Annotated in this window: 61 protein-coding genes and 1 other annotated feature (1 of these 62 only partly in view); of the genes, 21 read left to right on the forward strand and 40 right to left on the reverse strand. The window is 41.5% G+C overall.

Annotated features, from left to right (window positions below; translation table 11 throughout):
* Nucleotides 1–62 precede the first annotated feature (62 nt).
* Both UFB30_RS12085 and UFB30_RS12090 read right to left on the reverse strand, forming a co-directional pair.
* On the reverse strand, nt 63–1,034 hold the full coding sequence (locus UFB30_RS12085; RefSeq protein ID WP_322421956.1) for a TAXI family TRAP transporter solute-binding subunit: 972 nt from the start codon (nt 1,032–1,034) through the stop codon (nt 63–65).
* Nucleotides 1,035–1,253: 219 nt separating this feature from the next.
* Nucleotides 1,254–1,799, reverse strand: a complete 546-nt coding sequence (locus tag UFB30_RS12090; RefSeq protein ID WP_322421957.1) for a phosphatidylglycerophosphatase A family protein — start codon at nt 1,797–1,799, stop codon at nt 1,254–1,256.
* 137 nt (nt 1,800–1,936) lie between these two features.
* On the opposite strand from UFB30_RS12090, the gene UFB30_RS12095 reads away from it, so the two are divergent.
* The 3 genes from UFB30_RS12095 (at nt 1,937) to UFB30_RS12105 (ending at nt 3,692) form a co-directional block, all read left to right on the forward strand.
* Nucleotides 1,937–2,671, forward strand: coding sequence for an alpha/beta hydrolase (locus tag UFB30_RS12095; RefSeq protein ID WP_322421958.1), 735 nt, complete (start codon nt 1,937–1,939; stop codon nt 2,669–2,671).
* 83 nt (nt 2,672–2,754) lie between these two features.
* Nucleotides 2,755–3,270, forward strand: coding sequence for a YjcG family protein (locus UFB30_RS12100; protein ID WP_322421959.1), 516 nt, complete (start codon nt 2,755–2,757; stop codon nt 3,268–3,270).
* A complete protein-coding gene (locus UFB30_RS12105) occupies nt 3,270–3,692 on the forward strand; it encodes a GNAT family N-acetyltransferase (protein ID WP_322421960.1) in 423 nt (140 codons plus the stop codon). The genes UFB30_RS12100 and UFB30_RS12105 overlap by 1 nt, the downstream gene beginning before the upstream one ends.
* 46 nt (nt 3,693–3,738) lie before the next feature.
* Here the strand turns inward: UFB30_RS12105 and UFB30_RS12110 are convergent, their stop codons facing one another.
* The 7 genes from UFB30_RS12110 to UFB30_RS12140 form a co-directional block, all read right to left on the reverse strand.
* On the reverse strand, nt 3,739–4,029 hold the full coding sequence (locus UFB30_RS12110) for a hypothetical protein (protein WP_322421961.1): 291 nt from the start codon (nt 4,027–4,029) through the stop codon (nt 3,739–3,741).
* A gap of 94 nt (nt 4,030–4,123) precedes the next feature.
* A complete protein-coding gene (locus UFB30_RS12115) occupies nt 4,124–4,378 on the reverse strand; it encodes a stage VI sporulation protein F (protein ID WP_322421962.1) in 255 nt (84 codons plus the stop codon).
* Between the two features lie 57 nt (nt 4,379–4,435).
* The gene (locus UFB30_RS12120; RefSeq protein ID WP_039808466.1) at nt 4,436–4,552 is read right to left on the reverse strand and encodes a YjcZ family sporulation protein; all 117 of its coding nucleotides are present in this window, start codon (nt 4,550–4,552) and stop codon (nt 4,436–4,438) included.
* A 62-nt stretch (nt 4,553–4,614) separates the two neighbouring features.
* Nucleotides 4,615–4,971, reverse strand: a complete 357-nt coding sequence (gene spoVAE, locus UFB30_RS12125) for a stage V sporulation protein AE (RefSeq protein WP_322421963.1) — start codon at nt 4,969–4,971, stop codon at nt 4,615–4,617.
* A 1-nt stretch (nt 4,972) separates the two neighbouring features.
* Nucleotides 4,973–5,986 (reverse strand): stage V sporulation protein AD, encoded by a 1,014-nt coding sequence (gene spoVAD, locus UFB30_RS12130; protein WP_322421964.1) that lies wholly within the window; start codon nt 5,984–5,986, stop codon nt 4,973–4,975.
* On the reverse strand, nt 5,987–6,445 hold the full coding sequence (gene spoVAC / locus UFB30_RS12135; protein WP_322421965.1) for a stage V sporulation protein AC: 459 nt from the start codon (nt 6,443–6,445) through the stop codon (nt 5,987–5,989). It lies immediately after the preceding gene.
* A gap of 12 nt (nt 6,446–6,457) precedes the next feature.
* A complete protein-coding gene (locus tag UFB30_RS12140) occupies nt 6,458–6,883 on the reverse strand; it encodes a sporulation protein (RefSeq protein WP_322421966.1) in 426 nt (141 codons plus the stop codon).
* Between the two features lie 148 nt (nt 6,884–7,031).
* On the opposite strand from UFB30_RS12140, the gene UFB30_RS12145 reads away from it, so the two are divergent.
* Nucleotides 7,032–7,559: a CotY/CotZ family spore coat protein gene (locus UFB30_RS12145; protein WP_322421967.1), complete on the forward strand. Its 528-nt coding sequence runs from the start codon at nt 7,032–7,034 to the stop codon at nt 7,557–7,559.
* Nucleotides 7,560–7,724: 165 nt separating this feature from the next.
* On the opposite strand, the gene UFB30_RS12150 is transcribed toward UFB30_RS12145, so the two are convergent.
* Nucleotides 7,725–8,192 (reverse strand): CotO family spore coat protein, encoded by a 468-nt coding sequence (locus tag UFB30_RS12150; protein ID WP_322421968.1) that lies wholly within the window; start codon nt 8,190–8,192, stop codon nt 7,725–7,727.
* A gap of 35 nt (nt 8,193–8,227) precedes the next feature.
* Between UFB30_RS12150 and UFB30_RS12155 the strand changes: the two genes are divergently transcribed.
* Nucleotides 8,228–8,467 carry a hypothetical protein gene (locus UFB30_RS12155; RefSeq protein ID WP_322421969.1) on the forward strand — a complete coding sequence of 80 codons (240 nt, stop codon included), beginning with the start codon at nt 8,228–8,230 and terminating at the stop codon, nt 8,465–8,467.
* Here the strand turns inward: UFB30_RS12155 and fabI are convergent.
* Nucleotides 8,464–9,237, reverse strand: a complete 774-nt coding sequence (gene fabI, locus UFB30_RS12160) for an enoyl-ACP reductase FabI (RefSeq protein WP_322421970.1) — start codon at nt 9,235–9,237, stop codon at nt 8,464–8,466. The two genes, UFB30_RS12155 and fabI, sit on opposite strands and share 4 nt — an antisense overlap.
* A gap of 264 nt (nt 9,238–9,501) precedes the next feature.
* Nucleotides 9,502–10,872, reverse strand: coding sequence for a magnesium transporter (gene mgtE / locus UFB30_RS12165; RefSeq protein WP_322421971.1), 1,371 nt, complete (start codon nt 10,870–10,872; stop codon nt 9,502–9,504).
* A gap of 335 nt (nt 10,873–11,207) precedes the next feature.
* Here mgtE and prpE point away from each other — a divergent pair, with 335 nt between their 5' ends.
* Nucleotides 11,208–11,951 carry a bis(5'-nucleosyl)-tetraphosphatase PrpE gene (gene prpE, locus UFB30_RS12170; RefSeq protein ID WP_322421972.1) on the forward strand — a complete coding sequence of 248 codons (744 nt, stop codon included), beginning with the start codon at nt 11,208–11,210 and terminating at the stop codon, nt 11,949–11,951.
* Nucleotides 11,952–11,954: 3 nt separating this feature from the next.
* On the opposite strand, the gene UFB30_RS12175 is transcribed toward prpE, so the two are convergent.
* From UFB30_RS12175 to yjbM, 3 genes are read right to left on the reverse strand one after another with little or no spacing between them, the layout of a single operon-like run.
* Nucleotides 11,955–12,878 carry an RluA family pseudouridine synthase gene (locus UFB30_RS12175; RefSeq protein WP_322421973.1) on the reverse strand — a complete coding sequence of 308 codons (924 nt, stop codon included), beginning with the start codon at nt 12,876–12,878 and terminating at the stop codon, nt 11,955–11,957.
* Nucleotides 12,856–13,650, reverse strand: coding sequence for an NAD kinase (locus UFB30_RS12180; protein WP_039808459.1), 795 nt, complete (start codon nt 13,648–13,650; stop codon nt 12,856–12,858). Before UFB30_RS12180 ends, UFB30_RS12175 begins: the two co-directional genes overlap by 23 nt.
* The gene (gene yjbM / locus UFB30_RS12185; protein WP_322422110.1) at nt 13,647–14,324 is read right to left on the reverse strand and encodes a GTP diphosphokinase; all 678 of its coding nucleotides are present in this window, start codon (nt 14,322–14,324) and stop codon (nt 13,647–13,649) included. The genes UFB30_RS12180 and yjbM overlap by 4 nt, the downstream gene beginning before the upstream one ends.
* 150 nt (nt 14,325–14,474) lie before the next feature.
* Between yjbM and UFB30_RS12190 the strand changes: the two genes are divergently transcribed.
* The 5 genes from UFB30_RS12190 (at nt 14,475) to UFB30_RS12210 (ending at nt 17,621) form a co-directional block, all read left to right on the forward strand.
* Nucleotides 14,475–15,065 carry a CYTH domain-containing protein gene (locus tag UFB30_RS12190; RefSeq protein ID WP_322421974.1) on the forward strand — a complete coding sequence of 197 codons (591 nt, stop codon included), beginning with the start codon at nt 14,475–14,477 and terminating at the stop codon, nt 15,063–15,065.
* Nucleotides 15,062–15,694, forward strand: coding sequence for a lytic transglycosylase domain-containing protein (locus UFB30_RS12195; protein ID WP_322421975.1), 633 nt, complete (start codon nt 15,062–15,064; stop codon nt 15,692–15,694). The genes UFB30_RS12190 and UFB30_RS12195 overlap by 4 nt, the downstream gene beginning before the upstream one ends.
* 290 nt (nt 15,695–15,984) lie before the next feature.
* Nucleotides 15,985–16,383: a globin domain-containing protein gene (locus UFB30_RS12200; RefSeq protein ID WP_322421976.1), complete on the forward strand. Its 399-nt coding sequence runs from the start codon at nt 15,985–15,987 to the stop codon at nt 16,381–16,383.
* Nucleotides 16,380–17,240 carry a ClpXP adapter SpxH family protein gene (locus UFB30_RS12205; protein WP_322421977.1) on the forward strand — a complete coding sequence of 287 codons (861 nt, stop codon included), beginning with the start codon at nt 16,380–16,382 and terminating at the stop codon, nt 17,238–17,240. Before UFB30_RS12200 ends, UFB30_RS12205 begins: the two co-directional genes overlap by 4 nt.
* Nucleotides 17,241–17,450: 210 nt before the next feature.
* A complete protein-coding gene (locus UFB30_RS12210) occupies nt 17,451–17,621 on the forward strand; it encodes a hypothetical protein (protein WP_322421978.1) in 171 nt (56 codons plus the stop codon).
* A gap of 172 nt (nt 17,622–17,793) precedes the next feature.
* Here UFB30_RS12210 and pepF read toward each other — a convergent pair whose 3' ends face one another.
* From pepF to UFB30_RS12240, 6 genes are all read right to left on the reverse strand, one after another.
* The gene (gene pepF / locus UFB30_RS12215) at nt 17,794–19,617 is read right to left on the reverse strand and encodes an oligoendopeptidase F (protein ID WP_322421979.1); all 1,824 of its coding nucleotides are present in this window, start codon (nt 19,615–19,617) and stop codon (nt 17,794–17,796) included.
* Between the two features lie 67 nt (nt 19,618–19,684).
* Nucleotides 19,685–20,884, reverse strand: a complete 1,200-nt coding sequence (locus tag UFB30_RS12220) for a competence protein CoiA family protein (RefSeq protein ID WP_322421980.1) — start codon at nt 20,882–20,884, stop codon at nt 19,685–19,687.
* 84 nt (nt 20,885–20,968) lie between these two features.
* Entirely contained in the window at nt 20,969–21,625 is a 657-nt protein-coding gene (mecA, locus tag UFB30_RS12225) for an adaptor protein MecA (protein ID WP_322421981.1), read from the reverse strand.
* Nucleotides 21,626–22,053: 428 nt separating this feature from the next.
* Complete coding sequence (gene spxA, locus UFB30_RS12230) at nt 22,054–22,449, reverse strand: transcriptional regulator SpxA (RefSeq protein ID WP_039808451.1); 396 nt, start codon at nt 22,447–22,449, stop codon at nt 22,054–22,056.
* A 273-nt stretch (nt 22,450–22,722) separates the two neighbouring features.
* On the reverse strand, nt 22,723–23,295 hold the full coding sequence (locus UFB30_RS12235) for a GNAT family N-acetyltransferase (protein ID WP_322421982.1): 573 nt from the start codon (nt 23,293–23,295) through the stop codon (nt 22,723–22,725).
* Between the two features lie 366 nt (nt 23,296–23,661).
* Nucleotides 23,662–24,846 (reverse strand): putative glycoside hydrolase, encoded by a 1,185-nt coding sequence (locus tag UFB30_RS12240; protein WP_435390891.1) that lies wholly within the window; start codon nt 24,844–24,846, stop codon nt 23,662–23,664.
* A 210-nt stretch (nt 24,847–25,056) separates the two neighbouring features.
* Nucleotides 25,057–25,263, forward strand: a binding site (T-box leader).
* 65 nt (nt 25,264–25,328) lie between these two features.
* Between UFB30_RS12240 and trpS the strand changes: the two genes are divergently transcribed.
* Complete coding sequence (gene trpS, locus UFB30_RS12245; RefSeq protein WP_322421984.1) at nt 25,329–26,324, forward strand: tryptophan--tRNA ligase; 996 nt, start codon at nt 25,329–25,331, stop codon at nt 26,322–26,324.
* Nucleotides 26,325–26,326: 2 nt separating this feature from the next.
* Here the strand turns inward: trpS and UFB30_RS16655 are convergent, their stop codons facing one another.
* From UFB30_RS16655 to UFB30_RS12285, 9 genes are all read right to left on the reverse strand, one after another.
* Nucleotides 26,327–26,548: a YuzI family membrane protein gene (locus UFB30_RS16655; protein ID WP_494337696.1), complete on the reverse strand. Its 222-nt coding sequence runs from the start codon at nt 26,546–26,548 to the stop codon at nt 26,327–26,329.
* 82 nt (nt 26,549–26,630) lie between these two features.
* Entirely contained in the window at nt 26,631–27,536 is a 906-nt protein-coding gene (gene opp4C, locus UFB30_RS12250; RefSeq protein ID WP_322421985.1) for an oligopeptide ABC transporter permease, read from the reverse strand.
* An 18-nt stretch (nt 27,537–27,554) separates the two neighbouring features.
* Nucleotides 27,555–28,520 (reverse strand): oligopeptide ABC transporter permease, encoded by a 966-nt coding sequence (gene opp4B / locus UFB30_RS12255; RefSeq protein ID WP_322421986.1) that lies wholly within the window; start codon nt 28,518–28,520, stop codon nt 27,555–27,557.
* Between the two features lie 34 nt (nt 28,521–28,554).
* Entirely contained in the window at nt 28,555–30,306 is a 1,752-nt protein-coding gene (opp4A, locus tag UFB30_RS12260) for an oligopeptide ABC transporter substrate-binding protein (RefSeq protein ID WP_322421987.1), read from the reverse strand.
* A 28-nt stretch (nt 30,307–30,334) separates the two neighbouring features.
* The gene (locus UFB30_RS12265; protein WP_322422111.1) at nt 30,335–31,342 is read right to left on the reverse strand and encodes an ABC transporter ATP-binding protein; all 1,008 of its coding nucleotides are present in this window, start codon (nt 31,340–31,342) and stop codon (nt 30,335–30,337) included.
* A 2-nt stretch (nt 31,343–31,344) separates the two neighbouring features.
* The gene (locus tag UFB30_RS12270) at nt 31,345–32,373 is read right to left on the reverse strand and encodes an ABC transporter ATP-binding protein (protein ID WP_322421988.1); all 1,029 of its coding nucleotides are present in this window, start codon (nt 32,371–32,373) and stop codon (nt 31,345–31,347) included.
* 340 nt (nt 32,374–32,713) lie between these two features.
* Nucleotides 32,714–33,949, reverse strand: coding sequence for a beta-ketoacyl-ACP synthase II (fabF, locus tag UFB30_RS12275; protein ID WP_322421989.1), 1,236 nt, complete (start codon nt 33,947–33,949; stop codon nt 32,714–32,716).
* A 39-nt stretch (nt 33,950–33,988) separates the two neighbouring features.
* Nucleotides 33,989–34,924, reverse strand: a complete 936-nt coding sequence (locus UFB30_RS12280) for a beta-ketoacyl-ACP synthase III (protein WP_322421990.1) — start codon at nt 34,922–34,924, stop codon at nt 33,989–33,991.
* 276 nt (nt 34,925–35,200) lie between these two features.
* Entirely contained in the window at nt 35,201–35,383 is a 183-nt protein-coding gene (locus UFB30_RS12285) for a ComZ family protein (RefSeq protein WP_322421991.1), read from the reverse strand.
* A 139-nt stretch (nt 35,384–35,522) separates the two neighbouring features.
* Here UFB30_RS12285 and UFB30_RS12290 point away from each other — a divergent pair, with 139 nt between their 5' ends.
* Nucleotides 35,523–35,708: a YjzD family protein gene (locus tag UFB30_RS12290; protein ID WP_435390886.1), complete on the forward strand. Its 186-nt coding sequence runs from the start codon at nt 35,523–35,525 to the stop codon at nt 35,706–35,708.
* Nucleotides 35,709–35,744: 36 nt separating this feature from the next.
* Here the strand turns inward: UFB30_RS12290 and clpB are convergent, their stop codons facing one another.
* On the reverse strand, nt 35,745–38,321 hold the full coding sequence (gene clpB / locus UFB30_RS12295) for an ATP-dependent chaperone ClpB (protein ID WP_322421993.1): 2,577 nt from the start codon (nt 38,319–38,321) through the stop codon (nt 35,745–35,747).
* Nucleotides 38,322–38,462: 141 nt separating this feature from the next.
* On the opposite strand from clpB, the gene UFB30_RS12300 reads away from it, so the two are divergent.
* Nucleotides 38,463–39,293, forward strand: a complete 831-nt coding sequence (locus tag UFB30_RS12300) for an undecaprenyl-diphosphate phosphatase (RefSeq protein ID WP_322421994.1) — start codon at nt 38,463–38,465, stop codon at nt 39,291–39,293.
* Nucleotides 39,294–39,727: 434 nt separating this feature from the next.
* Here the strand turns inward: UFB30_RS12300 and UFB30_RS12305 are convergent, their stop codons facing one another.
* Complete coding sequence (locus tag UFB30_RS12305; protein WP_041122163.1) at nt 39,728–40,036, reverse strand: metal-sulfur cluster assembly factor; 309 nt, start codon at nt 40,034–40,036, stop codon at nt 39,728–39,730.
* Between the two features lie 60 nt (nt 40,037–40,096).
* Entirely contained in the window at nt 40,097–40,858 is a 762-nt protein-coding gene (locus UFB30_RS12310) for a prolyl oligopeptidase family serine peptidase (RefSeq protein WP_322421995.1), read from the reverse strand.
* A 132-nt stretch (nt 40,859–40,990) separates the two neighbouring features.
* Between UFB30_RS12310 and UFB30_RS12315 the strand changes: the two genes are divergently transcribed.
* Nucleotides 40,991–41,803 carry a Cof-type HAD-IIB family hydrolase gene (locus UFB30_RS12315; protein ID WP_322421996.1) on the forward strand — a complete coding sequence of 271 codons (813 nt, stop codon included), beginning with the start codon at nt 40,991–40,993 and terminating at the stop codon, nt 41,801–41,803.
* Nucleotides 41,804–42,009: 206 nt separating this feature from the next.
* Here UFB30_RS12315 and UFB30_RS12320 read toward each other — a convergent pair whose 3' ends face one another.
* On the reverse strand, nt 42,010–42,903 hold the full coding sequence (locus UFB30_RS12320) for a YitT family protein (RefSeq protein ID WP_322421997.1): 894 nt from the start codon (nt 42,901–42,903) through the stop codon (nt 42,010–42,012).
* A 157-nt stretch (nt 42,904–43,060) separates the two neighbouring features.
* Between UFB30_RS12320 and UFB30_RS12325 the strand changes: the two genes are divergently transcribed.
* On the forward strand, nt 43,061–43,924 hold the full coding sequence (locus UFB30_RS12325; protein ID WP_322421998.1) for a DegV family protein: 864 nt from the start codon (nt 43,061–43,063) through the stop codon (nt 43,922–43,924).
* 13 nt (nt 43,925–43,937) lie between these two features.
* Complete coding sequence (locus UFB30_RS12330) at nt 43,938–45,290, forward strand: CoA-disulfide reductase (protein WP_322421999.1); 1,353 nt, start codon at nt 43,938–43,940, stop codon at nt 45,288–45,290.
* Between the two features lie 14 nt (nt 45,291–45,304).
* Here the strand turns inward: UFB30_RS12330 and UFB30_RS12335 are convergent, their stop codons facing one another.
* From UFB30_RS12335 to UFB30_RS12355, 5 genes are all read right to left on the reverse strand, one after another.
* A complete protein-coding gene (locus UFB30_RS12335; protein ID WP_322422000.1) occupies nt 45,305–46,336 on the reverse strand; it encodes a LacI family DNA-binding transcriptional regulator in 1,032 nt (343 codons plus the stop codon).
* A 50-nt stretch (nt 46,337–46,386) separates the two neighbouring features.
* Entirely contained in the window at nt 46,387–47,931 is a 1,545-nt protein-coding gene (locus UFB30_RS12340; protein ID WP_322422001.1) for an alpha-amylase family glycosyl hydrolase, read from the reverse strand.
* Between the two features lie 80 nt (nt 47,932–48,011).
* The gene (locus UFB30_RS12345) at nt 48,012–48,854 is read right to left on the reverse strand and encodes a sugar ABC transporter permease (protein WP_322422002.1); all 843 of its coding nucleotides are present in this window, start codon (nt 48,852–48,854) and stop codon (nt 48,012–48,014) included.
* Nucleotides 48,854–50,164, reverse strand: a complete 1,311-nt coding sequence (locus UFB30_RS12350; RefSeq protein WP_322422003.1) for a carbohydrate ABC transporter permease — start codon at nt 50,162–50,164, stop codon at nt 48,854–48,856. The genes UFB30_RS12345 and UFB30_RS12350 overlap by 1 nt, the downstream gene beginning before the upstream one ends.
* 94 nt (nt 50,165–50,258) lie before the next feature.
* The gene (locus tag UFB30_RS12355) at nt 50,259–51,533 is read right to left on the reverse strand and encodes a sugar ABC transporter substrate-binding protein (protein WP_322422005.1); all 1,275 of its coding nucleotides are present in this window, start codon (nt 51,531–51,533) and stop codon (nt 50,259–50,261) included.
* Between the two features lie 266 nt (nt 51,534–51,799).
* On the opposite strand from UFB30_RS12355, the gene UFB30_RS12360 reads away from it, so the two are divergent.
* The 4 genes from UFB30_RS12360 to UFB30_RS12375 all read left to right on the forward strand — a co-directional run bounded on the left by UFB30_RS12360 (nt 51,800) and on the right by UFB30_RS12375 (nt 56,905).
* Nucleotides 51,800–53,548, forward strand: a complete 1,749-nt coding sequence (locus tag UFB30_RS12360; protein ID WP_322422006.1) for a glycoside hydrolase family 13 protein — start codon at nt 51,800–51,802, stop codon at nt 53,546–53,548.
* A gap of 69 nt (nt 53,549–53,617) precedes the next feature.
* On the forward strand, nt 53,618–54,958 hold the full coding sequence (locus UFB30_RS12365) for an MATE family efflux transporter (protein ID WP_322422007.1): 1,341 nt from the start codon (nt 53,618–53,620) through the stop codon (nt 54,956–54,958).
* A gap of 200 nt (nt 54,959–55,158) precedes the next feature.
* Nucleotides 55,159–55,500 carry a P-II family nitrogen regulator gene (locus UFB30_RS12370; protein ID WP_039808417.1) on the forward strand — a complete coding sequence of 114 codons (342 nt, stop codon included), beginning with the start codon at nt 55,159–55,161 and terminating at the stop codon, nt 55,498–55,500.
* A gap of 22 nt (nt 55,501–55,522) precedes the next feature.
* Nucleotides 55,523–56,905 carry an ammonium transporter gene (locus UFB30_RS12375; RefSeq protein WP_322422008.1) on the forward strand — a complete coding sequence of 461 codons (1,383 nt, stop codon included), beginning with the start codon at nt 55,523–55,525 and terminating at the stop codon, nt 56,903–56,905.
* Between the two features lie 46 nt (nt 56,906–56,951).
* On the opposite strand, the gene UFB30_RS12380 is transcribed toward UFB30_RS12375, so the two are convergent.
* On the reverse strand, nt 56,952–57,671 hold the 3' portion of the coding sequence (locus tag UFB30_RS12380) for a phytoene/squalene synthase family protein (RefSeq protein WP_322422009.1). Its footprint extends 111 nt past the window's final position; only the last 720 of its 831 coding nucleotides appear in the window; the start codon falls outside the window, past its right edge; it ends in the stop codon at nt 56,952–56,954.

Raw genomic sequence — 57,671 nt, forward strand, 5'->3', positions numbered from 1 at the left:
GAATGGGCAAACAGGCCCTGTCAGGACCTGTTTGCCTCATCGTATTTCATACAATCATACAATTACTGCTCGTCGTAGTAACGCTGAGCACCAGGGTGTACATCGATTCCGATTCCCTCAAGTGCAGTATCTACAGTGATAAATTCACCTTTAGGGTGAGTAATTGAGTCAGTATTTTCAAAGATTGCAGCTGTAATGTCGTAAACAACATCTTCTGACAGTTCAGAAGATACAGCAAGCATCGCCTGTACAGCTACAGTTGGAACTGCTTCTTCAAGACCGTAAGTACCTGAAGCAACTTCATCTTCTGAGTAGAATGGATATTCATCCATCAGTGCCTGAGCCATATCTGCTTCGATTGGAACAATCACTACATCAACCTGAGCAGCAAGTCCTTCTACAGCTCCAGTTGGTGTTCCACCAGTGATAAATGCAGCATCAATTGATCCATCCTGAATTCCAGTAGTTGAATCATCGAATGAAAGGTTCTGAACGTCCATATCGTCAAATGACATTCCATGAACTTCAAGAATCTGTTCAGCATTCAGACGTGTACCTGAACCTGACTCACCTACAGAAACTGTTTTACCTGCAAGATCTTCAACTGATTCGATACCTGAATCAGCACTTGTTACGATTTGAATTGTTTCAGGGTAAAGTGTAGCAAGTCCCTGGATTGTTTCGATTGGTGCATCAAACATTTGTGTTCCTTCAACAGCGTAAGAGGCGATATCCGTCTGAACGAACGCAATTTCAACTTCTTCATTGTCGATCATTGCCATGTTTTCAGCTGATGCGTTTGAAGTGTTAGCAGTTGTTGTAATGCCTGTCTCATCTTCAATCAGCTGTGCAAATGTACCACCAAGCGGATAGTATGTACCACCAGTACCGCCAGTAGCGATGTTAATAAATTCAGGCTGTTCTGAACCGCCTTCACCATCTCCGCTGCCGCTGTCTTCACCGCCGCAGGCTGCAAGAATCATAGATACTGCAAGAAGCAGAATCATGCTCAAATAAAACTTTTTGTTTTTCAACGTAGTTCCCCCTCCTTATAAAATTGCATAACTACGTATACTATTTTATCACGCAATATTACATTTGTGTCAAACTTAAATCATTTTGTACAAGTTCCAATTTACATCAAAAGCTGTCAAATCAACTATGAAAACGCTGTCGATTTCATGACAATTATGACGTCAGATGTAAATTTTCATACAATTTTATAGGAGGGTTTGTATAAAATTTGAATATATTTATTCGTCTTCAATAATTCTTCTTTCATTTTTTGGCAGGTTCTCTTCAATATCCCTCAGTCTGTGAGCAAGGCGGGATGAAGCATTTGCCGCAATAGCAGCAACCATATCGTCAAGGAATGTATGGATGCCACCACCCCTTTTGGTATCAAGCTTTTCAATAATACCGATTTTATTTTTATCCAGATGTCCAAATGTTGTGACTGCGATACTGCCGTAGCCGAGTGAAGCACCGAGGGCAATCGTTTCATCCACTCCAAAAAGACCTTCATCCGTTTCTACTAGTGACTGCAGAGGCTCTGTCAGTTTTTTTTGCTCTGCAAGGCGGTCAAGTTCAACGGCAACAAGAATTGCATGCTGCATTTCTCTTTTTAATAGCACCTTTTCAACGCTTTCAACGCATTCATCAAGCTGCAGTTTTTCATTATAAGGTCCCTGCATTTCATACACGATTTCAGCAATATCATCAATCGTAACGCCACGTTCTTTCAGGACGTTATAAGCAGCCTGTGTTACATCATGAGAGTGAACTCTTTCATTTTTCATATAAAATCTCCTTTAATCGTTATGTTGCCATCATTCAATCTATTCAGCGTAAATTGAATTTGAGAACTGTATAGACTGATATGATACAATCTATTTGTAAACGCTTCAAACTTTTTTTGTAACAGGGAGGATTTTTGATGCCTAAGACCGGAACAGTAAAAGAACATCAGCTATACAGTGAGGCACTGCAGGAAGAGATGAATCTGCTCGTCTATCTTCCTCATAACTATTCGCCTTTATATAAATACACAGTGCTGATCGCCCAGGATGGAAAAGATTATTTTCAGCTTGGCAGAGTACCAAGACTGCTGGATCAGCTGAATGAAGAAGAAAAAATCGAAAACCTGATTTTCGTCGGGGTGCCTTATAAAAATGTAAAGGACCGTTATGATAAATATCATCCGAGTGGCAGTCAGCATGATGCATACGTCAGATTCATCGCAAGGGAACTGGTGCCATTTATTGATGAATTATACCCTACTTACAATATTGGTATCGGACGCGCACTGATCGGTGATTCACTTGCCGGCACTGTGTCATTTCAGACTGCTTTAAAATATCCGAACACTTTTGGACGCGTGATTATGCAGTCCCCTCTTGTCAATGATGACGTCATTCTAAATGCAGAGCAGTTCAAAGACGTTCAGCTGATCAATTTTTATCATATTATTGGAAAAGGCGAAACATCAGTAAAGACAACCAATGGATCGGAAGCAAACTTTCTTGAACCAAACAGGGAACTGCACCAGGTGATGGAAGGTAAGAATTACAGCGTTTTTTATGATGAGTTTGACGGCGAGCATTCCTGGAAATACTGGCAGCCGGATCTTAAACGCGTGATGGAAAAAATGTTTGGAAAAACTTCTTACTAAGCAAGCAATATTCAACTATTTGTCTGATATAATTGTATGAGACAGTGACTATTTTATGATGTGAAAAGAGGAGGCTGACATTTATGAAGTTTGGTATCGCAGTATTCCCTTCAAAAAAATTACAGGATCTTGCTAACTCTTACCGGAAACGCTATGATCCTCATTACTCGCTGATTCCGCCTCATTTGACTTTGAAAGAGCCATTTGAAGCGACAGATGATGAAATTAATGTGATTGCTGAAAAGTTAGGTGAAGTGGCTAAGAATGCTGAGCCTTTTACATTAAGAGCATATAAAATCAGTTCATTCCAGCCAGTTAATAATGTGATTTATATGAAGGTTGATGCCGTTCCTGAACTGTTGACGCTTTATCAATCCCTTCACAGCAGTGACTTTGGCGGTGAATCTCAGTATTCATTTGTTCCGCATATTACGATTGCTCAGAAGTTATCTAATGATGAACACTCCGATGTATACGGTTCACTCCGTATGGCAGGTGTTGACCATGAAGAGACTGTTGACCGCTTCCACTTGTTATATCAGCTTGAAAATGGCTCGTGGACCGTATATGAAACTTACCGTTTAGGTGGCGACAGCTGATGTATGTAAAGAAAGTTGAAACGGATAAGGAATTAAACCAGGCATTTGAAGTAAGAAAAGAAGTATTTGTAAAAGAACAGCAGGTGCCTGAAGATCTTGAGCTGGATGCTTTTGATCAGACTGCCACTCATTTCGTGCTGTATGCTGAAGATCAGCCTTCAGGAGCCGGCAGATTCAGAATCAAGGACGGAAAAGGAAAAGTTGAACGAGTATGTGTGAAGAAAACACTTCGCGGACAACATGCAGGCGTTTTACTCATGAAAGAAATTGAAATTCATGCGAGGGAATCAGGCGTTGAAGCCCTGATTTTAAATGCTCAGACACATGCGCTTGGATTTTATAAAAAGCTCGGGTATCAGGTGATCTCTGACGAATTTATGGATGCCGGAATCCCCCACTTTACCATGCAAAAAGAAATATAAAGATAAAGCAGCTGCGTAAAATAAGCAGCTGCTTTTAACATTCTATTCAAATTGATGCATTAAAGTTTTGACCTTTACCTGTTACTTTTGGAATCAGATGTGGCGGAATTGTCTGGATGTGAAAGATTGGTGCATCCCCGCTCTTAAAAACAGCTTCACGTTTTTTTCTTTTTCTGTCCATTTTTTCCTCAAGCTCTTCTTCAAAATCTTTGTCAGATCTGCGTAGCGGACTGACTTTTTGTACAGGTGTTAAGTAATACGGATCATAATCCTTCATTGTGACTCTTTCGGCATACTGCTGATACTGCAGCTGATTTACTGGCGCGATATAGCCCAAACTTATCACCTCCGAATATTATTTATATTACCTTTTTTACGTTGATGTAAACTTTCTAATATACTTTACGGTCAACTTCTGAATTTTTCAGGGGTCATTTTTTATTAATCATATTCGACAGTGTCTGATAATCAATTTTTTCTCCTTTTGCAGTAACCGTTTTAGCGATTTTTTCTTCCATATCTTTTGTGATTGGCTTCCCGGCTGCAGATGCTACCTGTCTCACGAGCTTTTTAACGGTTTGTTCATCATTAAAGTCAGCATGCTGAAATGCATTGGCAAGTTCAAATAGCTGATCCATTTTAACCCCGGTTTTATTTTCTATTTTTTTAAAAAAAGCATCATTCATATTTAATCCTCCCTTTGATTGTCAAAAGCCACTCCCATTCCGGAGTGGCTTTCACGCTTAATAGTAGAAGCTCGCGCCAACAATAACTAACAGAATGAAAAGCACAACAATCAGCACAAACGTAGAGCCGCCATTGTACCCGCCATAATTGCCATAACCGCAGTTGCCGTACATACCTTCACCCCCTGACTTCTATATTCTATGTAGAAGAGAATCAGAAAGAGTGGGCTTAACGTTCAGGCTTTTGGTTTAAATATAAGCGCACCAATAAATCCAAAAATAATGGCTGCAGATATCCCTGAGCTTGTCACTTCAAACATTCCAGTCATAACCCCGATGACCCCATGCTTTTCTGCTTCCTGCATCGCACCATGCAGCAATGCATTACCAAATGAAGTGATTGGAACGGTTGCGCCGGCACCTGCAAAATCAATCAGCGGTTCATATAATCCAAACGCTTCAAGCAAAGCTCCGCTGACAACCAGCGTGCTGAGCGTATGTGCAGGTGTGAGTTTTAATACGTCCATCATTAATTGTCCAATCACACAAATCAATCCACCAACTACGAATGCCCAAAAAAACATTGGAATCATCTTATTGTCCCCCATTCTTCGGACTGATCAGTGATACGGCATGAGCGATGCAGGGAATTGTTTCTTTCTGCTGGAAAGTAAGCGGTGATAAGAGTGCTCCTGTCGCAACCACTAAGATCCGGTTCACGGACCCTTCGGCTAACTGACTTAAAAAGTAACTGTAGACCATTGCTGCTGAACACGCCGGACCGCTCCCTCCGGCCATAACCTCATCTATTCCCTGATAAATTAATTTACCGCAATCCAGGTATTTATCGTCTGTCAGATGAATATTCTTCTTTTCCAGTATATCCTTCACAGTCGCATAGCCGATTTCGGCCAGATCACCAGTAATGATGTAATCATAATCATCAGGCGTTTCACCACACTGGGTCAGGTGTCTTTCAATCACATCAGCTGCAGCCAGTGACATGGCAGCCCCCATATTAAAAGGGTCAGTTACATTGATATCCTGCACCCTGCCTATTGTGGCTTTTTCTATATGGGCCAATGAATCTTCACGATTGCCACTGACGATTACTGCACCCGCAGCAGTCACTGTCCACTGTGCTGTCGGTGGCTTCTGTCCACCATATTCAGTTGGATATCTGAACTGCTTTTCTGTCGCAGCATTATGACTTGATACCCCTGTTAACACACGGTCGGTGAATCCACCATCTACAAGCGCTCCTGCTAAAGCCAGTCCTTCCATTGAACTTGCACATGCGCTGAAGATCCCAAGGTACGGGATTTCCAGTGTTCTTGCAGTCATACTGCTCGGTGTAATTTGATTAATGAGATCTCCTGAGATCAGACAATCAATGTCCTCTTTGGTGAGAGCTGCTTTTTCTAGTACCTTATTTGAAGCAGTCTCCATTAATTTTCTCTGCGCTTTTTCAAATGTTTTCTCACCCATATACAAATCTTCAAAAAAAGTATCAAATGAAGATGAATATGGACTGTTCTTTTCAAAAGGACCCGCCGCTACTGCGGAAGATATAATAGAAGGGAGTGATGTGAAGTGCCAGGTTTTCATTCAGATGACTCCTATCTGAATCAATATAGTTTTAATCAGCGCAATAAAAAAAGCTGAAATGACGCCAAATACAATCACAGATCCTGCAAGCTTAAAAATATTTCCTCCAACACCCAGTACCAGCCCTTCACTTCTGTGCTCAATTGCAGCGCTCACAACAGCATTACCGAACCCCGTCACCGGAACTGCACTTCCCGCTCCGGCAAACTGTCCAAGTTTTTGATAGAGCCCAAAACCTGTGAGCAGCATAGAAAAAAACACCATGATTGCCACAGTGGGATTTCCAGCAGTCTGCTCGGTAAAAGGAAAATAACTGATTAAAAACAGTGTCACAAGCTGTCCAATCATACAGATAAAGCCACCTACTAAAAATGCTTTCAGACAGTTTTTCAGGACCGGCCGTTTAATTTCATGCTGATCTGCTGCATCCTTCGTTTCCTTGATCCACGTATTCGCCACATTCATCACCTCTTACGTCATTTCTTTTTTCAATTTTATGATTTTCTCAATTTCTTCCATCGCTTCCTTCTCACTTAATGAATCAGATGCCCACTGATCTGAAAGGTCATAAAGCTCAAGGAAGATTTTATAATCGCTTGATAACACAATTTCTTTATCCGGATATTTCTCTTCCAGCCATGCTTTCATTTTCTTTTCGATTTCCTTCATCTGAAAGCGGTGAAGGTGTTTTACTTTATAGCTGACTACAAGTGTGGAGTCGGCAGCAACTACTACTGAATCATACAGCTCTTTAGTATCTTCAATGTGCTGTGCCACCTCTTTAATTGTTCCGTTTTCAGAATCATGAATTTTGACATGTACAGGGCCTGTCCGTTCAATCGTTGCACATCCGAACAATACAAATGAACAGATCATCAGCAAAATCGTCTTCTTCATCTCATCGCCTCTTTGCCGTAATGAATACAGATAGTTTGTCTTTACCTGAAAGGTTTTATGCCTAATTTTAAAAAACACGGCGAATGACCAATCTTTGGAATCGTGATTTGAATAAAGTATATAGAATTCAAGAAAAGGAGGAGAAAAAATGAGTTGTGGCAAAAGAAATGATGTCGGCGGAGCAGAGGATCATCACCACCACCGTAATTGTGTATGTGAGGTTGTCCGCGCAATAAAAGATATTCAGGACAATGCTGTAGATGTAGACTGCCAGCCATGTTTGACAGACTGCTTTTTAGAGCCGCTTGGGGATCTGGTTGCACCTTCAAGAAGACGCCGTGCAGACACACGCGTATTCACACTGAAGACTAAAGACGGTTCGCCATTCCATGCTTTTTATAAGGATACTGATTTTAAAGACCATGATTGCATCTCAGTATTTTTCAGAGTCGAATCAATTTTTGACGGGTGCTGTGCTACACTTCGCGTGCTTGAGCCGAGAGACCATCACGGCAAAGAAGTGGATCTTCTTAACGAATGCGGTACAAAGATCAAGCTGAGCAAGCTTTGCAAGGTTGTTGATTTTGATTCTACTGACAGCTGTGTAACTGTTGACTTGAGCTGCTTCTGTGCGGTTCAGTGTATTAAAGACGTATATCTTGGGGTTTGTGACTAATTAGGGAATTCTCCCTGATCTTTCTCTGCAAAAAGACATCCTGCATTCAGGATGTCTTTTTGGCATGTGGTTGAATGTTATAATCCGTGCCCATTCATTCCTGCGCTTTCCGCGGACGAACCTCGGGCCTCCTCAGGTAGAAAACAACTGCCTTCCGGGGTCTCTTCAGTAAATATGGATCTCTCCCAGTTCATCTCTGCTGATACTGACCTCTTCACCTTTAAGTGTCTTAATCGTCAGCTCGTGTCGGTCCTGTTTTGATATGACACCATGCAGTTCACTTCCATCCTCTTTCATGAAACGGCATTGAAATGGTGCCCTGCGCCCTTCAAACGCACTCAGGTAGTCGATCTTTTCATGAAGTGTCATTTTTTTAAATGGCTTTAGTTCTTTAAACGTGAATGTTTCTTTTTTAGGCTCTTTTTCTTTTTCAGCTTTTTTTTCCGGCTCTTTCTCGTACGAAGTCTTTTCAATGAATGTTTCTTCTACATAGCCAAGTGGTGGAACTTTTGACTTTTTAACCGGTGTTTTTTCATGTGTCGAAGGTGCCTGATAATAATGCTGCATGACCGGCTTAATTTCAGGAAACTCAGGCTGGTTGACATAAAGAAGCGGACGCCCCTTTTTGTGCAATACCTCACTCCCTTTAACTGTTAGTGGTTCAGTATATGTATGATGGCGAAGTTGTATTCAAGATAATGAGCAGGTTTGATGTGGTGTTTGAGGTAATGTGGTGTGGTGCAGTTCGACGGGAAATGATCGGCTTTCGTTCTTTAATTTTCTCGGTTCGCGACTTAGATACTCTTGTTCGACGTAAAACCCGCCACGTTCGCCACTCAGGGTCTTTTCAATTATGCCGCTCACAAGAGAAAGGCTTATCAGCAAATGCCGATAAGCCTTTTGATTAACCTACGATATGGTAACCTGAATCCACATGCAGATTTTCCCCTGTCAGGCCACGTGAATAGTCACTGAACAGAAATGCTGCTGTGTCTCCTACTTCTTCAGGTGTTGTATTTCTTCTTAACGGTGCTTTTTCTTCAATCTCTTTCAGAATTGAGTTAAAATCATTAATCCCTTTAGCTGAAAGTGTTCTGATTGGTCCTGCTGAAATCGAGTTAACACGGATATTGTCTTTCCCAAGATCTCCTGCAAGATAGCGGACACTCGCTTCAAGTGAAGCCTTTGCAACGCCCATTACATTATAGTTAGGAAGGACGCGCTCTCCTCCAAGGTAAGTCAGTGTAACAATACTTCCGCCTTCTGTCATGAGAGGACGAGCTTCTTTAGCTACAGCAGTCAGTGAGTAAGAACTGATATTATGTGCAAGAAGGAAATTATCACGGTTTGTATTTGAATACTCACCCTGAAGATCTTCTTTTGCAGCAAATGCGATACAGTGTGCAAACCCGTGGATTGTGCCAACACTTTCTTTGATTGTGTTAAAGCATGACTTAATCTCTTCATCGTTTGTAATATCGCATGGCAGAATTAATTCGTGATTGCCTTTCAATGTACTGACAAGGTCGCGCACAGGCTTTTCAAAACGTTCGCCTGCATATGTAAAGACTAAATTTGCCCCCGCTTCATCCAGCGATCTTGCAATGCCCCAGGCAATACTTCTTTTATTGGCAACACCCATTACGACAATTGTTTTTCCTTTTAATGATAAGCTCATTTTGTCCTCCTTGTTTAGAACAAGTTATTAGTACCTGATACTAACTTAACACATCTTAATGTTGGTAGGCAATATATATCTATAACCGGCTCGCTGCGCTTCAGGCGGACGCTTTCCACTGGGACGGCGGTGAGCCTCCTCGGCTTTGCCTGCGGGGTCTCACCTGTCCGTCATATCCCGTTGGAGTCGCCGCCTTCCGCTTCGCTCACCTAAAATAATTACCGGAATACTTAAAATGAACCTAATTTTCTTCCTTCACTAAAGCTACAAATAACTCATAAACGAAGTTGCGATGCCAAAGTAAATCAAAATACTGATGATGTCATTGATTGTTGTGATGAATGGACCTGATGCGACGGCCGGGTCGATGTTAAATTTGTGCATCACAAGCGGTACAAGTGACCCCGCGAGTGTAGCAACAATCAGTGACGCAAATATTGAGAAGCCGACGAGGAGCCCAAGGAAAAATGAGCCCTGCCAGACGTACACGATTCCTGTTACCAATATTCCACAGACTGTTCCCGTAATTAATCCGGTCCCCGCTTCCCGCATAATTAACTTCATTTTACTCTCATCTTTAATATCGCCTGTTGCAATGCTTCTGACAGCAACAGCCAGCGCCTGTGTCCCTGTATTACCGGCCATACCTGCAATCAGCGGAATAAACACTGCGAGGATGGCTACCTGTTCAAGCGTATCCTCAAAGCTTCCAATCAGGTTTGCAGTCAACATACCTAAAAAGAGCAGTGCAATCAGCCATGGGAGACGTTTTCTAGCTGCTCTCAAGGGTGTGCGGTCACGCGAATCCATATCTGATACCCCGGCAAGCTTGGAGTAGTCATCAGATGCCTCTTCATCAAGCACATCAATGATATCGTCTACTGTGATAATTCCGAGTAAATGCTGCTGGAAATCCACTACCGGTAAAGCAAGAAAGTCGTAATCCTTCATCATTCTCGCAACGTTTTCCTGGTCTTCACTCACTGACACAGAAACCACTCTGTCTGACATAATTTCTTTAATCAGCCTGTCTTCCTCTGATGTAATCAGATCTCTCAGGGAAACAACCCCCACAAGCTGCCTGTCTTCATTAATCACAAATGTATAGTAAATGGTTTCAGCATCCGGCGCTTTGTTTCTTAAAATCGCCATTGCTGACCGGACAGTTGAATGTTCCGGTATAGATATAAATTCTGTCGTCATAATAGAGCCGGCAGTATATTCCTCGTAGTGCAGCAGGTTTTTAATTTCTTTTGCTGACTCCTGATCCATAATCGTTAAATAACTGGCTGCCTGATCTTTATTTAATTCATTTAATACATCAACCGCATCATCTGTATACATATGAGATAGCGTATCTGCAGCATACTGCGCGTTCATCTCGGCAAAAAGCGGTTCATAATCTTCATCATCTGCATCAATGTTTTCTATAATTTCCCCCATTTCCTCGGGAGATAAATACTCATAGATTTTTACACGCTGCTCTGGGTCCAGTCTGAAGTAAAACTGTGCACGGTCATAAGGATGCAGATTAAAGTACTCGTCCCTAAAAACATCAAACTCATTATTTTCAAGTGATTTTATTAAATATTCTTCATCAATTACTGTTTCTCTTTCAAGTTCCTGTTCAGCCATTTAATCCACACTCCTTTCATTTTGGCTTTATTCAAATTGGCTGGTGATTTCCGCTACAGGGGACGCTTTCCGCGGCCGGGCGGTGACCTCACAGGCTTCGCCATGCTTGATCTCACCTATCCCTTCCTGCGAGCCGCCCCCTTCCACTCCAATCAACAGCTGTATAAAAACAACAATGTACTTTGATTTTAAGCAGCCTCTAAGTGATATTTTAGCGCTTTTGGTGGTACACTGAGAAATAATAAGACATACATGATTAAAACATACTTTATATAGATAGCGTTTTTTACAGAAAAAATCAATGGTCCATGATTCACACCTTTTAGGAGGCTGACATGAAAATAGATATAATTGGCGATATTCATGGTTGTCATGATGAGTGGGTTAAATTAACAAAAAAGCTCGGTTATTCATGGGATAGCGGATTGCCTGTTCACCCCGGCGGAAGACAGCTTGCTTTTGTTGGAGATCTGACTGACAGAGGACCGGATTCTGTTCAGGTGATAAAAGATGTGTACCGGTTAGTGAAAGATCATCATGCTTTTTATGTACCCGGGAATCATTGCAATAAGCTCTATCGTTATTTAAAAGGCAACAACGTTAAGCTGATCCACGGACTTGAAACAACAGCCGCAGAGCTGAATCTTCTTTCTGAAAAAGAGCGTAAAGAAGTAACAAATCAATTTTTGTCACTTTATGAAGAGGCTCCTTTATACCATGTACTTGATCATAAGCGGCTCGTGATTGCACATGCAGGAATCCGGGAAGAAGACATTGGACAGTTTAACAAACGCGTTGCTGTTTTTGTGCTGTATGGTGATATTACCGGAGAAAAAAATGAAAAAGGCCTGCCTGTCAGAAAAGACTGGGCAAGACACTATAAAGGAAAACCGTGGATTGTCTATGGTCACACGCCTGTTCATGAGGCCAGGTTCAAAAACCGCACAGTCAATATTGATACAGGCGCAGTATTTGGAAATAAACTAACTGCACTCAGGTATCCTGAAATGGAGACCATTTCTGTCCCGTCAACAATGACCTATAACCCTGAGAAGTTCAGAGACAGTGAACTGGCATGAATGTTAACCATTCATGCCAGTTCTTTTCATGCATTGGATCATGTCTTCAGGAAGCGGTGATTCAACTTCAAGATTTTCCTGTGTGACTGGATGAAGCAGCTGAAGCTTTCTGCAGTGAAGTGCCTGCCTTGAAATGAAATGACAATGGCCGCCATACAGATCGTCTCCTGCAAGCGGATGTCCAAGCCATGAAGCATGAACCCTGATCTGATGAGTCCTGCCAGTCTCAAGTCGAAAAGACAGCATCGTATGCCGGTCTCCAACTGCCAGTACCTCATAATGCGTGACTGCCCGCTGACCATGACTATCCACCATTCGCGTAATGATACTTCCGGGTTCACGTGCAATCGGCTGATCAATCGTCCCTTTGACTGCTGTTACGATCCCTTCTGCAATCGCATTGTATTCTCTATTCACCTGATTTGATTGTTGCATCTCACTTAACAGATGATGAATGTGGGCATACTTTGCTGCCAGGACTACACCTGAAGTATCTTTATCAAGCCTCGTTGCAATGTGTATACCTGCTGCAATCTCTTGCCTGTCAAAGTAACCTGCAAGCGCATTAGCAAGTGAGCCTGTCTGGGCATCTCTTGAAGGGATTGTATTCATTCCGGCCGGTTTATAAACGGCGATCAGCCAGCTGTCTTCATACAAAACCTCAAGCCCCAGATCTTCCGGAATTAAAGATTTACTTCTTGTCTCAGGCGGAAAGTATACTTTTACTATATCCCCTGTCTGACAGGCTTTTCTCACAGTGACCTCTTCCCCATTGAGGAAAAGACCGCCACCATCATATTTAATCGCTGTCAGCCCTCTTTTGGAAATGCCTTTTAAGCCGGCAAATTCGCGCAGCAGCAGATTGTGCTCTTCTGCTCTGACCGTCCATTCCATCATTAAGCGTTTATCCATCGATAAATGAGTCATGTACTCTCTTCCAGAATGGGAACGGCCTGAACCTCGCAAACCTGATTTTTTCATCTGCTACACGATATTGAATTGATTTCACATCTTTATGAACAAGAGTTAAATGATCAATTGTAATCATAAAGTCTGAACGGTTCACAGGCTTTAACATACATGTATGGTGGGCCGGCATGATGAGTGGGGATCCGACCGTTCTGAACACTCTGTTATTAATTGACGCCATTTCCGCTAATTGAATAGAAGGTAATGATGGGTGAATGATTGCACCGCCAAGTGCTTTATTATAGGCAGTAGAGCCAGACGGTGTACTTAGACACAACCCGTCCCCTCTGAAAACCTCAAAGTGCTGGCCGCGGATTTCTACATCCATTACAAGTGTCCCATCCACACTTTTAACAGTTGATTCATTCAATGCTAAGTAACGGGTTTCACGTCCACCGTTTTTATAGCGGATAATTGCTTCCATCAGCGGATATTCTATAATCTGATAGGGTGTTTTGGCGATTGCAATCACAAGCTTTTCAATTTCATCCGGTACCCAGTCAGCATAAAAACCAAGGTGCCCGGTATGTACGCCTACAAAGGCTGTTTTGGACAAACGGGAGCTGTATCTGTGAAATGCGTAAAGCAAAGTACCGTCGCCGCCTACTGAAATCACAATTTCGGGTTCTTTTTCATCATATTCAAGGTTAAAATCTTTCAAATATGTGCGCATTTTATGCATCAGTGCGTTTGATTTTGCATCGCCTTTTGAAGTAATGGCAAATTTCATCGTGTCCCTCCCCCGTTCCATCCATTTTTTCTGTTATCCTTATTACCCGTTTCTTTCTTTTTCTGAAAGAATACCTGTGCTTCCTGTATTTCTTCTCTGATCTCAGACATTTCCTCATCCAGTCTGAATGCTGCTTCTGCTGCGCGCTGCAGTCTGTTTTGAATATCTTCGGGAAACTGCCCCTGGTACTTATAATTTAATGAGTGCTCAATGGTTGCCCAGAAATTCATGGCAAGCGTTCTGATCTGAATCTCGGCAAGGATCTTTTTCTCTCCATTAATTGTTTGCACAGGATATTCAATCACGACATGATAAGACCTGTAGCCGCTTGATTTCTTATGAGAAATATAATCCTTCTCCTCGACAATCATGAAATCTTTCCGCTGTCTCAGCAGTTTAACCACTTTTTCAATATCATCTACAAACTGACACATCATCCTGAGTCCTGCGATATCCTGTATCTGATAAGCAAGCCGATCAAACTGATGCTCAGAGATGTCTTTTTCCCTTGCTTTATCTAAAATACTTGCAATGGGCTTTACCCTTCCTGTTACAAATTCAATCGGTGAATGAGTCTGTTCAAGTTGAAATTGCGTCCTCATTCCTTTTAATTTAATTTTCAATTCATCTACAGCCTGTTTATAAGGCTCCAGAAATGTTTCCCATTTCATCAGCATCACCCCGTCAGTTTATCTAACTCAGGTTTTTCTAGTCCATTAGTTGCCTTTACATTTTATCACAGAGGCCCGCCGCTTTCACCTTCCCATTGAAGTTTCAGTGTAAACACTCCATAATATAAGTATTAACGAAAGGGAGCGTTTACTTTGCAGGAACTCGAAATAGAATTTAAAAATCTGCTTACAAAAAGTGAATATATCAAGCTTTACGAGGATTTTGAAATGGATGAGCCGGTCAAGCAGATTAATCATTATTTTGATACGCCTCTTTTTCACCTGAAGGATGCTCATTCAGCATTGCGTATTCGTGAAAAATCCGGCAAACTGACTTTAACTTTAAAGCAGCCTGTTGAAGACGGGGTATTGGAAACTCATCAGCCGGTCACTAAAATAGACCTGGAAGATATGCTATCCGGCGGAGGACTGATTGGCGGAGAGATCTCGGACTTACTGGAGTTACTGAATATACCTCCTCAGGACATTGTCCACTTCGGCTCGCTCGAAACAAACCGTACAGAAAAGAACTATAAAGATGGACTGTTAGTGCTCGACCATAGCGTTTATCTTGGTCATGAAGATTATGAACTGGAATATGAAGTCGCTTCACATGATGAAGGCAAAGAAAATTTCCTCTCATTACTAACGTCCTACAAAATTCCAGTCAGAGAAACCGATAATAAAATAAAACGGTTTTATAAAGCCCGTTTCATGCAGAATCCTGAAGGAGGAAAAGTATGAATATTGATTCACTTAATAAGCTGATGGAAATGCAGGCGATGCGCACACTTGGATCTGAGAACCCGGAAAAAAGCAGTCAGAACTTTTTCCAGCTGATGCAGCAAAGTATGGATGTGAACCCAAACCTGCTCGGTTCTGTTGCCAGTCTGGTTGAGCAGCACAAACTGCAAAACGCTCTGAGCACGCAGATTCCTAATATCCAGTCACCAATCGAAACAACGGCTCAGGCGATTCACATAAAATCGAAGAACCCGCAACCGCTGGATCAGATTATAAAGACTGCTGCTGAACAGTATCAGGTTCCGGAAAAACTAGTAAGATCTGTGATTCAGCACGAATCGAACTATAATCCAGATGCAGTCAGTCATGCTGGTGCTTCTGGCCTAATGCAGCTGATGCCAGGCACTGCAAAATGGCTTGGTGTAAAGAATATCTTTGACCCTGCTGAAAACGTAAATGCAGGTGTGAAATATCTCCGGGACATGCTGAACAAATATAATCAGGATCCAAAGCTGGCGCTTGCTGCCTATAATGCCGGGCCAGGGAATGTAGATAAATATAACGGGATTCCTCCATTTAAAGAAACTACCAATTATGTGAGAAAAGTGATGGATACATATTTGTCTTAACAGCCTGTATCATTTGATAAAAATGACAGGAGCATAGAATTTTATATCACCCGCTAAGTAAGTTGGCGACTCCGGGACCAAAAGCTTGAGAGCTTTGGCCCAGCAAGGCTTTGCCTCAGGAGTTTCGGAACTCCAGGCCGGAAAGCTTTAATCTGAAACGATTAAAAAAGCTGAGACATTTCCTATGTCCCAGCTTTTTCAATTTGTCCTCAAGCGAACTATTTGAGAAAAGAAGGGGTGGTTGCTACAATAGTTATACATTCGAACTACGGGCGTAAAGGGGTTTTTTTATGACTGAACAGAATAGAACGCCATACGATTACATTGGTGAAGCTAAGCTAACTGAACTCATTAACGCTTTTTATACCAGAGTTGGCAATCATCCTGAACTAAAACTAATTTTTCCTGATGATCTTACTGAAACGGCAAGAAAACAAAAGCAGTTTTTGACACAGTACCTTGGAGGACCTCAGCTATACACGGAAGAACACGGTCATCCGATGCTGAGAGCAAGACACCTTCCCCACGAAATTACACCAACCCGGGCTGATGCATGGTTAAGCTGTATGAGTGACGCTATGGATGAAACAGGCATTGAGGGAGAATTCAGAGAGGCGCTGTATTATCGTCTGTCGCTTACAGCGAAGCATATGGTGAACACGCCTGAACATGAAGGTGATCAATGGTGAGCGCAAAAAAATGGACAGATGCAAGCTGGTATAACCAGGACCAAAAGCCTTTGGAAATTTATCTATTTATCGATCCGCTCAGTTCAGATTGCTGGGCACTTGAACCTAAAATTAAAAAGCTGTTACTTGAATATGAGCCATACCTGCGAATTAAACACATCTTAAGCAGCAGTCTGGATACGCTGAACTGCCAGACTGAAAAGCAGCGTAAGGAACTCGCAAAGTTATGGAATGATACGGCCAAAAAATCCGGCATGCCATGTGATGGCAATCAATGGCTTAAAAATCCTGTAGAGTCCCCCTTTCTTGCATCAGTTGCAGTCAAGGCAGCAGAAATGCAGGGGAAAAAAGCTGGCAGCAGATTTTTAAGATCCATTCAGGAACAGCTGTTTGTTGAACAAAAAAATATATCTGATTATGACGTGCTGCTGCAATGCGCTGAAAAGTCACGGCTGGACCTTGAAGAGTTCACTCACGATATGCATTCAGCGACAGCTTCAAAAGCATTTCAATGCGATGTGAAAATAGCAAGTGAAATGGAAGTTCATAGTACACCTACTTTAGTTTTCTTTAATGAGAATATTGAGGATGAAGGAATTAAAGTAGATGGGTTATATCCTTACGAAATCTATTCCCAGATTGTTGAACAGATGCTTGAGGTACCACCAGTTAAAAAGCACCTTCCAACTGTAGAGGAATTTTTAATGAGGTTTAAAATTGCAGCTACGGTCGAAGTGGCTGAAGTTTATAACATTTCCATGAAAGAAGCTGAAAAGAAATTGAAAAAGCTGATGTTTGATAAGAAGATCGAAAAAATTGATGCAGTAAACGGAACTTTTTGGCGTTATATCTTTTAATATTCATAACGAAAAGGCCCTCACAAATGTGAGGGCCTTTTCTTACGAACAAAGGGGATGGGAGAAATTTTTCACGGTCAAACAAAGGGGTATATGTTTGTATGTGATCAATTTCACACCATTATCTTATCATGTATTTACAAGTGTGACAAGTCAATAGGTTTTAATTTTGCGGGAAGTTCATATATTTATTAGCAGGAGGATTCTGATATGAAGTTATTCAGATTCATTTTACTGATTTTTTTAATCCCATCTGCTTTTATTTATCATTTGTTTGCACTGCTCGAGATCTATCCTGTTACTTTATCTTCCCTTATATTGTTTACAACGATCACAGTGTTTTTGTGGACGTTTTATCAGCCGAGAAGGTTTAGGAGGTAAAATTCCAAAATAAACAGAGCCCGATACAAGTTCCGGGCTCTGTTAAGCGTTTCGCTGCTCTTCAGGAGGACGCTTCCCGCAAGCCGCCTTACGCTACACTAAGATTTCATCATCTATTTAATTATTTCTGTAAGTTAATAAGTTTAATTTTAATATAGTACTTCCTGAATCTTTAATTCATACGTTCAAGCAATGCTTCCATTTCGTTCAGTTTTTCTTCGAAAACTTTGCAGGCTTCTTCAATTGGCTGGGCAGTTGTCATATCCACTCCTGCTTTCTTCAGTACTTCAATCGGATAATCAGAGCTTCCGGCTTTCAGGAATTCGTTGATATACTTTTCTACAGCCGGTTCGCCTTCATCAAGAATTTTCTTACTGAGTGCAGTTGCAGCACTATAACCTGTTGCATACTGGTATACATAATAATTGTAGTAGAAGTGTGGAATTCTTGCCCACTCAAGGCCAATTTCTTCATCTACCACCAGGTCGTCTCCAAAGTACTTTTTATTCAGCTCATAGTATTCCTTCGTCAGGGTATCTGCAGTCAGTGCTTCACCTTCCTGCACCATCTGATGAATTTTATGTTCAAACTCAGCAAACATTGTTTGTCTGAATACTGTTCCTCTGAAGCCTTCAAGGAAGTGATTCAGAATATAAAGGCGTTTCTTCTCATCATCAATCGTTGCAAGCAGGTGGTCATTCAAGAGGGCTTCATTACAGGTTGATGCGACTTCTGCAACAAAGATAGAGTACCCGCTGTCGTGATAAGGCTGGTTTGATCGTGAGTAATAACTGTGAACACTGTGACCGAATTCGTGCGCAAGCGTAAACAGATTATTGACGTTATCCTGCCAGTTCATCAAAATGTAAGGATTTGTTCCGAACGCACCTGATGAATAAGCGCCGCTTCTTTTTCCTTTGTTCTCTTCAACGTCTACCCAGCGGTTCGAGAGCCCCTCTTCAACCACACTCAGGTATTCTGCTCCAAGCGGCTGTAATCCATCTGTCATCAGCTTCTTCGCTTCATCATATGACACTTTCATCGCAGCATCTTTGACAAGTGGTGTATACAGGTCATACATATGAAGCTCTTCAAGTCCAAGCACCTTCTTACGCAGCTTCACGTAGCGGTGCAGCAGATGAAGGTTTTTATTAATTGTCCCGGTCAGGTTCTCATATACATCCTCTGGAATGCTGTTATTTGATAAAGCAGCATGTCTTGCAGAACGGTATTTTCTGATTCTTGCTGTAAAATTATCTTTCTTCACCTGTCCGCCCAGTGTTGAAGCAAATGTATTACGGAATTTCCCGTATGTTTCGTATACAGCTTTAAATGCATCGCGTCTAACACGCTGATCTCCACTCTCAAGGAAATTAATAAACCTTCCATGAGTGACTTCAACCTCTTCTCCGTTTTCATCTTTAATGGTTGGGAAAGTTAAATCTGCATTATTTAATGTACCAAAAGTATTTGCAGATCCATTCAACACTTCAGATGCCTCAGCTAATAAGCCCTCCATTTCAGCTGTTAAGACATGAGGTCTCTGTGCATTGAGCACCTCTAATGAATGTCTGTACGTTTCAAGTTCAGGCTTTTCTTCAAGAAATCCGCGGATTTTCTCTTCCTCAATTGATAAAATTTCCGGAAGCATAAAAGCAAAAGCACTGCTTACCTGAGATACAAGGTTTTTTGCGCGGTCATCCATTCCCTGATAAGTTGAATTGCCCGTATCCTGGTCATGACGCATATGTGAATATGTATATAGTCTTTCCAGACGTTCCATCACAGCATCCTGAAAAGTAAGTGCTTTGTAAAATGTATCTGCACTGTTGCCGAGCGTACCCTGAACCCCCTCAGCCTTTTTAGATTCTTCCAGAACCTCTTTATATTCCTGATGCCACTCTTCATCTGTTGCAAAGATGGCTTCTAAATTCCATGTCAGTTCTTCAGGTACTTCGTTTCTTTCTTTTAATTTTTTTACTGCTTGACTAGACATATTGCTCCCCCTATCATTTCATTACTCGAACTTTCTTTATTTTCTCTCTTTTTAAAATAACTTGCAACTATCTTCTATTATATTCTTGGATGATTTTTACTTTCATTTTTCGATAAAAAACTTCAATATGCTCTTTTCTGTTCTGTGCATCGATTTCTCTTCCGGTTTCTGTTGAATGAACGCTGAATCTATTGCCTTCCTTTTGAATGACATGACACTGTAAAAGCAAGTGAAGCATCTCCTCTACGGCTATCTCTACAAAATTAAAAGGTGCAGGTTCCATCAGTCTTCTAACAGTTAAAACTCTTTTATAAATAAGCTGCTTTAATTCATAAACCAGCTGTTGCTGAGCAAACACTTTACTCTTTTTGATTTTCAGATACAAATAAAACTGCCACTCCATCGGAGAATCAGCAAAATATATATTGCTTTTCAATGGAAGCCCCACCCATACCGGTACTTCAAATAATGATAGATTGTTTTCGTATAATTTTCTCAGAAGTGGATCTCTGACACTCTTTCTGTATTTAAATATATTGATCAGCCATTTTTCATTCATTTTAATCTGCAACTGATAGGTTTGCTCTGTCATCTTGAAAGAGGATACAGGGAATGAAGGAAAATGAACTGTTTTCTGTGGGTAGGTCGTATAGTCTGTACAAAAAAACGTTTTACTGAGAGGCATTAAATGATGATAGATCGTAAATGACTGTTTTTCAGGGGAGTATGTGATGAGGTAAAACTGGTTAGCGGTTTGTGAATAACGGATAAATTGCTGATAAAATGCAGTCAGCTTGATCAATTTTTCTTTTTTAACCAATTCGGCTGGCAGGATCCAGAAAGGAATGACACCGATTTGTCTATAGTCTGATGATCGGGCATGCTGTAGTTCTGATGAAATTGGTGAACATTGAAACTCAACTGCGTATTCATTACTTTTCAATTTCACACTGATATCGGCTCTTCGATTAATTTGAGGATATGTTTTTTCGAGTTCTGTGTGCAAAGACTGGAATGACAACCATCGATTTAATTCAGTTTTTGCATATAAATGAAAAATAGATTCGTTTTCTGAAAATCCGCTGCATGCAGCTTTAGACTTATGTGCAAAATGAGGAATCACTTTTTGTCCGGATTTTACGAGTACGGTGGATTTGCAGGATGGGCATCTGAGCTGCTGCTTTCGCAGAAGGTTAATGAAGGGGCTATTATGCTGTGCGAGGTATAAAGAAATTGGCTTTCCAAGCATTGTTTCAGCTATGAGCATGTCTTTCCTCCTTTGATTAATTCAATTTAAAAAACTGTACTGCTGCTTTAAAGGTGATAAAGCGGGCAGTACAGTGTCATCTTTTTAGCCGAAGTATTCAACGATCTGGTTAAAAACCTGATCGTTCATAATGACTTTGCCATACTCTTCAAGCCGGTGTACAGTAACATTTGATTCCTTACCGTATTCATATAAAAGGCTTGAGATATTTTCAAAATCATCTTCTTCAAACTGATTTTCAGGAAACTCGACATACATAAAGTAATGATTTTCATACGAGAATAGCTTTGTGATGAGGCGTTCTTCTGATTCAAATCTCTTTGATAGGGCAATGACATCTTCAAAATCCTGAAAACGCATGACAAGCTTCATCTCCAGTTCATCCTGCTGCTCATCTTCCATATCAAAGTGCTGATCAAGATAATCTTCAATCTGGTTAGATAATCCGGCACCGTTTTTGTCATCCTGCATCGGCAGTTCAAATTTCTGTCCATCCTTCGTTACCTGTGCTTTTGTAACCAGAATTTCCAGGCCTTTCTCTAACGCCTGTACCTGAATCCAAAGCGGACCTTCAACAGTAAAGTCTTCTTCCTGATGAACCTCATCCATCATTTCCCAGAAGAGTTCTTCACTTTTATCACGGTTGTACCAGATTTCTTCTCTGTCAAACCCTCTGTCTTCAATATCTCCATAAGAAATATAGAATTTTACAGTATGATCATTAATGCGTTCAATTTCCATCTTTCAACTCTCCCTTCCTATGTGTTGGATGAAGGGAATCTCCCCCCTAGTCATAGGTAGTACAATCGGACTCAAAGAATAGGGTGATCTTTCTACTCTTATATTGTATGATAATTCTGCCATAAAGGGAAATTATATGGCGTCTAATTATTTAAAGGATTGTCACTTGAGTGTAGACTATTCCATCAATTATTTCAAGCAGTGAAGCTTATTGAATTGCAAACTTAACTGTAGGTTGAATTAGTACAAATTGTTACGGTCAGCTCATTGTGAAGAGTCTTTCATTGCTGTTGTATATCTGGTTAATTAACGGTCCAAAACCCTTAAAAAGTAATAGGCAATGATAACAAATCACAATTGTATTTATACAAAAAGACTTGTCCTATTACTAAAATGGGACAAGTCTTTTTTATCTGGTGAAACTAATGTTAATTTACCATTTTTTGCGCTTCAAGAAGCTGGAATGTACGTACTTTTCTTGGCAGGAATCTGCGGATTTCGTCTTCATTATAACCAACCTGCAGACGTTTCTCGTCCATAATAATCGGACGTCTCAATAACCCCGGATTTTCCTGGATCAGTTCGAATAGATCCTGCAATGGCAGAGATTCTAAATCGACATTCAATTTTTGAAAGATTTTAGATCTTGTAGAAATGATCTCATCTGTTCCATCTTCAGTCATTCGAAGCACTTCTTTGATTTCCTCAATACTTAGCGGTTCAGAGAAGATGTTTCTTTCTGTATATGGAATCTCATGTTCTTCCAACCAGGCTTTAGCTTTCCTGCATGATGTACAGCTAGGTGAAGTGAACAAAGTTACCATGAACCATTCACACTCCCTCAATTTAAAAAGTTTTATCCTTCAATATCTTCTACGATTAATTCCCAGATTAAAATCGTTTTAAAAAGATATCTTGAATTCATTATACACAAATAAGTAAGTTTTGAATAGAGCCTTAACGAAATTGTCATATAAATGTGATAAAGCCTTATATAATACAACCTTAATATAGTTATTCCCCTATATCGATAAGTTAAACATATATTAAGCAATTCGTTCTACCCATTCTCATTTAAAATTATTTAATTGAAAATATCAAATTTCCTTTAGCACATCTTCTGCATCTTCCCGGTCATTTTTCAACACCTGATCAACCGGTTCATATTCATCACCATAGAACGTTTTATCTTTATATGTGTGAATATCTTTATATGTTTTCTTCATTCCTTCATAAATGACTTCTTCACTTTCATCTCCAGGCGCCCAATATAAAATTTCCATCGAGTTAATCTCATTGGTTGCCAGTGATCTCCGGTTATAACCAATTGAGGTCGCATGCTGAAAACCCGCTCTCTTATAAAACCTCAGACGTTTTTCAGTATCGGTATCTTCATAATCAACCGGTTCAACTTCAAGAATAATCGGCTTATTTTTATCTTTTAATTTCTGAATCAGCTTCCCGCCAAGTCCTTCTCCTCTGGCGCTGCTTGAGACAAACAGATAATCAATAAAAAGAAAATCCTTTGTTTCCACATACATCAGTACATGCTTTGGACCTTCATCTTTATAATAAATGTCACTTCTTTCTTTTAAAAGCGTTTCCATATGTTCCCGTGATTTCATTTCCTCAACAGGAAAATAATCCTTTAATTTTTCATACCAGTGCATAGTAGATCCCCTTTCGGATTTTGAAGTTTTGAAAATGAGTGGTAATGGGGTGAATATATGAGGGTATTTTAACTTTTATACTATTCCCTGTTTTACAGAATTAAAACCAATTTTCTTCTTTTTATGGCTTCGTTATAGTTGGCTGTTAATCTCCGCTTCAGGGGAGAGCTTTCTGTTAGAAGACAGCTTATTCATCCTGCCCTTGAGTCCACAGGCTTCGCCATGGCCTCACGTCCCTTACTGCGAGCCCGCCCCTTCCACTTTTGTCACCAGCAGTGCAGAAACAACAATTGACTGTATCAGAGCTAAAAATAAAAAACCGGCACGCTTATTTGTGCCGGTTTCTCAGTTGTCTGTCTGCGCTGTTTATGGCAAGTAATCTACTCCACCTGTATACGTATTGCCTGCATTCCATAAAAGGAACTCATTGATGCCGTTATCGTATAGTGCATCAATTTGAGCTTTGACTTCATCAGGCCCATAAACCAGATAATTTCCTGCGCCTAAGTAAGATGCAGTAAAGTCCTGAATCCACGGTCTTGAAGTCGGAGGATTTTCAAGTTCGCCAAGTTTGGCATTTTCAACTTTTGCATATTCTGAAATTAAGTTATATGGCTCAAGGTCCGGTTTATCAATTCCAAAATATGATGTCCAGTGACTCGGATAGATCATTGAAGAAATGACATCTACGTGCTCAGAAATACGGTTAAAGTTCTGACCAATTCCCGGTGCTTCAGGTAAGGTTGCAGAATAACCGAAAATGTCAACAGAGACATCAACATCATAAGGCTCAAGCTGTTCAGAAGCATATTCTACAAAGTCAGTTACTGCGTCAACTCTTTCATTCGTGTCATCATTGCCATCATCCACATAATCTCCTGTACCATACACTAAGGTATCATCGCGGGTTTCAAAGCCTTCAGGAAATCTGACGTAATCAAACTGAATTTCCTTAAAGCCCATTTTCGCAGCTTCAATCGCAATTTCTACATTATAATCCCATACTTCTTTCATAAAAGGGTTAACAAATGATTCGCCGCGACCATTCGCCCATACCTGTCCATTCTCCTGGAAAGACAGATCAGGTCTTTTTTCAGCGAGAACCGAGTCTTTAAATACGACTACACGTGCAATCGGATAAACTTCATGTTCTTCTAGCGTTTCAAGCATCTCACGCATATCTTTTATGTACGGTTGACCTATATCCTTAAACGACGAATCTTCTTCAGGAAGATATGTTAAATAACCATGATCTTCTTTAACATCCACGACCATTGCATTCAGATCTGTATTGTCCATTAAATCCAATAAAGTCTGAAATCTTTCTCCACCTGCAGAATGTCCTGTCACATAAATTCCTCTGACAGCATCCGGGTATTCAAAAGATAATCCTGAGTCATAGACAAACCTTGGCATAGATTCCGGGAAATTTTTTTGAAGTTCAATCATTTCTCTAATTTGATGTTGTTCATGTGCTTCTGCATTCACATCAGTACTGAATACTGTAAAAGCTAAAATTGCAGCGCTTGCAGAAGTTGCGATGTATTTCAATGACACGTTTACCTCTCCTACCAACTCATTTTTATGTACTTTTTAATTCTAACAAGTAATATTAGTAAAAGAAACGTCATATTGAATTATTTTGTTAATAATTTCTGAAATAACATATTTTTTCTGTTTATCATTCATAAACTAAACGGATGATAAAAATGATTGATTCCTTTTACGAAAGTAGCTTATAATATACAGTATCATATTCAGAAAAAGGCTTTGATAAAGAATAGTAGCTGCTGTGATGAATCATAGAGAGTCTGCGGGTGGTGCAAGCAGATATTCAGCATCAGTGAATGGACTTTTGAGCCCCTGCGGTGAAACTTCAGTAGCTTCAGGCGTATTGCTCAGCGTTATGAGCGTTAAGTGGCAGTATGACTGCAATAAGGGTGGCACCGCGGAAAATCCGTCCCTTCCTATTAACCGGCGTTAATAGGAAGGGACGGATTTTTTGTGTTGACCAATCAAGGGAGGAAATTTAAATGAAGACAATATTTTCAGGTATTCAGCCAAGCGGAACCATTACACTTGGTAATTATATTGGGGCGATGAGACAGTTTGTTGATCTGCAGGATGATTATAACTGTTATTTCTGCGTAGTGGATCAGCATGCGATTACAATGCCGCAGGATCGTCTGGAACTAAGAAAAAACATTAAGAGTCTGGCTGCGATGTACATTGCGGTGGGGCTTGATCCTGCAAAGGTTACACTATTCATTCAGTCAGAGGTCCCGGCCCATGCACAGGCGGGTTGGATGCTGCAGTGTGTCTCTTATATCGGTGAGCTTGAAAGAATGACGCAGTTTAAGGATAAATCTTCAGGAAAAGATGGCGTATCTGCCGGTTTATTAACATATCCACCATTGATGGCTGCAGATATTCTGCTTTATAAAACAGACCTTGTACCAGTTGGCGAAGATCAAAAGCAGCATCTTGAACTGACAAGGGATTTAGCAGAACGCTTCAACAGAAAATATAATGATATTTTCACGGTTCCTGAAGTCAGAATCCCTAAAACAGGTGCAAGAATTATGTCCCTGCAGGACCCGTTAAAGAAAATGAGTAAATCTGATGCAAATAAAAAAGGATTTATTTCAATGCTTGATGAGCCATCACAGATTGTTAAAAAGATTAAGAGCGCAGTAACTGACTCTGAAGGTATTGTGAAATACAACAAAGAAGAAAAACCGGGTATTTCAAACCTGATTTCAATCTATTCAATTCTGACTGATAAGACAATTACTGAAATTGAAGATGCATATGAAGGCAAGGGCTACGGTGACTTTAAATCTGAGCTGGCTGAAATTGTTGTGGAACACATTAAGCCGATTCAGGACCGTTATTATGAACTGATGGATTCTGAAGAGCTGGATGAGATTCTTGATCTTGGAGCAGAAAAAGCAAACTTTACTGCAGGAAAAATGGTTAAGAAAATGGAAACAGCAATGGGTCTTGGCAGAAAACGCAAGAAAAAATAAGATTAAATCCGGCGACTGCCGGATTTTTTTAATGTTGATAAATGAATCAGACATGCACCTGCAGGAATTCCGTATGTCTCAGTATGACTGAAGAGATATTTTATGTATTCAATGGAACTATTTCCTGACGGGATTAAGTTCAAAAAAATGATACTATGTAAAAATCCAGTACTAAGTAACGTAAAGCCGGCGATATAAATGAGAAACCTGACCAAATTAAGCACCCCGTATCAGCTTATGCAGCAAATCAGCTAAACATTTCCCAGGAAATGAAAAAGCACCTCTTTTTAAGAGGTGCTCACTTTGTTAACGGTTAGACTTAGGGTTAAATGCATCCTTCAGTCCTTCACCGATAAAGTTGATAGACAGGATTGTTACAGTCAGAATAATGGCTGGCGGCATCCAGATCCATGGCTTATTTGCCAGTACATCTGATTCCTGTGAAGCGGAAAGCATGTTCCCCCAGCTTGGAATTGTCGCAGGTACACCAAATCCTAAATAACTCAGGCCTGACTCAGCAACGATCAGCGTTGCAAATAAAATCGTAGATTGAACGATAATCGTTGATAATACGTTTGGCAACAGGTGTTTAATGATTACTTTAGATGGTTTACATCCAATAGATACTGCAGCAAGGATATATTCGTTTTCCTTCTCGGCAAGAATTTTACTTCTAACGATACGGGCCACGCCTCCCCAGCTTAGTATACTGATTACGACAATCAGGATTGTCAGACCATCCACATAACCACGCAGGATTGCACCAAGTACAATTACGAATACAAGGAATGGGAAGTTAAGAACAAAATCCGTGAAACGCATTAATGCTGAATCAACAAATCCGCCGTAAAACCCTGCAATTGATCCTACAATTGTTCCAAACAATACAACCAGCAATGTACATGACATCCCGACAATCAGTGATACTCGTCCACCGTATAATAGGCGAGTAAAGACATCACGACCGGATTTATCAGTTCCAAGCCAGTGTTCACTGCTTGGTTCTAGTGTCATTTGCATAATATTAACCTTTGTAATATCAGCTGTTGTGATATAAGGTGCTAGAAATGAAACGATAATTACTGTCAGCAGGAAAAAACTGCTTGTCATAGCAAGTTTGTTCCTTAAAAACTTACGTCTGGCGATTGCCCAAGGAGACATATTAATGGTTTTTTCCTGTGACTTGTTTGAATCTGCTGTTACATTGACCATTGAATAATTCCTCCTTTATCAATCCAGACGGATTCTTGGATCAACAACACCATACAAAATATCAGCAATCAGATTTCCAATTAACGTCAGAGCTGAAAGCATCATTGTAATAATCATCAGTGTCGGGTAATCACGGTTTGTCACTGAGTTCAGGAAAAGCTGGCCGATTCCCGGATAAGTGAAGATCGTTTCCGTGATAATTGCACCACTAATGAGTGTTGCAATATCAAAGCCAAGAAATGTAATAAGCGGGATAATCGAGTTACGCATGATATGAACATTATAGATCTTTGATGTTGGTGTTCCTTTTGCACGAGCTGTACGCACAAAATCTTTTCTGCTGTTTTCAATAATGTCATTTCGTAAGAACTGCGTATAACTTGCAGTCGCTAATGCTCCTAAAACAATCGCCGGCATAATTACATGGTGAATTCTGCTTAACCAGTAATCAAAGGTTCCGGGCTGCAGGGTTGGATCGACTGAGCCTGAATAAGGGATCCAGCCAAGGTTGAAGGAGAAGAAATAAATAGCAAATACAGCGGCGATGAATGAAGGTATGGCAAGACCTAGATAATTGAGTCCGCCGATAATATTATCACCAAATGTATAAGGTTTTCTTCCTGCATATATCCCCATTGCAAAGGCTAAAATATACGTAATTACAAGTGATGTAACACCTAAGAATATCGTGTTAGGAAGTCTTTCTGCTACTAAGTCGGCTACAGGTACTTTATATCGTGTTGATTTTCCAAAATCACCTTCTATAAATCCGCCAACCCATCTGAAATACTGTACCGGAATCGGATCATTGTAGCCGAGTCTTTCACGCATTTCTTCTATGTACTGTGGGTCAGTGTTATTCGGATCAATCTCCCCGCTTAGCGAATCTCCCGGCATTGCTTTCGCCAGGAGAAACACTACGAAGGAGATAAGGAGAAGCATTGGAATCATGCCGAGAATACGGCGAATTGTATACTTTAACATAGATACTCTCCTTATCAAGCTTTACTGCAAATAATTATTCAGCGATATACCACTCGTGTGGGCTGTTTTGACCAGAAACGTCGTACTCTACACCTTGTACTCGGTTGCTAAGAGCAGTAATTTCCTCAAGTTCAGCGATGAAGATCATTGGAAGATCTTCAGCAATCATCTTCTGCCATTCAACATAGATGTCTTTACGAGCCTGCTGGTCTTCACCAACAATGTCAAGGTTTAGAGCGTCAGCAAGAAGCTTGTCAGACTCTTCGTTCTTGTAACGAGGGTAGTTCCAGATCTGATCAGATCCCCATAGTGCAGTTGGATCCGGGTCAGCGCCAGTTCCCCAGCCACCGAAGAATGTTTCAATAGAGTCAGCATCTGTTTCGATGTCTTCGTAGTAAAGGTTAACTTCAGACATTTCAAGTTCTGTCTTGATTCCTACAGCTTCCCAGAATTGAACGATTGCCTGAGCACGCGTTTCAAATGTCGGGTTACCAGTATCATAATGAGAGAACTTAGCAACAAATTCTTCACCGTCTGGATCTTCTACAAATCCATCCCCATTTGTATCTTCGTATCCAGCTTCAGCAAGAAGTTCTTTTGCTTTTTCAGGATCATACTCATAAGTTGGAAGGTCTGCAGGGTCTGCAGCAATCCAGTGGTTTGATGGTACAGGACCATTTACTGGTGAACCGTAACCGAAGAAGAATGCATCGATCCAAGATTCACGGTCAATTGCGTGTGCCATTGCTTTACGCAGATTCACATCCGCATACTTGTCTTTGTCTTCAACAATTTCATTTGTTTCAGCATTGAATGTACCAAGCTTAAATCCAATGTAGTAGTAAGAAAGACCTGGGTAAGTTACAACTTCAACATTATCAAGTTCTTCTACTTCAGCAGCGTTTACAGGCTGTAGTGACATCATGTCGATATCGCCATTTCCAAGTGCACCTACTGTAGTAGTGTTATCAATAACCTGAACGTTGATTCCGTCAAGGTTTGGTTCACCCTTCCAGTAATCTTCGAACTTTGTCATTACAACAGCTTCACCAGGAGTGATGCTGTCAACTTTAAATGGTCCAAGACCTACAGGCTTCGTACGAACCTGCTCAGAAGCTGACATTTCAGCTACAGGGATACCTTCAAATTGCGCACGGCTCATTGGGTATGCCCATACATTTACAAGGTTGTTAATACGCGCTTCGTCAAAAGTGATTTCAAGTGTGTAATCGTCAATTACGTTAAGACCAGAAATGCTGTCTGCTTCTCCATCACGGAAAGCAGGTGCACCTTCAATTGTCTGTACGTTTGCATAACGAGAACCATCATAGTCAGGGTTTGCAATTGTTTCAAGTGCGAATACCCAGTCATGTACTGTCAGTTCAACACCATCGTGCCACATTACACCTTCTTCAAAAGTGAACGTGAAAGTTTTGTTATCTTCTGTTTCCCAGCTAGCGATATTTGGCTGTGGAGCAAGATTTTCATCATACTGAATCAGACTCTCGTCAAATAATTCAAGGATGTAAGAATCCGTTACGATTCCGTAGAATGCCCAGTTAAAAAGGCCTTCCGGTGGAGAGTCTATACCATATGTAAGAGTTCCCCCCTGTTGTGGTTCGCCGGTAGCTTCTTCGCCTTCAGCGTTTTCACTGTCTGTACCTTCTTCTGTTTCAGTGTCTGTGTCTGCCGGTTCGCTTGAACTGTCATCTGAACTACACGCTGCTAAAAATGCAGATAGTACTAGAAGAAGAGTAAGCATCAGCAATAGTGACTTCTTTTTCATTTTGTTCCCCCCAAATTGGTTTAATTTCTTAGTAAAGAATGCATGCTACTTGATGACCAGGTTTCACCTCCTTTAAAGTTGGCTTAATTTCAGCACACTCTGCTTTTGCCATCGGACAGCGCGTATGGAACGGGCAGCCTGAAGGCGGATTTGCAGGAGATGGTACGTCACCCTGAAGCACAATACGTTCTTTACGCTTTTTAGGATCCGTCTCCGGAATAGCTGAAATCAATGCCTGGGTATATGGATGAAGCGGCTCAGCGTATAAGCTCTTGTTATCTGCCACTTCTACCATATTGCCAAGATACATAACCCCGATTCTGTCACTCATATGTTTAACAACACTAAGGTCATGGGCAATAAATAAGTAAGTAAGATCAAATTCATCCTGGAGTTCCTTCAGCAGGTTTAATACCTGTGACTGAACAGATACATCAAGTGCAGATACAGGCTCATCGGCTACAATCAGTTTTGGTTTAAGTGCCAGTGCTCTTGCAATCCCGATACGCTGACGCTGTCCGCCTGAGAACTCATGCGCATATTTGTCATATGCTTCAGGTGGAAGACCTACACGTCTTAACAATTCGATGACTTCAGACTTTAATTCTTTTTTACTGACTTTGCGGTAATTACGAATCGGTTCGGAAACGATGTCCCCTACACTTTGTGTCGGGTTCAGAGAAGCGTATGGATCCTGGAAAACCATCTGGAAATCCTGTCTTGCTCTTCTGAGGGCGCCTCCTTTAATTTTCGTAATATCTTTTCCGTCAAAAAGAATTTTTCCGGATGTCGGTGTAAGCAGTCTCAGGATTGTACGGCCGGTTGTTGATTTACCACAGCCTGATTCTCCTACTAGACCCATCGTTTCACCTTTTTTGATCTGAATATTGATATCATCTACGGCTTTAACGTTTCCGATCGTTCTTTTTAGAAACCCGCCTTTGATTGGATAGTAAGTTTTCAGGTTCTGTATATCGAGCAGCACTTCTTTATCAGTTTTAGGCGGTTGAGCGGCTGTCTCTCTCGTTTCTGTCATATTCATCTTTCACCCACCCCTTCAGGCTGTTTGCTGTTCTCATATAAAATGCAGGCTACTTCATGACCCGGCTCATCTTCAGCCAGCAGAGGTGTAATCTTTGTACACTCAGGCATTGCTTTTGGACATCTGTTAGCAAATCTGCATCCTGTCTGAGGCATTTTCTGAATAGAAGGTACAAGACCGTCTATTGTAGCGAGCGTTTCTACTTCTTCATCCATTTTCGGAATCGCATGCATTAATAACTGTGTATAAGGATGCTTAGGATTTTCAAATAGTTCGATGACATCTGTTCTTTCTACTATTTTTCCTGCGTACATAACAATGACCTCGTCACAGATTTCCGAGACGACGCCCAGGTCATGCGTAATCATGATAATAGCCATGTCGTTTACTTCCTGAATATCCTTCAACAGTTCAAGGATCTGAGCCTGAACAGTTACATCAAGTGCAGTAGTCGGCTCATCGGCAATCAGCAGCTTTGGCTGACAGGCAATTGCCATTGCGATCATCACACGCTGTCTCATACCACCTGACAGCTGGTGCGGGTATTCTTCTACTATACTTTCAGGTCTTGGAATCCCAACACTCTTTAAAAGTGCAATACTTTTCTTTCTGGCTTCCTTTTTATCAATCTTTTCATGATTGAGAAGCACTTCTTCTATTTGATAACCGATTGTAAATACCGGGTTAAGAGCAGTCATTGGTTCCTGGAAAATCATCGAGATATCTTTACCGCGAATTTTATTCATCTCGCGTTCTGATAAGTTTTCAAGGTTTCTGCCTTCGAATTTGATTTCTCCTCCTCTGATCTTACCGATTCCCTGAGGAAGAAGCTGCATTACTGACAGTGACATTACACTTTTACCACAGCCGGATTCTCCGACTATTCCGACAATTTTTCTTCTGTCGACCTTCAAGGAAACTTTTTCAACAGCATTATAATAGTTTTTGCCTATTTTAAATCCTGTCTGAAGCTCCTTGATCTCTAAAAGTGGTGTCTCATTCTGTCCTGCCGTTTTTCTAACCATTTGAACACCTCTAATATTTCTTATTTTCAATCAATTTATATTATTTGTATAAAATACTATTACAGATAGATTACAATTTCAACTTGTTTTTTCTAATTCTTTGAAATTACCCCCCCACACCATCCTAGAACCGTTGATTTTAAAGGGTTTTGTCGAAATAAAAAAATTTTAAAAATATTTTCACACTCGAATTAAGGATGTAATATTTACAATACTTTATTATTCAATATACTTTAATAGGTAAAATGAATTATATTACAATAAGGTGCATGAATATTCATTCATATACATATAAAAAAACAGGGCTGCATGACGCAAACCCTGCCTTTGTATACTTTTCTTATTGATAGGTTTTAAATACAATTGTTGCATTATGACCGCCGAATCCCAGGGAATTACTGACTGCTGCCTGTATCTCCTGCTTACGTGCTTCATTAGGAATATAGTCCAGATCGCATTCCGGGTCAGCTTCTTCAAGGTTAATCGTTGGAGGAAGGATACTATTCTTCAATGCAAGAACAGTGAATATCGCTTCCACTCCGCCAGCTGCACCAAGTAAGTGACCTGTCATGGATTTTGTCGAACTGACTGCAAGCTTATATGCATGTTCTCCAAAAACTTCCTTAATGGCCATTGTTTCATATTTATCATTATATGGTGTACTTGTTCCGTGAGCATTAATATATCCGATCTCTTCAGGCTTCATTCCTGCATCTTCCAGTGATTGTCTCATTGCACGGACGCCGCCTTCTCCACCAGGAGCCGGTGCTGTAATGTGATATGCATCGCCAGTAGAACCGTAGCCTGTAATTTCAGCATAAATCTTTGCTCCGCGGGCAAGAGCATGTTCAAGTTCTTCTAATACAAGAATCCCTGCTCCTTCTCCCATGACAAAGCCATCTCTGTTTTTATCAAACGGCCGGCTGGCTTTTGTCACATCATCATTCAGTGTCAATGCAGTATTTGCAACAAATCCTGCCATTGCCATTTGTGAGATTGGTGCTTCTGAACCCCCCGTAATCATTGCATCAGCATCTCCACGCTGAATCACTTTGAATGCATCACCGATTGAGTTTGTTCCACTTGCACATGCCGTAACTGTGCAGGAGTTCATCCCTTTTGCGCCAAGGTCAATCGAAACCTGCCCTGCAGCCATATCCGGAATCATCATTGGAACAAAAAACGGACTTACCCGCTTGTAACCTCTTTTTTGAAATGTTTCGAATTGCTTCTCAAACGTCTCCATTCCGCCAATTCCGCTTCCAATCCAAACGCCGATCCGTTCAGCATTTGAAGCAATATCCAGTGATGAATCTTTAACAGCTTCACGTGAAGCAACAATTGCATACTGGGTAAAGCGGTCCATTTTACGTGCTTCTTTTCTTTCAATATGATCTTCAATATTGAAGTCTTTTAATTCAGCTACAGCTTTTGCAGGAAAATCTTCCTGATTCAGCCTTGTCAGTTCGCCAATACCTGACTGTCCAGCCACAATATTATTCCAGGTTGTTTCTACATCGTTTCCTAATGGAGAAACCATCCCGAGACCAGTTACTACAACACGTCTTTTTGTCATCTTTGTCATCTCCTACTTCTATTAGATCAATGATTAAGTTTATTTTCCCCAGCGCATTGCAATTGCGCCCCATGTCAGTCCTCCACCGAATCCAACCATTACCAGCAGGTCACCGTCTTTAATTTTGCCTGCTTCCAGATCTTCTATTAATGAGATTGGAATGGATGCAGCTGAGGTGTTGCCATATTTATTTACAGTCATAGACATCTTTTCTATTGGTAATTCAAGTCTCTGTCTTGATGCTTCCATAATTCTGATATTTGCCTGGTGCGGGATCAGATAATTTACATCTTCTTTCGTCAGTCCTGCTTTTTCAAGCACATTGATACTCGATTCACCCATTTGACGAACCGCAAATTTGAATACTTCGCGTCCGTTCATATAGATTCCATCTTCAGCCTGATAAAGATGCTTACCGCCTGAACCATCAGACCCAAGCTCAAATGAAAGAATTCCTTTTGAATCATCAACCGGTCCCAGGACCATCGCCCCGGCACCATCTCCGAACAATACAGCTGTATTCCGGTCATCCCAGTTGGTTATTTTACTTAGCTTTTCTACACCAACTACAAGGACCTGCTGATAACCTGCATTTTCAATAAACTGCTTTGCTGTTACCATGCCATACATAAAACCGGCACATGCTGCTGAAAGATCCATTGCTGAAGCTTTTTTAGCCCCAAGCTTTTCCTGTAGAATTGTCGCGACTGAAGGAAATGGTCTGTCCGGTGTTACTGTAGCGACCAGAATCATATCCAGATCCTCTGCTTTTGTACCTGCGTCTTCAATTGCTTTTAATGCTGCCTCGTAGGCCATATCTGATGTATCAACGTCATCGGCAGCAATCCGGCGCTCTTCAATACCTGTACGAGTGCGGATCCATTCATCAGACGTATCCATTTGTTTTTCCAAGTCTAAGTTTGTTACGACTTTTTCAGGTAAGTAACGCCCTACCCCTAAAGCACCTGCACGCATATATCTTCCTTCTTTCTAATGTTTTATCAAGCGATATGATCATATATTATGAGTTGGTACTAATCATATATGATTATGCTATTCTTTTCAACTGAAGGATAGACTGATGGTTATGTAAAATAAAAAGAAGCCGGGACAATTAATTGTCTCAGCTTCCCTCTATTCGTCCCGGAGTCGCCGCCTTATGCTCCGCTACACTTAGATTTCAGTCAACATACTGTTAAATCTAAAAAACAGATTATTATGTCCAACTTCTTTATTGAGATTCACTCTAAATTACTTCTCTGCGTCTGCTTTGCCAAGTTCGTAGGCGTCGTTCATTGCTTTTGCAAAGATTGACATGAATGGCTGAAGGGATTCTACTGAGACTTCGATGCCTGCTTCATCCATTTTCGCTTTTGCTTCAGGCAGGTATTTCATTGCAATCTGCATAAATTCCATTGTTTTATCGTTTGCCATTTGTATCTCTCCTCTTTAATCCTTTATACATTTACTATCATAACTGAATTTCATAATGAATTCATTGATTCGACATTTCTTTTCGAAAAAACTGTGCTAAAATGAAAGCGATGTATTTTTTCGAAATGAGGTGAATCCTTTGGCATATTTCATGACATTATTCTGGACTTTTCTTTTAACGCACATGATGGCTTATGTTGTCAGCTCAATGAATGGCGTTCCTTATGAGTTTATGACGGCTAACATCATCGCTTTGATCGTAACTGTACTATTATTTGTACTTGGTACAATCATTCCAAAACCTCAGCCTGCTGAGCATCACTAAAAAATCATGATCCCCGGATAAAGGGATCATGATTTTTTATTTATTTACAATTCTGTACTGTTCCTCTTCGCGCTCAATCAGAATGTGACTATGCGATTGCACATTTCCTTTTAGCAGTTCTTTTGCAAGCAGTGTTTCAATTTCCTTTTGAATGTAGCGCTTCAGCGGCCGTGCACCAAAGGATGGATTATAGGCTGTTTTTGCAATATAGCTGACTGTATCATCAGACAGTTCGACTGTAATGTGCTGTTCGGCCAAACGCTCCTGCAGCTCCTCAATCATCTTATAGACAATACCCTTCATGTGCTCCTCTGTCAGCGGGTTAAACAGGACGATATCATCCATCCGGTTTAACAGCTCCGGTCTGAAGTGACGGTGAAGATCCCCCATGACAAGTTCTCTTGCCTGTTCAATATCCCCGGATTGCTCCAATAAATGACTTGATCCGATATTTGACGTCATAATAATGATCGTATTTTTAAAATCTACAGTTCTGCCTTTTGAATCGGTAATCCGCCCTTCATCAAGCATCTGCAGCAGGATATTAAAAACTTCCGGATGCGCTTTTTCAATTTCATCAAGAAGAATGACTGAATACGGCTTTCTTCTGACTGCTTCAGTGAGCTGTCCGCCTTCTTCATACCCGATATAACCAGGAGGTGCACCAATCAGCCTTGAGACAGCATGCTTTTCCATGTATTCAGACATATCAATCCGGATCATCTGATCTTCACTGTCAAAAAGGGTGAATGCAAGTGACTTCGCAAGCTCTGTCTTCCCTACCCCGGTTGGCCCAAGGAAGATAAATGAACCAATCGGACGGTCAGGGTCTTTGATACCGGCACGGGCTCTCAATACCGCTTCGCTTACTGCAACCACTGCTGCCTGCTGACCGATCACTCGTTCCTTGAGCGTATCTTCAAGTCTTAACAGCTTTTGACGCTCTTCTTCTATTAATCTGTTGACCGGTATTCCAGTCCATCTTGCCACGATCGAAGCAATTTCTTCTTCTGATACTTCCTCTCTCAGCAGACGGTTTTCATCGCGCGTTTGTTCATTTTCAACTTCAAGCGCAGTAATCTCTTTTTCAAGCTTTGGAATATGTCCATGCTTCAGTTCCGCTGCTTTTGAAAGGTCATAGTTGTTTTCAGCTTCTTCAAGCTCCCGGCGCAGTTTATCGAGCTCTTCTTTTTTCTCCTGAATAATGACAAGAGATTGTTTCTCACTTTCCCATTTAGCTTTCATGACCTCTGCCTGTTCCTTAAGTTCAGCAAGCTCCAGACGAAGCTTTTTGAGACGTTCAATACTCGCAGGATCTTTTTCTTTTGCAAGCGCCTCTTCTTCAATCTCAAGCTGCATCACTCTGCGGAATGCTTCATCTAATTCCTGTGGCATTGAGTCAATCTCAGTACGAATCATTGCGCAGGCTTCATCAATTAAATCAATCGCTTTATCAGGAAGAAAACGGTCTGTGATGTAGCGTTCAGACAGCTTTGCTGCTGCAACAATCGCACTGTCATGAATTCTTACCCCGTGGTGAAGCTCAAAACGCTCTTTCAGCCCGCGAAGGATTGATACTGTATCATCCTCGTCAGGTTCCTGGACCATTACCTGCTGAAATCTGCGTTCTAGTGCGGGATCTTTCTCAATATACTGACGGTGTTCATTTAACGTGGTTGCGCCTATACAGTGAATTTCCCCTCTTGCAAGCATCGGCTTCAGCATATTCCCTGCATCCATCGCACCTTCTGTTTTTCCTGCTCCAACAATCGTATGCAGCTCATCAATAAATAAGATGATCTGACCGTCACTGTTTTTTACTTCAGCTAAAACAGCTTTGAGTCTTTCTTCGAATTCTCCTCTGAACTTCGCACCCGCTACAAGCGCACTCATATCAAGTTCAAATACGATTTTGTCTTTCAGCCCCTCCGGCACGTCCTTTCTGACAATCCGCTGGGCCAGTCCTTCAACAATCGCTGTTTTTCCAACGCCGGGCTCTCCAATCAGCACAGGGTTGTTCTTTGTCTTTCTGGATAGAATTCTGATTACATGACGGATCTCAGCATCACGGCCGATTACCGGATCCATTTTGCCTTTTTTTACTTCTTCTACTAAATCACGCCCATACTTCGATAGCGCTTCATATGCTACTTCAGGATTTTGAGATGTCACTCTTCTTCCCCCTCTGATGTCATCGATCACCTGCTTTAAACGGTCAGGTCCTTCGCTGTGTTTTAAAAGATATTTCACAATCTCCAAATGCGTCATTTTCATTAAACCGAGCATTAAATGTTCAATTGACAGGAACTCATCTTTATATTCCTTCATGAACGCTTCTGACCTCTGAAGCCAGGCACCTACATCCCCTGTAAAAACAGGGTCATATCCTTCTGAGTGTATGGTTGGAAAAGAAGCCATTCTGTCAGATAAGGTTTGCTTTACATCCGCCGGATCAAGATGAATACCACTCAGCAGACGTCCTGCAAAATCGTTATTCAGCAATGCACTGAAAACATGTTCTACATCAATGGAAGAGTGCTTACTATTTACTGCGAGCTCTTTTCCACCAGCAAATGCATCCTGTACGCTGTAAGTCATTTGATCCAATTTCATCAGACCACTCCTTTGACCTTCTTTGACCTTTTGTCATATTTTATCATTCTCTTCATCAAATTGTAAAGAACCAGCACTTTACATCCAATCTCTTCGGTGGTTAAATTAAGAACATGTGATGCTAAAAAAATGGAGGATTTTATGGATATTGAACAATTGTGGTTATTATTAAAATTTACTTTTCTCGGACTGTTTCAGGGCTTTACTGAACCGATTCCGATCTCATCCAGCGGACACCTTCAGCTGGCTCAATATTTTCTTGGGATTGAAATTGAAGGTAACAACTTCACTTTTGAATTAATGGTGAACTCCGCTTCACTGATCGCAGTATTACTTGTGTTCAGAGAAGATATTATGAGATTGATTACCAGAGGTTTCGGCTACATAAAAACAAGAAAGCCTGAAGATAAGACTGAATTTAATTTTATTGTGTACCTGATTATCGGTACAATTCCTGCCGGTGTGATCGGTGTGCTGTTTGATGACGATATTTCCCGTCTATCCGGTCCTCAGACTGTGGCAATTACGCTGATGATCACTGGTATCGCTCTATTTCTGATCAGAAATCTTCGTGGGAAACGCGGTGAAAGCGGTATGTCTATAAAAGATGCGCTGATCATCGGTGGTGCGCAGGCAATTGCTTTAATTCCAGGCATCAGCCGAAGCGGTGCTACAATTGTAGCTGCAATGGCCAGAGGGATTCACCAGGAAACGGCACTTCGCTACTCTTTCCTGTTGTTTGTACCTGTCAGCCTTGGCGGGATGGTACTGAGCTTTTCAGATTTCCTGCAGGATGATAACCTGGCAGATCTGTGGATGCCGTATTTACTGGCGTTTATCGCATCACTCATCGCTTCTTACTTCTCGCTTAAATGGTTTATGAATATTATGGCGAAGGGTAACCTGATTTATTTCGCGATTTACTGTCTGACTGTTGGTCCAATTGTTTTACTGGTACTCTGGATTTCTTAAAATCTGAGTTTCCTTATGTACGTTGAGTGTGTGAGAATGTTTCAATTTTATTGATGATGAGAGGTTTGGCCGGGTTAATGGCTGGGCCTCTTTTTTGTGGTTGTGTGACAAAGGGGTTTAAGTCGATATGGTTTTAATGCTGCAGCTGTGCCTCGCGGGATGGTTATTCGTACACCTTTTCTAATATATCTATCAGCTTCCTGATTAATTAAATCACCTTTTATTTTATTCGACTTTTGCTGTTGCAAGGCAGGATATATCTATCACCTTTTTTGTTATTCACTCAGCTCATGCATTTATTAAAGCACCTTTTCAGTTATTCGGCCGCAGCATCATCCGTATGCATCCTCCCCCAACTCGCCCCTCTAAAAACACCCCACTCAACAAAAAAACGCCGAACCCCATTCAGGTCCGACGGTTTTTCATATTTCCAATCACGTAATCCCTAAAGCAATCTTAGCGTAGCGTGACATATTGTCTTTGCTCCATGGCGGGCTCCATACAATATTGACATCTACTTCTTTGACTTCAGGTACATCTGCAAGTGCTGCTTTTACCTGGTCAACAATCACAGGCGCCAGCGGGCAGCCCATTGATGTCAGTGTCATTTTTACTTCTGTATTTCCTGCATCGTCCATGAACACGTCATAGACAAGGCCGAGGTTTACAATATCAATGCCAAGTTCAGGGTCAATTACCTGTTCAAGGGCACCCATAATGCTGTCTTTTACATCCTGGTCCATCGAATCACTCCTTTAACTCTTTGTGTTCATCATAACAAAAAATCCGCTTGACCGAAACTGTCAGGATTGCATGTGGAGGTCAAACCACTTTACCGTTTCAAGTAATCCTTTTCTTGTCACTTTATGACCTTCTGTTTCTTCAGTAATAAATTTCAGCAGCTCTTTTTTATCATAGGACTGGTGAATTGTTTTGAAAAACGTATAAGTCGGTTCATAAGGAACTACGGTATCTGCTTTACCATGCCAGAACATCAGCGGTCTGTTATTCAGCTTTTCGGGATGAAGGCTCAGGTCATATGCTTCAAGCACCTTCAGCTGTTCATCAATTTCTTCCTCACTCATTGGCAACTTGAAGCCGTTTCGTTCAAAATGCTGAATCTGCGCTTTGGCAAAGCCGACATATGCAGGTGAACCCATCAGGCTGACACCTGTATGGATCCATTCAAAACGTTTCAGTGCGCCAAGGATCGTGATACCTCCCATGGAAGTTCCTGCTGCGCCAATGCGATGCTCTTCTGCATAACCCTGACTGACCAGCTCCTGTTTCATTGCATTAAATTCTTCGATGGATCTGACAACAATCTGCCAGAAGCGCGTACTCATGACCATTTCATCAGAGCCATCTGACCTTGCACCGTGATAAGCAGCATCAGGCAAAATAACGTTAAACCCCTTTTCAGCTAAAAGGTATGCATAATGTAGATTGTGTTCTTTCGCACTCATAAATCCGTGAAAAAAGAAAATCACGGGAGAATTTTCAGATTTGCTTTCTACCTGTAAACATGGAATACCTGCGATTTTTCGATTATGTATTTCGATCAACTCTGATGCTCCTCTCAATCCTTTTCGCTCATATATTATCATATAACCAAAATGTGGCATACTATTTCACCTTATCCGGAACGAGTGATACAATTAATATAAGTGACAATAGAAGCAGAGGAGCGTATTCAAATGGATAAGCATTTAATTGCATTAGACCTTGACGGCACATTGCTGACAGATGAAAAAACAATCTCAGACAGAACGAAAAAAACGCTCTTAAAAGCTAAAGAAGCCGGGCATGAAGTCATGATTGCTACCGGTAGACCTTTCAGAGCGAGTGAAGCATATTACAGGGAGCTTGGCCTCCATACACCTATCGTGAATTTCAATGGTGCCTATGTCCATCACCCGCTTGACCAGGGCTGGGGTCTTCACCATGAGCCGATGAACCTGAACGTTGTAAAAGATATCGTTGAAGCTGTTCACGATTACGAATTTCATAATATGGTCGCTGAAATTCTTGATGATGTGTACCTTCATTATCATGATGAAAAACTGCTGGATATTTTCAGTTTTGGCAATCCAACGATTACTGCAGGTGACCTCAGAACCTATCTTCCTGCGAATCCTACAAGCTTACTGATTCACGCAGATGAGTACCATGTGGAAAGCATCAGAAATCATTTAAGCGAGGTCCATGCAGAAGTCATTGACCACAGACGCTGGGGTGCACCGTGGCACGTGATCGAAATCGTTAAATCAGGTCTGAACAAAGCAGTCGGACTAAAGAAAGTAGCCGACTATTATGGTATTTCCAGTGACCGGATCATCGCTTTTGGAGACGAAGACAACGATCTTGAGATGCTCGACTATGCAGGAATCGGCGTTGCAATGGGTAACGGGATTGAAAGCGTCAGATCAACTGCCAAACACATTACAGGCACCAACAACGAAGATGGGATTTCATTATTCTTAGAAGACCGGTTGAATATCAAAATATAATATATCAATGGATGATTAAATTTAGTTTAATTTCTAAGGAGAACGGAGCGGAAGGCGGCGACTCCGGGACGAGTAGAGAGAAGCTGAGACCCCGCAGCCGAAGGCGAGGAGACTCAGCAACCTCCGTCCGGAAAGCGGCCGCCTGAAGCGAAGTGATCCGGTTATAAAGTAAAACGGCTGCCTCTATAATAGAAGCAGCCGTTTTTCTAATCATCTTTTCTGAAGAACCCAAAGATCCCCGTCGTCTGAATAATATTTGTAAATGCATGCGGATCTGTCTTATGAATAATCCGCTCAAGCTCAAACAATTCATACCGCGTAATAACCATAATCAGCATTTCCTTGGGATCATCCGCAAAAGCACCGCGTGCCGGAACAATCGTAATTCCTCTGACTAACTTATCATGAATGGCTTTTTTCAGTACTGATGATTTGTCAGTGACAATCATTGCTGTAAGCTTCTCATGTCTCGTATGCAGTGCATCGATCATACGGGTAGATGCATATAGCGTTACAAGAGTATATAGACCTTTTTCCCATCCGAACAGCGCACTCGCAAGGAGAATAATGCCTGCATTCATTGCGAAAAAGTAAATGCCCACCGGTTTATCATTCAATCTGGATAAAATCATCGCAATAATATCCATACCACCTGTTGAAGCACCCCACTTCAGCGTCATCCCCACTCCTACACCTGCAATTACCCCGCCAAATACTGCGTTAAGAAGAATGTCCGGGGATACTTCTACAACCGGAATGATCTCAAGTGCAATGGTTGTAAAACCTACGGAGATCAGACTGTAGATCGTGAACATCTTCCCTACTCTCAGCCAGCCGAGTATAATTGCCGGGATATTTAAAATGAGCAGTAATATCCCTGTTGACAGATTAATCGGCGTAAATTCATAAAAGATATTTGATAAGAGCTGAGCCGCTCCTGTAAAGCCGCTTGCAAATACATTTGCAGGAATTAAAAATAAGTTCAGTGCCACTGCATTCAGCACTGCACCAATAATAACGACCGCAATTTTCTTTGTTTCAAGCCACATCGTTTCCTTAGATACATGCGCCAGACTGAAGGCGTCTTTTGTCTCTGCCATTACGCACCCATCCCTTCTTCATAAGCTGCTTACTTATACTTTACCTATTTTAACCGCCCCTACACTAATCTGATTGTAAATTCCTCATTTAATCGCTAAACTGAGTAGTATGACTATAGTTTTATAAAACGACGACTAAATAAAAAGGAGCTATTAAATGAACATTCAACTGATTGCTGATAGTGCTAGTGATTTGCCGGGCGAATTTTTCACAGAACATAATATAACACTCCTCCCGCTTCATGTACATATAGGAGATGAAGAATACGAAGACATCGTAACAATTAAGTCTAAAGATGTATTCGATTCGATCAGAAATGGCGGTCACCCAAAGACCTCACAGGCGAGCCCTAAGAAAATGGAAGAAGTGTTTACAGACCTGGCCAAGTCCGGAAAAAAAGGTTTATATATTGCCTTTTCATCCGAGCTTTCAGGTACTTACCAGACAGCAGTCATGATCAGAGATCAGGTGAAGGAGGAATATCCTGAGCTTGATCTGACTATCCTTGATACAAAATGCGCATCACTCGGTTATGGCCTTGTTGTCGTAAAAGCTGCTCACATGCTGGCAGAAGGTGCTTCATTTGAACAGATTGAAGATGAAGTAAAGTTTCAGTATGAGCACATGGAACACTTATTTACAGTAGAAGATCTGGACTATCTCGCAAAAGGCGGCCGCGTGTCAAAAGCGTCTGCATTTATCGGCGGACTGCTGAATATTAAGCCGCTTCTTCATGTGGAAGACGGGAAGCTTGTACCACTTGAGAAGCTGCGCGGTAAAAAGAAGCTGTTAAAGAGAATTATTGAAGTGATGAGAGAACGCGGCGATCAGCTTGATCAGCAGATGATCGGGATCAGTCACGGAGATGATGAAGCGCTCGCTGAAGAGATGAAAACCATGATTGAAAATGAGTTCGGAACGACTTCTTTCTTTACAGGGATGATCGGTTCAGCAGTCGGTGCGCATGCAGGACCGGGTACACTTGCAATCTTTTTCCTGAATAAAAAATCTGCACATTGATTGGATTGATAACATGACGAATAAAGTACTGGTGATCGGCGGGGTCGCTGGCGGCGCTACATTCGCTTCACAACTGAGAATGCTGGATGACCAGGCTGAGATTATTGTATTTGAGAAGGATGGGACCATGTCGTTTGCAAATTGCGGGATGCCTTATTACCTTGGCGGATTTGTGAAAAAAAGAGAACACCTGATTGCAGCAACGCCTGAATCTTTTCAAAAAGATAAAAACATTGAAGTACGGATCCGTCACGAGGTTATCCGGATTAACCGGGCAGAGAAAACAGTTACGATTAAAGATCATATTAAAGACGAGTCATATGTTGAGCGCTATGACAAACTCGTTTACTCCCCGGGCGCTGTACCGATGGTTCCGGATATTAAGCATCTGGACAGAGGAAACTGTTACAGTCTCAGATCATTCAAAGACATGCTGAAACTTGATGAGCATATCACGACGAAAAACTATCAGTCAGTTTGTCTGGTCGGAGGCGGATTTATCGGGCTTGAGATGGCGGAGAATATGAAGGCAAGAGGCATCAAAGTTCACCTGGTACAGCGTTCTACCCATGTGCTGGGACTCCTTGAGCCACAATTCTCTGCAAAACTGGAAGAGGAATTAATTAAAAACGATGTTGACCTTCATTTATCCGCGACTGTTGAGCAGATTAATGAAGACCGCACATTACAGTTATCGGACGGCACAGTCATTGAAGCTGACTTTTTATTACTGGCTGTAGGGATCAAACCGAATAAACACTTAGCTGAGAGCGCTGGACTTACAATCGGGGCAACGGGCGGAGTGTGTGTAAATGAATATATGCAAACGGATGATCCGGACATTTACGCGATTGGCGACGTGATTGAATCATTTGATTTTATTACTGGAAAACCCAAACAGGTACCTCTTGCCTGGGTCGCACACCGGGAAGCTTACGTAGCAGCGCGTCATATCACTGGTGATCCTGTTCCTTTTAGAGGCATTCTTGGAACTGCAATTTGTAAGGTGTTTGAGAAAGATGCTGCGATTGTTGGGCACCATGCATCTTCACTTCAGAAAATGGGGGTTCCATTTGAAACAGCCGAACTTACGGCAAAGCAGCATGCGGGCTACTATCCGGGGGCTTCAGAGCTGTCACTCATTGTTCATTTCTGCCCTGATACGGGGAAAATATACGGCGCACAGGCAGTAGGACAGGGTGCGGATAAACGGATAGACGTGATCAGCACGGCGATCACCGGAAACTTAAGTGTACTGGAACTCCAGACACTTGAAATCGCTTATGCTCCTCCATTCAGCGCGCCTAAGGATCCTGTTAACATGATCGGTTATAAGGCTGTCAAAAAAATGAATACAAAAAAATAAGAGCCGGAGCGCTCTTATTTTTTTGTGTATTCAGTTGAGAATCTCTTCACAATCTTATGCGGAACAGTAATCCGATGATAGGGTACGTCCTTGTTTTCAACACAATTAATCAGCTGCTTTGAGGCTTCATAACCAAGCTGAAATATATTAATATCCACTGAGGTCAATGGCGGCCGTGACATTTCAGAAAACAGGACATTATTAAAACTGATAATTGAAATATCCTCAGGGACTGACATATCCAGTTCACTCAGCGTATTTAACACACCAAGAGACATCAGATCATCCGTCACTAACAGCGCCGTTGGACGATCCTGCTCAGGCAGCTCCATCAGCGCACAGATTGCGTCCTTTCCGCCTTCAAGTAAAAAGCTCTCATGAACTGTGTAATCATCACGATAGGGAATACCTGCTTTTTGAAGCGCATCCTTATAACCCTGAAGTCTTTCAACGGTTACAACGAGCTGCTTATCCCCTCCGACATACGCAATCCTTTCATGACCCATGCCAATCAGAAATTCAGTTGCATCGAATCCTGCACGCACATTATCGTTATCCACATGCGTAATGCTGTCTGCCATTTTGTACGGCTTTCCAATCATAACAAAAGGAAAATTCCGCTCCTGGAGATACGATACAATTCTGTCTTCCACTTTCGAATACAGCAGTACGACCCCATCAACACGGCCACCCTGTACCATCTGGACAACTCCGTTATAGATATCATCCTCACTTTTTCCTGTTACCAGCTGCAGTGCATATTGATGTTCATGTGCACCTTCATTCAGCCCTCTTAAAACCGTTGGAAAGAAAGGATTTTGAAAAAACACGTCTGATGAACCCGGAGTGACTAGTCCGATCACCTGCGTTGCCTGATTGGCGAGACTTCTGGCTATAAAATTCGGATGATAGCCAAGGAGCTCCATCGCTTCTCTTACCTTTACCTTTGTCCGCTCACTGATTCTCGGGTTGTTTGCAATTACTCTTGAAACGGTGGACGGCGCTACATTTGCAGCTTTTGCTACATCTTTTATCGTGACAGACATCATCGTCACCTCCTGTGATTACGCTTACAAATTTTATAAAAACCAAAGACTTATGCCTTTGATTTTCTATTCCCTTTTTTCTTCATAAATATGAATAACCCAATGAAGAAAATCCAGACTGCTGCAATCAGTGCGAGGAAACCATAGTTGATACCTGTTTCATCTGCCACCACATAAATTTCAGCCACTTCACGATCCAGTACAATTCTGAACTGATCATTCTCCGGTCTCACAAGGTCTCCACCAAGCATGCCCCGAAGCTCGCTGTCATCTTTAAAATCTGCAACAGGTAAATCCACTGTCTGGGTTTCACTTGTATTATTGATCGCAATGACTGTTGTTTCATCTTCATATTCACGTTCGTACACAAGCATTCCCTGCTCATTGTAAAGAACGTTCAATGTTCCTCTTGTTAATGAAGGAAGTTCCTGTCTAAGCTCACCAACATCAGCGATATACTCTTCCAATTCTTCATCGATATTGAAATCCATCAATCTGCGGTTATCCGGATCTTCTCCTCCGTCTAAAGCGATTTCAGATCCATAGTACATAATTGGAATACCCGGTATTGTAAACATGAATGCAGTCGCCAGCTCCCACCTTGTACCAGGGAACATATTATTCTCTGCAGCAAGCCTTGTAAAACGGGTCATATCATGGTTATCAATAAAGTTCCCCATCAGATACGGGTTATCAAAAAACTGCTGATTGTAATCCCAGTAATTAAATATTCTGGCTGTAGACTGATCAACGGTCTGAAAAGCGCTTCTCATCTGTTCAGCAAGCGGAAAGTCCACAAAGCCGTCAATCCCTGTGTCAGCATACTCAGCGATCTTTCTTACATCTGTGTCATATACCTCACCAATTAAATAAAAGTCATCTTTTACAGACTTAACTTCAGAAGAAAATTCAGTCCAGAATTCAGCCGGCACGTGCTTCACTGTATCAAGACGATAACCGTCAATATTAGTTTCTTCGATCCACCATTTAGCTGCATCAAATAAGTATTCCCGTACTTCAGGGTTTTCAGTATTCAGATCAGGAAGGCCGTAAATCCAGCCATTCTCCAGCTGCTCAGGATCATTATTATCTCTGATTGGCTGTTCTTCATGGTACCAGTCTTCTTTTTCCGGATCTGTCACCCAAGGGTGAGATGGCGCTGTATGATTGACAACAAAATCAAGAATGACTTTAATATCCCTGTTGTGCGCTTCATCAACCAGCTTTTTAAACTCTTCAATTGTTCCGAAATGTTCTTCCGTTTCATAAAAATCGTCAATCCAGTAGCCGTGATATCCCTTCTCTTCATTAGAAAAGATCGGTGTCAGCCAGATGGCCGTGAAGCCCATATCTTCAATATGATCCAGCTGGTCAATGATACCCTGAAAATCTCCACCGTGATAGGCACGCGGGTCCTGAGTATTTACTGTAAAGTCATTTGAGGTATCCCCATTAAAGAAACGGTCTACCATTAAAAAATAAATTGATTCATCCTGCCACATTCTCTCTTCCTTTTCAACAGCGCCTGCTGAATTCAAAAAAGCGCTATTAAAAAGGAGGATAGTGATGAGTAAAAGAGCGCTGACTCTTCTCACCTCTGCCCCTCCTCCTTTAACGGAAAATTTTCCGAAGTTACGTAAGCTATGTGTCTGTAAGAATCAATCAGTATCAGTGATTAACCTTTCGTACCGCCTGCAGTCAGCCCTGAGATCAGGTAACGCTGGGATAAGAGGTAAACAAGTGCGATTGGCACAGCGATCAGAATCGATCCTGCAGCAAATCGTGTAAAGTTGTTATCAAACTGATTACTGATAAAGTTGAATAGTCCAAGTGCAAGCGTAAAGTTGTCAGGGTTTCTGAGAATAATACGCGGCAGCAGGAAGTCAACAAACGGTGCCATGAAATTGAATAATGCTACAACACCGAGAATCGGTTTTGCAAGCGGCAGCATAATTTTGAAAAATACGCCTAAATGTCCGGCACCATCAATTCTTGCAGCTTCATCAAGCTCCTTAGGTATTGTATCAAAATATCCTTTCACCAGCCAAGCATTGAATGGTATTTGACCGCCAATATAGATCAAAGTAAGTCCAACTAGTGAATCAAGTAATCCAACCATGTTCAGCATCACGTAAATTGCCACCATTCCCATAATAACAGGGAACATCTGAAGCAATAGGAATGCATACAGACCGTATTTACGTCCAGTGAACTTATAGCGTGAGAATGCATAAGCAACAAATGAAGTCAACACGACTGAGAAAAAAGCATTCGCAATCGCAACGATTACACTGTTTTTGTACCAAAGCATGTAATCACTTGACGGGTCTGTAAATAACCATTTGTAATGTACAAGCGACCAGTTATCCGGTATCAGCTGAGCTGAGTAAAGACTTGTTCCCGGGTTAAGCGACATTCCTACAGTCCATAGAAGAGGATATCCAATGACAACGGCCATGAATGCAAGGAATAGATAAATCAGCGCGACTTCCAGATTGGATTTCATTTTTTTACTCATTATAGATTCCCCTCCTCTTTAAACGATCTTGTTCTTCTGAACTGGAAGAAGGCAAATCCGGTAACGATTAATCCAAGGATTAAGGTAATCGCAGCCGCCATACTGTACTGGTTCAATTCAAACGTCAGATCAAATACCCATGAAATCAGAATGTCAGTTCCGCCTGCGTTTTGTCCGCGCACAGGAGGACCACCCTCGTTAAACAGGTAGATAATATTAAAGTTATTAAAGTTTCCGGCATACTGCATAATCAAAAGCGGTGCAGTCGCATACAGTACGTGTGGAAGCGTGATATTTCTGAACTTCTGCATACGGCTGGCTCCATCAACGTCAGCTGCTTCATACCAGTCTTTAGAGATACTCTGTAAAATACCGGTGAATAATGCAAACACAAATGGAAACCCGAGCCATGTCTGTATCATAATTAACGCAATGCGTGTCCAGAATGGATCCTGAAGCCATGGAATCGCCAGATCAAACATTGCGAGAACATCCGTATTTATTGCTCCGAAACGATCGTTAAACATTGCTGCAAAAACAAGGATCGTAACGAAAGCCGGTACTGCCCATGGAAGAATTAAAATCGTCCGGATTAAACGCTTAAATTTAATACGCGGATCATTTACTAATAAAGCAAGGAAAAGTCCAAGTGCAATCTGAAGTGTTGTTGCGACAACTGTCCAGACAACTGTCCATGTAAAAACACTGATAAATGTTTCCTGCCAGATGTTACTGTCCCCGGCACCTGTTCCAAAGAAAAGACGTCCGAAGTTTTCAAAACCGATCCAGCTCAGCAGGTTTCTCGGCGGCTGGTTATATTGCGTATAATCTGTAAATGCTAAAGCGATCGTAAACATAAGTGGTAAAACTACGATAAATACAAGCATGATTAAGCCTGGAGTGACAAAGAAGTAAGGGAATCCTGTGTCCCAAACATTACGCAGTGCCTCTTTAAAGGTCGGCACTTTCTCGCCGTCTCTCAGACGGATTGCATCCCGTTTTGCATCTTTCACGTTCGCTATGTAGAGCGTAATCGCAAATGCAATCAGCACAAGTGCTACAAGTCCATAGATTAATAGAAATACTGAGTGGTCTGTACCTGCAAGTGTCCCCAGAGTCATAATGCCCCAGATACCATAATTGATAAACTGTCCAAGCGTCAGGATAAAGGAAACTTCAAGAATGATAAATAAAGTACCCTTTACATATCTGCGGTTGTACAACTGACCTAAACCTGCAAGAAGAATTGATAGGATGACAGCTAATTTGGGGTTGTGGTTCTTTTTAGCTGCCGGATTAGCAGTTGACATGTCATCGCCTCCCTAGTGAGCGTTTCGAAAAATCTTCTCTATAAAGTGAGTGGATAGAAGGAGGGAATCCTTCTATCCACCATCGTCATGAATATTATTGCTGTGCAGTCGCGATATTATCTTTAATCTGCTGTACTGCTTCGTCAAGTACTTCCTGTACATCGTCACCCTGTGCGATGAATGAAAGTGCATTGTTGATTGGATCCCAAACCTGCTGCATTTCAGGAGTAGATGGCATTGGCGTACCATACTGAATCTGTTCTGCAAAAGGAGCGATCAGTTCGTTAGATGTTACAGCTTCACCTTCAAGTGCTGCCTGGTTAGCCGGAAGCTCACCTGCACCTTCAAAGTAAGCAGTAGAGTTTTCTTCATTTGTCAGGAATAGCGCTAGATCAGTTGCAGCTTCTTTGTTCTCTGAGTAATCAGAAACCATCCATGATTTAACACCTACGAATGATGTTGCATTGTTTCCGTCAACTGTTGGAAGAATTGCTGTTCCAAGGCTGTCGCCAAGTGCTTCTTCGTAAGCCGGGATGTTCCAAGGACCAGTGATTGCAACGCCGACTTTACCGTCTGTGAATAGACCGTTCATGATGTCAGGGTTGATTTCAACCGGGATGTAACCATTTTCATACCATGACTGGATCAGTTCTCCACCAGCTACAGCGCCTTCATTGTTAAGACCGATATCCTCTACATCATAAGAACCGCCTTCGTTGTTAAATACATATGCGCCATTAGCGCCGAAGAAAGGATATGAGAAGTAGAAGTTTGCAGCTTCCATAAGGAAACCATACTGATCTGAAGCAGCATCAGTCTGCTCTTCAGCAATTGCCATCAGCTCATCCATTGTTGCAGGTGCTTCTTCAACAAGGTCTTTATTGTAGAATGTTCCGTATGTTTCAACTACAAGTGGAGCTCCGTAGATTTCACCATCATACGTAACAGCTTCGATTGCTGTTTCTGAGTAAGTACCTTCTGCTTCACCAAGATCAATTGGTGATGCAAGTCCCTGAAGGACGATATTACCAATACGGTCATGCGGCTGGAAGAACAGGTCAGGTCCGTTTCCTGCAGGACCATCAAGGTTAAGCGCTTCCACTTGATCCAGCATGTTCATTGGTGTCACTTCAATTTCAATACCAGTTTCTTCAGTGTACTTTTCAAAAAGTGTATCAAGAACTGCCTTCTGTTCCTCACTGTCGTTTACCCAGACACTAAGTGACTCAGGCTGATCGCCGGATTCCTCTGAATCTCCGCCCCCGCTGTCATCATTAGAACCGCCAGACTCTTCACGATCTGGTGCACAAGCTGCAAGGACACCAATTAATAGTAGTACCATTGCAAAAATCGATAGATACTTTTTCAACATTGACCCCTCCTAAAGGTATTAAACATTTGTCTGTACAACCGTTTGCACAAAGCAATAAAAAAATAAAACTTAAACGCTTTCATTATTTCTGTGAAAACGATTGCACAACCTACTTTTATTATAATCAGAAATTAAAAGATTACAATACTTTTTTCAAAGTTTTTGCAGAATGTGACGAAAATATTTCGGGAACGTCTGATTGACAAGAAAATCCCTTTGGCATAATGTTGTAATCAATTCCATACTCAGGAGGCTAATATAAGATGAATAAAGCAGCTGTCTATCACCGCGCGGATCGCTCTATGGCGTACGCGATCTCAAAGGATCAAATACAAATCAGATTAAAAACCGCAAAAAATGACGTCCATCAGGTAAAGCTGTTACATGGTGATCCATACAACTGGTCGAATCACAAATGGAACCACGAAGAAATCGAAATGATACTTAAAGGCTCTGACGAACTGCACGATTACTGGGAAATTAACCTCGAGCCTCCCTTCCACCGACTGCGTTACGGATTTGTGCTTTCTAATAAGAAGAAAAATGTTTTTTATGGCGAAAAGAACTTTCATCAGACCCCTCCTGAAGACATTGGAGAATATTTCTGTATGCCTTATATGAATCAGGCAGATCAGTTCCAGTCACCTGAATGGGTTCATAACACGGTATGGTATCAGATTTTCCCTGAACGATTTGCAAATGGAGACCCCTCTATTAATCCGCCCGCTACCATCCCCTGGGCCAGCGAGGATCCAAAAAGAGACTCATTCTTTGGTGGTGACCTTCAGGGCGTTATTGATCATCTGGACTACCTTGCAGAACTGGGTATCACAGGCATTTATTTCACTCCGCTTTTCGAGGCTTCATCAAACCATAAATATGATACAATCGACTACTTTGAAATCGATCAGTATTTTGGTGATAAAGACAAACTGAAGGAACTTATAAAAGAATGTAAAAAGCGCGACATTAAAGTGATGCTGGATGCTGTGTTTAACCACAGCGGGTTCTTCTTCCCTCCGTTTCAGGATGTGCTTGAAAAAGGAGAAAACTCAAGATATAAAGACTGGTTCCATATATGGGACTTCCCGGTTCAGACAACGCCTGAACCGAATTACGATACCTTTGCTTTTACATATATGATGCCTAAGTTAAATACAGAACATCCCGAAGTAAAAAACTACCTGCTTGAAGCAGCACGATACTGGGCACGGGAATTTGAAATCGACGGCTGGCGTCTGGATGTTGCGAATGAAGTGGACCAGGCATTCTGGCGGGAGTTCAGAGCAGAAATTAAAAAGATCAACCCTGACCTTTATATTCTGGGAGAGGTATGGCACGATTCAATTCCATGGCTGCAAGGCGACCAGTTTGACGCTGTCATGAATTATCCTTTCACAACAAATGCCCTTCAGTTAATTGCCAAACGTTCGATTTCTGTTTCTTCATTTATTGAAAATATGACAAAGGTTCAATATATGTATCCTTCACCGGTCAATCGGGCTGCTTTTAACCTGATTGGCAGTCACGACACATCAAGAATCCTGACAGAGTGTGAAGGTGATGATCAGCGCGTGAAGCAGATTCTGACCCTTTTATTAACTTATTACGGAACTCCTTGTATTTATTACGGTGATGAAGTCGGTCTGTCAGGTGGAATGGATCCGGGCTGCAGAAAGTGTATGGAATGGGATAAAGCTCAGCAGAATCAGGACCTGCTCAGCTATATAAAGCAATTGATTGCGCTTCGTAAAAACGAGCCGCTGCTTGCAAATGACGGAGACCTTTCATTCTATGATGTCAGCGAGCATACACTTGTTATGAAAAGAGAGAATCATGATTCAGCTATCTTTATCCTTATAAACCTGTCTGATCAGAAAGATACGCTTAAAGTACCTTATCCATTAAATAAACGAAAAAGCATTGACTTAATGACCGGAGAAGCGCATAAATGGAAAAAGGGAAAATTTAAATTAAAACCACAGGAAATCAAAATGGTTAAAGTTTATTAATCAAAGACTGGGGCTCACCTGCCCCAGTCTTTGATTGTGTAAGGAAACAGCCGGAAAGAAGGTTCAAAGTTGAAAAGCTCTACTAAGAAATTAACGTTGTTTGCATTGACCTGGCCAATTTTTATTGAAATTTCACTTCACATGTTAATGGGGAATGCCGACACACTGATGCTCAGCCAGTATTCAGATGACAGTGTGGCAGCAGTCGGCATATCCAATCAGATTCTTGCATTGATCATTGTCATGTTTGGATTTGTCGCAACAGGTACTTCTATTTTAGTCGCACAGTATCTGGGTGCCGGAAAACAAAAGAGCGCTGCTGAAATTGCAGTCGTCTCAGTTGCAGCAAACCTGGTATTCAGTCTCATATTGAGTATTCTCCTGTTTATATTTGATGACAGGATTCTGTTATTAATGGATTTACCTCCTGAGCTATTGCCCGAGGCAACTATTTATCTGCAGATCGTCGGGGGACTTTCATTTATACAGGCGGTCATTATGACACTCGGTGCTGTGCTCAGAAGCTACAGCTTCACTAAAGACGCAATGTTTGTAACGCTTGGCATGAACATTGTAAACGTGATCGGAAATTACATTGTGATCTTCGGGGCTTTTGGATTCCCGGTGCTTGGCGTTGAAGGGGTTGCCTATTCCACGGCAATCAGCAGGTTTTTAGGGCTTATTGTTTTATTTATTCTTTTAATTAAACGGATTGAAGGGGGATTACCCTTCTTCTCACTATTTAAGCTTCCCTTCTCTCACCTGAAGAATCTGCTGAAAATCGGCATTCCTTCAGCAGGAGAACAGCTGTCTTATAATGCTTCGCAGCTGGTGATTACAGCTTTTATTGCCTCCCTTGGTACAGAAGCAATTACGACAAGGGTGTATACACTCAATATCATGATGTTTATCTTTCTCTTTGCCATTTCCATTGGTCAGGGAAGTCAGATTCTGATCGGTCATATGGTTGGCGCTGGAAAAATAAATGAAGCTTATAAACGCGGAATCAAGAGTCTGAAAATCGCCATCTATATTTCCTTTGGGATGGCTGTATTGTTTTCAATCTTTTCAGAAACACTGCTCGGCATTTTCACTGCTAATGAAGACATTCTGTTTTTAGGATCTGTATTAATCTATCTGACAATTATTCTCGAGCCAGGCAGAAGCTTTAATCTCGTCATGATCAATTCACTCAGGGCAGCAGGTGACGTAAAATTCCCTGTCTATATCGGCATTCTCTCTATGTGGGGTGTAGCGGTATTGTTCGCTTACCTGTTAGGTATCGTTTTTGGACTTGGTCTGATCGGGATCTGGATTGCTTTTATTTTAGATGAATGGCTCAGAGGTATTTTAATGTTAAGAAGATGGCGCTCAAAAATATGGGTACAAAAAAAGTTTGCTCAGGTCTAAAACGCTTTCATTGAAGCTCTCACTCAGGTGAGAGCTTTTTTCATGTAATAAAACCTGACATGAAAATAATTTTTTTCGAAAAAACACTTGCAATTGTTTAATTTTCTGAATATTATTATAAACATAATAACTTTCATGTCATAAAACCTAACACGTATTCCATGTAAGGTGACCTGACATTGAACTCAAGGAGGATAAAAATGAAAAAGATTGAAGCAATTGTTCGTCCAGAGGTCTTTCAGGAATTGCGTGAGAAGCTGGTTCATCTCGGAATTAACGGATTGACCGTTTTCGAGGCTGCAGGCTGTGGTAACCAAAAAGGAAAAAAAGGTGCGTTCAGAGGTACATCCTATGAACTTCCACTGGTCTCGCGTATCAAAGTGGAAATGGTGACCGAAGAACACCGGACAGATGAAATTGTTGATGCCATTATCGAGGCCTGCGCTACCGGGGAGGTTGGAGACGGCAAAATCTTTATCTCTCCTATTGAAGAGATTATCAGAATCAGAAGTGGTGAACGCGGCAGACAGGCTGTTCTTTAAAAACTTTGGAGGTGTTTGAATCATGAAAAAGAAAATCTTATCAGTTACAGCACTTGGAAGTCTTGTGACAACAAGTGCATATGCAGCACCAGTTACAGCAGAAAGTGTTCAATTTTCATTAGATACGATGTGGGTCATGATTGCAGCAATCTTAGTATTCTTTATGCACGCAGGGTTTGCAATGGTTGAATCAGGTTTTACACGCGCTAAAAACACACTCAATATTTTACTTAAAAATATCCTGACCATTTCAATCGGATCAGTCTTGTATTTTCTGGTCGGTTACGGAATTATGTTCGGAAGCTCTAATGGATTCTTCGGTACGACAGGCTTTGCATTATCAGGGGTAGAAGACGTTGGTTTCTTCTTATTCCAGGCTGTATTTGCTGCTACATGTGCAACGATTATTTCAGGTGCGGTAGCAGAACGAATGAAATTAAGCAGCTACTTAATTTTGACTGTGCTGATGACTGGCGCAATCTATCCGGTAGTCGGACACTGGGTATGGGGCGGCGGCTGGATCTCCGAGCTTGGATTTGTTGATTTTGCGGGTTCAACGGTTGTTCACCTGACTGGGGCAGTAGGTGCTTTCGCAGCAGTTGCATTCCTTGGAGCACGTATTGGAAAATATGAAGGCAAAAAGGTAAATGCGATTCCGGGACACAATATCCCAATCGGTGCACTTGGTGTATTCATTCTGTGGTTCGGCTGGTTCGGTTTTAACGGAGGAAGTTCTTTAGCAGCTGATCCGACACTTGTACCTGTAGTTATTTCAACAACACTACTATCAGCATCAGGCGGTGTCATCGCTTCTGCACTTTATACGAAAATCAGATTCAAGCAGATTGACCCTTCTATTACACTAAACGGCGCACTTGGTGGGCTTGTCGGGATCACTGCAGGTACAGCAAACGTTTCTCTGATTGGTGCAGTGATTATTGGTCTTGTAGCTGGTGTGATTCTTGTAGAAGGTATCCGCTTTATTGATGTTGCACTGAAGAAGGATGATCCTGTAGGTGCAATCGCAGTCCACGGTATCTGCGGTATCTGGGGTACACTTGCAGTCGGTCTTTTTGATACAGCGAATGGATTATTCTACGGCGGTGGTGCAGCGCTGCTTGGTGTTCAGGCAATCGGCGTCGGTGCAGTTATCTTATGGACGGGTCTTGCAGTAAGCGCAGTTGTCTTCGCTTTGAAATCTCTTGGCGGCATTCGCGTATCACGTGAAGAGGAAATTGCAGGACTTGACTACTCAGAACACGGTTCAAATGCTTATGAATTAAAAGAATCGCTTGTTTCTTCAACTTCTACTGGTAACGCAGCACTTTCAGGCAGCCTGGTAGAACGTCTTGATGAACTTGGAAAAGCAGGTAAAAAGAAAAAGGTTTTAAAAGAAAGCGTATAGGGGTTTCATAGAAAAAGAGCATCCGCTTCATTGGCGGATGCTCTTTTTATTGATAGGATGATAGCAATTTATCTTTCTCACTGACTGGCACATAATTTTTCTCTGAAAATACGTTATAATTATTCTTTCTGACCTGATCAAGAATTGCCCGATACAGGATCGCAGCCCCTTTTACAGGTACTCTGCTCGCAGGTGGATACAGGTGAATGGTAGCCATCGCTTCATCATAATAGCCTTCAGCCATCACCGCCATCTCTTCCCACGTATTGATAAACGCTTCGCCACCCTGCTTTTCAAAAAGCAGAGATTGATCATAGCCATGACGTGTCATGACTTCAGCCGGTAAGTAAACGCGCTTCCGCTCAAGATCCTCTCCAACGTCACGCAGAATATTTGTAATCTGCATCGCATACCCAAGCTTCACAGCACTGTCTCTGAGTGCTTTTTCATTCTCCGGCGCAAGTACCGGCAGCAGCATCAGACCAACTGTACTTGCTACGTGATAGGAATAGTCCAATACATCATCTGTTGTATGGTAAGTTCTGTGGGCCAGATCCATTTTCTGACCCTTTACCATATCCTTAAATGCCTGCACATTCATATCGTAGCGCTTGAATACATCAGCCAGCGCAATCCAGCAGGCACCTTCCAATTTGTCCCCTGATAAAAAACGATCAAATTCTTCTTCAAATGCTGCAAGCTCTGCTTCAGGGATATCGCTCTCATCAACAATATCATCTACTGTCCTGCAAAAGTTATAAATCGC

The sequence above is a fragment of the Jeotgalibacillus haloalkalitolerans genome (genome assembly GCF_034427455.1).
GTDB lineage: Bacteria > Bacillota > Bacilli > Bacillales > Jeotgalibacillaceae > Jeotgalibacillus > Jeotgalibacillus haloalkalitolerans.

What these genes read in the sequence shown, in the direction of transcription:
- UFB30_RS12090 (WP_322421957.1), bottom strand. Translation starts at nt 1,799, where the DNA reads ATGAAAAATGAAAGAGTTCACTCTCATGATGTAACACAGGCTGCTTAT.
- UFB30_RS12095 (WP_322421958.1), top strand. Translation starts at nt 1,937, where the DNA reads ATGCCTAAGACCGGAACAGTAAAAGAACATCAGCTATACAGTGAGGCA.
- UFB30_RS12100 (WP_322421959.1), top strand. Translation starts at nt 2,755, where the DNA reads ATGAAGTTTGGTATCGCAGTATTCCCTTCAAAAAAATTACAGGATCTT.
- UFB30_RS12105 (WP_322421960.1), top strand. Translation starts at nt 3,270, where the DNA reads ATGTATGTAAAGAAAGTTGAAACGGATAAGGAATTAAACCAGGCATTT.
- UFB30_RS12115 (WP_322421962.1), bottom strand. Translation starts at nt 4,378, where the DNA reads ATGAATGATGCTTTTTTTAAAAAAATAGAAAATAAAACCGGGGTTAAA.
- UFB30_RS12120 (WP_039808466.1), bottom strand. Translation starts at nt 4,552, where the DNA reads ATGTACGGCAACTGCGGTTATGGCAATTATGGCGGGTACAATGGCGGC.
- spoVAE (WP_322421963.1), bottom strand. Translation starts at nt 4,971, where the DNA reads ATGATTCCAATGTTTTTTTGGGCATTCGTAGTTGGTGGATTGATTTGT.
- spoVAD (WP_322421964.1), bottom strand. Translation starts at nt 5,986, where the DNA reads ATGAAAACCTGGCACTTCACATCACTCCCTTCTATTATATCTTCCGCA.
- UFB30_RS12140 (WP_322421966.1), bottom strand. Translation starts at nt 6,883, where the DNA reads ATGAAGAAGACGATTTTGCTGATGATCTGTTCATTTGTATTGTTCGGA.
- UFB30_RS12145 (WP_322421967.1), top strand. Translation starts at nt 7,032, where the DNA reads ATGAGTTGTGGCAAAAGAAATGATGTCGGCGGAGCAGAGGATCATCAC.
- UFB30_RS12155 (WP_322421969.1), top strand. Translation starts at nt 8,228, where the DNA reads ATGTATGATGGCGAAGTTGTATTCAAGATAATGAGCAGGTTTGATGTG.
- fabI (WP_322421970.1), bottom strand. Translation starts at nt 9,237, where the DNA reads ATGAGCTTATCATTAAAAGGAAAAACAATTGTCGTAATGGGTGTTGCC.
- mgtE (WP_322421971.1), bottom strand. Translation starts at nt 10,872, where the DNA reads ATGGCTGAACAGGAACTTGAAAGAGAAACAGTAATTGATGAAGAATAT.
- prpE (WP_322421972.1), top strand. Translation starts at nt 11,208, where the DNA reads ATGAAAATAGATATAATTGGCGATATTCATGGTTGTCATGATGAGTGG.
- UFB30_RS12175 (WP_322421973.1), bottom strand. Translation starts at nt 12,878, where the DNA reads ATGACTCATTTATCGATGGATAAACGCTTAATGATGGAATGGACGGTC.
- UFB30_RS12180 (WP_039808459.1), bottom strand. Translation starts at nt 13,650, where the DNA reads ATGAAATTTGCCATTACTTCAAAAGGCGATGCAAAATCAAACGCACTG.
- UFB30_RS12195 (WP_322421975.1), top strand. Translation starts at nt 15,062, where the DNA reads ATGAATATTGATTCACTTAATAAGCTGATGGAAATGCAGGCGATGCGC.
- UFB30_RS12200 (WP_322421976.1), top strand. Translation starts at nt 15,985, where the DNA reads ATGACTGAACAGAATAGAACGCCATACGATTACATTGGTGAAGCTAAG.
- UFB30_RS12210 (WP_322421978.1), top strand. Translation starts at nt 17,451, where the DNA reads ATGAAGTTATTCAGATTCATTTTACTGATTTTTTTAATCCCATCTGCT.
- pepF (WP_322421979.1), bottom strand. Translation starts at nt 19,617, where the DNA reads ATGTCTAGTCAAGCAGTAAAAAAATTAAAAGAAAGAAACGAAGTACCT.
- UFB30_RS12220 (WP_322421980.1), bottom strand. Translation starts at nt 20,884, where the DNA reads ATGCTCATAGCTGAAACAATGCTTGGAAAGCCAATTTCTTTATACCTC.
- mecA (WP_322421981.1), bottom strand. Translation starts at nt 21,625, where the DNA reads ATGGAAATTGAACGCATTAATGATCATACTGTAAAATTCTATATTTCT.
- spxA (WP_039808451.1), bottom strand. Translation starts at nt 22,449, where the DNA reads ATGGTAACTTTGTTCACTTCACCTAGCTGTACATCATGCAGGAAAGCT.
- UFB30_RS12235 (WP_322421982.1), bottom strand. Translation starts at nt 23,295, where the DNA reads ATGCACTGGTATGAAAAATTAAAGGATTATTTTCCTGTTGAGGAAATG.
- trpS (WP_322421984.1), top strand. Translation starts at nt 25,329, where the DNA reads ATGAAGACAATATTTTCAGGTATTCAGCCAAGCGGAACCATTACACTT.
- opp4C (WP_322421985.1), bottom strand. Translation starts at nt 27,536, where the DNA reads ATGGTCAATGTAACAGCAGATTCAAACAAGTCACAGGAAAAAACCATT.
- opp4B (WP_322421986.1), bottom strand. Translation starts at nt 28,520, where the DNA reads ATGTTAAAGTATACAATTCGCCGTATTCTCGGCATGATTCCAATGCTT.
- opp4A (WP_322421987.1), bottom strand. Translation starts at nt 30,306, where the DNA reads ATGAAAAAGAAGTCACTATTGCTGATGCTTACTCTTCTTCTAGTACTA.
- UFB30_RS12265 (WP_322422111.1), bottom strand. Translation starts at nt 31,342, where the DNA reads ATGACAGAAACGAGAGAGACAGCCGCTCAACCGCCTAAAACTGATAAA.
- UFB30_RS12270 (WP_322421988.1), bottom strand. Translation starts at nt 32,373, where the DNA reads ATGGTTAGAAAAACGGCAGGACAGAATGAGACACCACTTTTAGAGATC.
- fabF (WP_322421989.1), bottom strand. Translation starts at nt 33,949, where the DNA reads ATGACAAAAAGACGTGTTGTAGTAACTGGTCTCGGGATGGTTTCTCCA.
- UFB30_RS12280 (WP_322421990.1), bottom strand. Translation starts at nt 34,924, where the DNA reads ATGCGTGCAGGTGCTTTAGGGGTAGGGCGTTACTTACCTGAAAAAGTC.
- UFB30_RS12285 (WP_322421991.1), bottom strand. Translation starts at nt 35,383, where the DNA reads ATGGCAAACGATAAAACAATGGAATTTATGCAGATTGCAATGAAATAC.
- clpB (WP_322421993.1), bottom strand. Translation starts at nt 38,321, where the DNA reads ATGAAATTGGATCAAATGACTTACAGCGTACAGGATGCATTTGCTGGT.
- UFB30_RS12300 (WP_322421994.1), top strand. Translation starts at nt 38,463, where the DNA reads ATGGATATTGAACAATTGTGGTTATTATTAAAATTTACTTTTCTCGGA.
- UFB30_RS12305 (WP_041122163.1), bottom strand. Translation starts at nt 40,036, where the DNA reads ATGGACCAGGATGTAAAAGACAGCATTATGGGTGCCCTTGAACAGGTA.
- UFB30_RS12315 (WP_322421996.1), top strand. Translation starts at nt 40,991, where the DNA reads ATGGATAAGCATTTAATTGCATTAGACCTTGACGGCACATTGCTGACA.
- UFB30_RS12320 (WP_322421997.1), bottom strand. Translation starts at nt 42,903, where the DNA reads ATGGCAGAGACAAAAGACGCCTTCAGTCTGGCGCATGTATCTAAGGAA.
- UFB30_RS12325 (WP_322421998.1), top strand. Translation starts at nt 43,061, where the DNA reads ATGAACATTCAACTGATTGCTGATAGTGCTAGTGATTTGCCGGGCGAA.
- UFB30_RS12330 (WP_322421999.1), top strand. Translation starts at nt 43,938, where the DNA reads ATGACGAATAAAGTACTGGTGATCGGCGGGGTCGCTGGCGGCGCTACA.
- UFB30_RS12335 (WP_322422000.1), bottom strand. Translation starts at nt 46,336, where the DNA reads ATGTCTGTCACGATAAAAGATGTAGCAAAAGCTGCAAATGTAGCGCCG.
- UFB30_RS12345 (WP_322422002.1), bottom strand. Translation starts at nt 48,854, where the DNA reads ATGAGTAAAAAAATGAAATCCAATCTGGAAGTCGCGCTGATTTATCTA.
- UFB30_RS12350 (WP_322422003.1), bottom strand. Translation starts at nt 50,164, where the DNA reads ATGTCAACTGCTAATCCGGCAGCTAAAAAGAACCACAACCCCAAATTA.
- UFB30_RS12360 (WP_322422006.1), top strand. Translation starts at nt 51,800, where the DNA reads ATGAATAAAGCAGCTGTCTATCACCGCGCGGATCGCTCTATGGCGTAC.
- UFB30_RS12370 (WP_039808417.1), top strand. Translation starts at nt 55,159, where the DNA reads ATGAAAAAGATTGAAGCAATTGTTCGTCCAGAGGTCTTTCAGGAATTG.
- UFB30_RS12375 (WP_322422008.1), top strand. Translation starts at nt 55,523, where the DNA reads ATGAAAAAGAAAATCTTATCAGTTACAGCACTTGGAAGTCTTGTGACA.